Raw genomic sequence first — 55,801 nt, 5'->3', positions numbered from 1 at the left:
CACCCGGTCGCCGACCTCCACGGTCCGCACGTTCTGCCCCACCGCGACGACCTCGGCCCACGCCAGCCGCCGCCCCACGGCGGCGGTCGCCGGGATCAGGATCCCGCCGCCGCTGCGCCGCTCGCCCTCACCCGCCTCGTGCCGCACCAGCACGCGGTCGTGGAGCATCCGGATGGGCAGCTTGTCGTGCTCACTGTTCGACCTCACGCGCACGACGTTACCGGCGGCGCCGCCGCACCGAGAGACCGGCCACCGCGGCGGCGATCCCGACGACCGCCAGCGCGGCCGGCACGATGCGCTCGGGCCGCGGGGCGCCGTCGTTGCGGACGAACGGCGCTTTCGCCCGGCCGACCGCACGGTTCACGGCGACGTAAGCCTGCCCCACCGTACGGTCCACCGCGGAGACGGCCTTGGCCTTCGCGTCCCGCGCGATCGTCACCGGGTGCACCCGCACCGCTAGCTCGTCCAGCACCACCGCGAGGTCCTGCCGCCTGCGGGTGATCTCCGCCTCGATCTGAGCGGGCGTCCTGACGTCGTCCGACACCGCGTCGCCTCCATCGCCTGATTAAGTAGCGTTCGGACAGTCTGTCAGTACGACGCGGCCCACGCCTCGTCGGCACCCCCGTTTGACTGAGGAGCTTCCCATGGCCGAGCGCCTGTCACCCGGCGACCCCGCCCCCGACTTCACCCTCAAGGACGCGGACGGCAAGGACGTCTCCCTCGCCGACCACCGCGGCCGCAAGGTCATCGTCTACTTCTACCCCGCCGCCATGACCCCCGGCTGTACCAAGGAGGCCTGCGACTTCACCGACAACCTCGACCAGCTGGCCACCGCCGGCTACGACGTCCTCGGCATCTCCCCCGACCTCCCCGACAAGCTCGCCAAGTTCCGCACGAAGGAATCCCTCCGCGTCACCCTGCTGTCCGACCCCGACCGCGCCGCCCTCACCGCCTACGCCGCCTACGGCGAGAAGATGAACTACGGCAAGAAGATGACGGGCGTCATCCGCTCCACGGTCATCGTCGACGAGGAGGGCAAGGTCGCCCACGCCTTCTACAACGTCCGCGCGACGGGCCACGTGGCGAAGCTGATCCGCGACCTGGGCGTGTGACGGCCCGTAACCGGGCGGGCCGAGCTTCGTTACTCCGTACGGGGCGCGAACAGGTGCCCGAGGAACGGAGGGAACGTGGCCGTCAGGTACACGCGCGAGTTGCTGGAGGAGGCCGCCCGGGTGACGTGCCACCTGGACGATGCGGTCAGGCACTGCGGAGGCAGCCCGACGCCTGGCAGCAGACGCTATCTGCGCCGGAAGTTGACCGAGGCGGGGATCGATGTCTCGCACTTCGCCACCGGCCGGGTGCGGCACACCGAGAGCCGCCTGCGGGCGGCCGTCGCCGCCTCGTCGAGCATCAAGGACGTCGTACGGCATCTGGGCATCAGCCAGGTGGGCGGCAATCACACCCACATCAGCCGGCGGATAGCCGCGCTGGGTATCGACACCGGTCATTTCAGCCGGTCGGCAGGGCGGTCACCGGGCGGCGGCCGATCCGACCCGCTGCACATGCGCGCGCCCGAGCGGGGAAGAGTTCCCGGCCGACGGCTCCGGCGTGCCCTGCTCGCCGCCGGAGTGGCCGAGGAGTGCGCCATGTGCGGCATCGGACCGGAGTGGAACGGTCGGCCGATCGTGCTCGAAGTCGACCACGTCAGTGGCGAGTGGTGGGACAACCGCCCGCGGAACCTGCGGCTCCTGTGCCCCAACTGCCACGCCGTCACGGACACTTACCGCGGACGCAAGAGGCCGTCCAGGTGACCGGGGCGAGGCGTGGGCCCGAGCACATCCCACGGGAGGCGTGCGAGGCGGCGGTCGCGTCGGCGGTGAGCCTTGCCGGGGCGCTGCGGCATCTCGGCATCCGCGGCACCGGGGCGGCTCGCGCGCGGCTGCGGCGCAGTCTGTCGGCCCACGGGATCCCTACCGACCACTTCACCGGCCAGGGCCACACCCGCGGCAAGGTGTCGCCGCAACGGAAGTCCGCCGAGCAGATCCTCCAGCCGTGCGAACCAGGGGCGAACCGTACGAAGACGGTGCTGCTGCGGCGTGCGCTCGACGAGTCGGGCATGCCGCACCGCTGCGCCGAGTGCGGCACCGGCGACCGCTGGCAGGGCAGACGACTGGTACTGGAGATCGACCACGTCAACGGGGACCGGCTGGACAACCGCCGGGCGAACCTGCGCTACCTGTGCCCGTCATGCCACAGCCAGACCCGTACGTTCTCCGTCAGATCGCGTCGGCCGGCCACGTAGGACGACCCAGTAGAGTAGCCGCGGCGGGCCCGTACCCCAGCTGGCAAGAGGGCGCCGGTTTAGGTCCGGTGTGTCGTGGGTTCGAGTCCCACCGGGCCCACCGCCGGGGCGCGACACTCATCGAGTGCCGCGCCCCGCTGCGTGCTCAGCCCAGGAGTTCGGCCACCGTCGGGGCCAGGGCGCGGAAGGCCTTGCCGCGGTGGCTGATGGCGTTCTTCTCCGCGGGGGTCAGTTCGGCGCAGGTGCGGGTGTCGCCGTCGGGCTGGAGGATCGGGTCGTAGCCGAAGCCGCCGGTGCCGGCGGGGGTGTGGCGGAGGGTGCCGGTCAGGCGTGCCTCGGCGACGCGGGTGGTGCCGTCGGGGAGGGCCAGGGCGGCGGCGCAGGCGAAGTGGGCGGCGCGGTGGGGGGTGTCGATGTCGCCGAGTTGCGCGAGGAGCAGGGCGAGGTTGGCGGCGTCGTCGCCGTGGCGTCCCGCCCAGCGGGCGGAGAAGATGCCGGGGGCGCCGCCGAGGACGTCGACGCACAGGCCCGAGTCGTCGGCGACGGCGGGCAGCCCGGTGGCCTCGGCGAGGGCGCGCGCCTTGAGCAGGGCGTTCTCGGCGAAGGTGACGCCGGTCTCCTTGACGTCGGGGATGTCCGGGTAGGCGTCGGCCCCCACGAGGTCGACGTCGAGTCCGGCGCCGGCGAGGATCGCCCGGAGTTCGACGACCTTGTGGGCATTGCGGGTGGCGAGTACGAGGCGGCGGGTCATGGGGGAGATTATTCCCGGCCTGCCGGGCCGGCCGTTGCGGGTGGCGGCGGTGGCTTCGCCCGCAACGGCCCGCCGGCGGCCCGGTCAGCCCTGGGTGGCCGCCAGTGCCGCCAGCTGGGCCGCGGTCAGCTCGGCGCAGCCGCCGACGGCCAGCGCGAGCAGGGCGTCGAGTTCGGCGCGGTCGAAGGGCTGGCCCTCGGCAGTGCCCTGGACCTCGACGAAGCGGCCGTCGCCGGTGCAGACGACGTTCATGTCGGTCTCGGCTTTGACGTCTTCCTCGTAGGCGAGGTCGAGCAGCGGTACGCCGCCGACGATGCCGACGCTGACGGCGGCGACCGTGCCGGTCAGGGGGCGGGACTTGGCCTTGATGAAGTGGTTGTTCTGCATCCAGGTGACGGCGTCGGCGAGGGCGACGTAGGCGCCGGTGATCGCGGCGGTGCGGGTGCCGCCGTCGGCCTGCAGGACGTCGCAGTCCAGGACGACGGTGTTCTCGCCGAGGGCCTTGTAGTCGATGACGGCGCGCAGGGAGCGGCCGATGAGGCGGGAGATCTCGTGGGTGCGGCCGCCGATCCTGCCGCGGACGGACTCGCGGTCGCCGCGGGTGTTGGTGGCGCGCGGCAGCATCGCGTACTCGGCGGTGACCCAGCCTTCGCCGCTGCCCTTGCGCCATCTGGGGACGCCCTGGGTGGCGCTGGCGCTGCACAGGACGCGGGTGTCGCCGAACGACACGAGGACCGAGCCTTCCGCGTGCTTGCTCCAGCTGCGCTCGATGCTGACGGTGCGGAGCTGATCCGGCCTGCGGCCGTCGAAACGTGACATCCCCCGAGCCTATCCGGGTGAACGCGGGGCCGGTTCCGCCCCTGGTGCCCGGTGCGCCCCGGCATGGGGCCGCCCCGGGCCCGGGGAGGGCGCGGGGCGGGGTGTGGGAGCCCGAGGGCTACATCATGTCCTCGATGTCGGAGGCGATCGGGTCGGCGTCGGTGCCGATGACGACCTGGATCGCCGTGCCCATCTTGACGACGCCGTGGGCGCCCGCGGCCTTGAGCGCGGCCTCGTCGACGAGGGAGGGGTCGCGGACCTCGGTGCGGAGCCGGGTGATGCAGCCCTCGACCTCTTCGATGTTGTCGAGTCCGCCGAGCCCGGCGACGATCTTCTCTGCCTTGGTGGCCATCTGAGTCTCCCTGTGTCTCTGACCCACCGCGGGTCCGTTATGTCACGGTAACGCACGGTTGGCCCAACTTCACGGGCGGTTGACCGCCCGGTGGACCACCATGTCGATCATGGACGCCGGTCTCCCGCACCCCCAAGTGGTCTACACCACTGTACGCGACCACCCCCGCCGCGGCGGTCCCGGGTGAGCGCCGCGGACGCCACCGCCGGGGCCTCCCGCCGCAGCTGGGGCAGCAGGTTCTTCCAGGGCCTGCAGAAGATGGGACGCAGCCTCCAGCTGCCGATCGCCGTGCTGCCGGCGGCCGGCATCATCACCCGGCTCGGCCAGCCCGACGTCTTCGGCAGCCAGGGCCTGGGCTGGGACCGGCTGTCCAAGGTCTTCGTGGGCGCGGGCGGCGCGCTGCTCGACGGCAACTTCGGGCTGCCGCTGCTGTTCTGCGTCGGCGTGGCCATCGGCATGGCGAAGAAGTCCGACGGCTCCACCGCGCTCGCCGCGGTCGCCGGCTACCTGGTCTTCTTCGGCGTCCTCACCCGCTTCCCCAAGGACTGCCCGCAGGGCGCCACCTTCACCCAGCTCGGCCAGCTGGCCGGCGCCTGCACCCTCAAGGACGGCACCACCACGCTCGCGGAGTTCCAGACCCCGGGCGTCTTCGGCGGCATCGTGATGGGCCTGCTCACCGCGTACCTGTGGCAGCGCTTCCACCGCACCAAGCTCCCCGACTGGCTCGGCTTCTTCAACGGCCGCCGCCTGGTGCCGATCATCATGGCCGGGGTCGCGATCGTCTTCGCGGTCATCTGCCTGTGGATCTGGCCGCCGATCGGCGACGGCCTGACCAGCTTCAGCAAGAAGCTGGTCGACCTGGGCTCGTGGGGCGCCGGCATCTTCGGCGTGGCCAACCGGGCGCTGCTCACGGTGGGCCTGCACCAGTTCCTGAACACCTTCGTGTGGTTCCAGTTCGGCGACTTCACCAAGCCGGACGGCACGGTCGTGCACGGCGACATCCCGCGCTTCCTGGCCGGCGACCCTTCGGCCGGGCAGTTCCAGACCGGCTTCTTCCCGATCATGATGTTCGCGCTGCCGGCCGCCGCGCTGGCCATGACGCACACCGCAAGACCGGACCGCCGCAAGGAGGTCGGGGGCCTGATGCTGTCGGTGGCGCTGACCTCGTTCGCCACCGGCATCACCGAGCCGATCGAGTACTCGCTCCTCTTCATCGCACCCGGGCTGTACGCGATCCACGCGCTGCTGACCGGCGTGTCGATGGCGCTGTGCTGGGGCCTGGGCATCAAGGACGGCTTCAGCTTCTCGGCCGGCCTGATCGACTACGTCATCAACTGGAACCTGGCCACCAAGCCGTATCTGATCCTGGTGATCGGCGCGGGCTTCGCGGTCCTCTACTACCTGCTCTTCCGCTTCGTCATCCTGCGCTTCAACCTGAGAACTCCGGGCCGCGAACCGGCGGAACTGGGCGAGGAGATGGAGCGGGACAACATCAAGTAGCGCCACCGCCCGTAGCGGGCGCGCGCACGTTGGGTAAGACCCCCTGGTCAGCGGACCGGGGGGTCTTCGCTATGCGTGAGCGATGTGACGCAGAGCACGCGGAATCGTGGATTCCTTTACGTGCATCCGACGTGCTACAAAAGGTCTACACCACTGAGTGGTATAGACCACGGAGGATTTCGATGACTACGGCCACGGCCACCGACGCCGCTCCCGCGGCACCCCCGAAAAAGCGGGGTTCCGGGATTTTCCAGGGCCTGCAGAAGATCGGCCGCAGCCTGCAGCTGCCGATCGCGGTCCTGCCCGCCGCCGGCATCATGGTCCGGCTGGGCCAGTCGGACGTCTTCGGCAGCGACGGCCTGGGCTGGGACAAGGTCGCGTCCGTCTTCGCCAACGCCGGCGGTGCGCTGACCGGCGCCCTGCCGATGCTGTTCTGCATAGGCGTGGCCATCGGCTTCGCGAAGAAGTCCGACGGCTCCACCGCACTGGCCGCCCTCGTCGGCTTCCTGGTCTACACCAAGGTGCTCCAGGCCTTCCCCGTGCACGACGCGGTGATCAACACCACCGCCAACAAGGGCATCGACATCGCCGCGGTCTACAACGACCCGGGCGTGCTCGGCGGCATCATCATGGGCCTGCTGTCCGCCGTCGTCTGGCAGCGCTTCCACCGCACGAAGCTCCCCGACTGGCTCGGCTTCTTCAACGGCCGCCGCCTGGTGCCGATCATCATGGCCTTCGTCGGCCTGGTCATCGGTGTCTTCTTCGGCCTGGTCTGGGAGCCGATCGGCGAGGGCATCACGCACTTCGGCAACTGGATGACGGGCCTGGGCCCGGGCGGCGCCGCCCTCTTCGGCGGTGTGAACCGCGCGCTGATCCCGGTCGGCATGCACCAGTTCGTCAATGCCGTGGCCTGGTTCCAGATCGGTGACTTCACCGACGCCTCCGGCACCGTCGTGCACGGTGACATCCCGCGCTTCCTGGCGGGCGACCACACCGCGGGCATGTTCCAGTCCGGCTTCTTCCCGATCATGATGTTCGGCCTGCCGGCCGCCGCGCTGGCCATGGCGCACACGGCGCGTCCCGAGCGCCGCAAGGCCGTCCTCGGCATGATGGTGTCCATCGGCCTGACCTCGTTCGTGACCGGTGTCACCGAGCCGATCGAGTTCTCGTTCATGTTCATCGCGCCGGTGCTGTACGTGATCCACATCCTGCTGACCGCGGCGTCGATGGCGATCACCTGGGGCCTGGGCGTGCACGCCGGCTTCAACTTCTCGGCCGGTCTGATCGACTACGCGATCAACTGGAGCCACGCCACCAGGCCATGGCTGATCATCCCGATCGGTCTGGTGTTCGCGGTGATCTACTACTTCGTCTTCCGCTTCGCGATCCTGAAGTTCAACCTCAAGACCCCGGGCCGCGAGCCCGAGGAGGAGATCGAGGACCTGACCAAGTAGGTCGGCCGGCAGGTCGGCCCACGCGGGGACGTACGAGGGCGGGCGCCCGGTCTACAGCTCGTAGACCGCGCCCGCCTTCGCCAGTTCCACCGGGCCGCCGAAGGCCGCCTGGGCGTCGCGGAGGTTGGCGGCGGGGCTGGTCCACGGGGGGATGTGGGTCAGGACCAGGCGGGAGACGCCGGCGCGGGCGGCGATCTGGCCGGCCTCGCGGCCGTTGAGGTGCAGCTCGGGGATGTCCTCCTTGCCGGCGGTGAAGGACGCCTCGCACAGGAAGAGGTCGGCGCCCTCGGCGAGCGTGTCCAGCGCGTCGCACGGGCCGGTGTCGCCGGAGTAGGCGAGCGTGCGGCCCTGGTAGCCGAGCCGGAAGCCGTAGGCCTCGACGGGGTGGCTGACCAGGTCGGTGGTGACGTCGAAGGGGCCGAGCCGGAAGGTGCCGGGCCGCAGGGTGCGGAAGTCGAAGACCTCGCTCATGCACTTCTCGTCGGGTACGTCCCCGTAGGCGATGTTCAGCCGCCGTTCGGTGCCGTCCGGGCCGTAGACGGGGATCGCGGCGGCCGGGCCGCCGTCGTGCCGGTAGTAGCGGGCGACGAAGTAGCCGCACATGTCGATGCAGTGGTCGGCGTGCAGATGGCTCAGCACGACCGCGTCCAGGTCGTACAGCCCGACGTGGCGCTGCAGTTCGCCCAGGGCGCCGTTGCCCATGTCGATCAGCAGCCGGAAGCCGTCGGCCTCGACGAGATAGCTCGAACAAGCCGAGTCCGCGGACGGGAACGATCCCGAGCAGCCGACGACGGTGAGCTTCATTGCGGAAAACACCTCCGTGGGCACGCCGCATCCACCCCATTCCTGGAGGGGTGGGGGGATTGGCGGAAAGCGGTCCGCCGTGTCTTGCGAGGGTAAAGCGCAAGACAGCGCGCTGGGCCTCCGCGGCGCCCCGTTGTGGGCGGAATCACCAGTCCGGGGGGTCTTTTACGTCCCGTACGGCCGCACTTGGCGCTTTGTGCTCGGCTGCCGGAGGCGGCAGGGTGCGGTGGGACCGCGGGGTGCGGTACGCCGGACGGGGGTGCCCCCGCCCGGCGGCGCGGGGCCTCAGGCCCAGAGCTGGCCGTGCAGCGCGGCCACCGCGGCCTCGGTGGTCGGGGCGGTGTAGATTCCGGTCGACAGGTACTTCCAGCCGCCGTCGGCGACGACGAAGACCACGTCCGCGCGCTCGCCGGCCCGTTCGGCCTTCGCGGCGACGCCGAGCGCGGCGTGCAGCGCGGCGCCGGTGGACACGCCCGCGAAGATGCCCTCCTGCTGGAGCAGTTCGCGGGTGCGCAGCACCGCGTCCTGCGAGCCGACGGAGAAGCGGGTGGTGAGCACGGTCTCGTCGTACAGCTCGGGCACGAAGCCCTCGTCGAGGTTGCGCAGCCCGTAGACCAGGTCGTCGTAGCGCGGTTCCGCGGCGACGATCGCCACGCCGGGGACCTTCTCGCGCAGGTAGCGGCCGACGCCCATCAGGGTGCCGGTGGTGCCGAGGCCCGCGACGAAGTGGGTGATGGTCGGGAGGTCGGCGAGGATCTCCGGGCCGGTGGTGGTGTAGTGGGCGCCGGCGTTGGCGGGGTTGCCGTACTGGTAGAGCATCACCCAGTCGGGGTGCTCGGCCGCCAGCTCCTTGGCGACCCGCACGGCGGTGTTGGAGCCGCCGGCCGCGGGCGAGGAGATGATCTCTGCGCCCCACATGGTGAGCAGTTCGCGGCGCTCGGATGAGGTGTTCTCGGGCATCACGCAGACGATGCGGTAGCCCTTGAGCCGGGCGGCCATCGCCAGCGAGATGCCGGTGTTGCCGGAGGTCGGCTCCAGGATGGTGCAGCCGGGGGTGAGCCGCCCCTCGGCCTCGGCCTGCTCGACCATGTGCAGGGCCGGGCGGTCCTTGACCGAGCCGGTGGGGTTGCGGTCCTCCAGCTTCGCCCAGACGCTCACCGCGTCGGACGGTGACAGGCGCGGCAGGCGGACCAGCGGGGTGTTGCCGACCGCCGCCAGCGGGCTGTCGTACCGCATCAGGCCATGCCTCCGGCGACCGCGGGCAGGATCGTCACGCTGTCGCCGTCGGCGAGCTCGGTGGCGATGCCCTTCAGGAAGCGGACGTCCTCGTCGTTGAGGTAGACGTTGACGAAGCGGCGCAGCTCGCCGCCGTCGACGACCCGCTCGCGCAGGCCCGCGTGCCGGGTGTCGAGGTCGGCGAGCAGCTCGTCGAGCGTGCTGCCCGCACCTTCGACCGACTTCTCGCCGTCGGTGTAGGTGCGGAGGATGGTGGGGATGCGGACCTCGATGGCCATGTCTGCGCTCCAGTGAGTGCGTGGGGTGCGGTGGCGTGCGGGACGTGTGTCCGTGGCGCGGGGCTGGGCTGCGGTGCGTGCGGGCCGTACGGGGTGCGTGCGGGGCGTGCGTGCGGTGCTGCGGTCAGGCGCGCGGACACGCCGCGCTCGTGCGGCGGCACAGGTCGACGTGCAGCCGCGCCACGAGCAGCGTGCCCGGCGCTTTCTCGCTCACGTCGGAGGGAACCATGGGCTCATCGTATCGATTCCCCGAACCGGGCCGAGGCGCGCGTCTCGGCATCCGGGACGTCAGGCGTACGAAGCCACTACTTTGACCGGTTCTTCGGTGACGGCGCCGTCCACGATGCGGAACGAGCGGAACTGGAAGTCCTCCGCGGTCGACACCAGGACGTAGTGGGCGCCCGGCTCGTTGGCGTAGGAGATGTCGGTGCGGGACGGGTACGCCTCGGTCGCGGTGTGCGAGTGGTAGACGATCACCGGCTCCTCGTCCCGGTCGTCCAGGTCGCGGTAGAGCTTGAGCAGGTCGGTGGAGTCGAACTCGTAGAAGGTCGGGGAGCGGGCCGCGTTCAGCATCGGGATGAACCGCTCGGGCCGGCCGCTGCCCTCCGGCCCCGCCACGATGCCGCAGGCCTCGTCGGGGTGGTCGGCGCGGGCGTGGGCCACGATCGCGTCGTACAGCTCCTGGGTGATGGTCAGCATGCGGGAAAAGTAACAGGGGCGCCCGCGGCTGCGGCAGGGCGCTGCCCCCTCCCGCGGGGCCTGCCCGGCCGGCTCGCGGGCCGGCTCACAGCGCGGCCGCGTCCGGCGCCGTCTGCGGGCCGCCCGGCAGCCCCGTCCCCGGCACCGGCGGCACGTGGGCGCGGCGGGCGAAGGCGGCCGGGTTGCGCCGTTTGAGTGCCCGGTAGCCGACCGCGAGGGCGGCGAACCACAGCGGCACGCCGTAGAGGGAGATCCGCGCCTGGCTGTCGGCGCCGATCAGCACCACCACGGCGGCCAGGAAGCCCAGCGCCGCCCAGCTGGCGGCGGCGCCGCCGGGGGCGGTGAACCAGGCAGGGGCGGCCCGCCCGGCGCGCACGGCAGCCCGGTAGCGGATGTGCGAGCTGAGGATGACGCCCCAGGTCCACACCCCGGCGACCGTGGCGAAGGCGGTGATGTACGTGAACGCGCCTGCCGGGTCGACGTAGTTGAGCCACACCCCGATGCCCATCATGGCCACCGAGGCGAGGATGCCGGCCGCAGGGGTGCGGCGGGCCGTCAGCCGGCCGAAGATCCGCGGCCCCTGGCCGTTGACGGCCAGGTCGCGCAGCATCCGGCCGGTCGAGTACATCCCGGAGTTGCACGAGGACAGGGCGGCGGACAGCACCACGAAGTTGACGATGGCCGCGCCGAAGGGGATGCCGATCTTGGCGAAGGCGGCCACGAACGGGCTGACGCCGGGCCGGAATTCGGTCCAGGACACCACGCAGAGGATCACGGCGAGCGCGCCGACGTAGAAGAGCACGATGCGCCACGGCAGGGTGTTGATGGCCCGGGGAAGGGTCTCGCGCGGGTTGCGCGCCTCCCCCGCGGTCACGCCCACGAGTTCGACCGCGACGTAGGCGAACATCACGATCTGCAGGGTCAGCAGCGAGCGGCCGACTCCGTGGGGGAAGAAGCCGCCGTCCTGCCACAGGTGGCCGACCGACGCGGTGTCACCGGCCGCGGAGAGCCCCAGGGTCAGCACGCCGACGCCGATCACGATCATCCCGAGGATCGCGGTGACCTTGATCATCGACAGCCAGAACTCCACCTCGCCGAAGAGCTTCACCGAGATCAGGTTGGCCGCGAAGAGCAGCACCAGGAAGCCGGCGGCCGCGCTCCACTGCGGCACCTGCGGCCACCAGTAGGCCAGATACGTGGCGGCGGCGGTCACTTCGGCCATTCCGGTGACGACCCACATCAGCCAGTACGTCCAGCCGGTGGCGTAGCCGGCGAACGGGCCGAGGAACTCGCGGGCGTAGTCGGCGAAGGAGCCCGACACGGGCCGGTAGGTGAGCAGTTCGCCCAGTGCCCGCATGATCGCGAAGACGGCGACGCCGGCGACCGCGTACATCAGGACGAGGCTGGGGCCGGCCTGGTGGATGGCGCGGCCGGCGCCGAGGAATAGCCCGGTGCCGATGGCGCCGCCGATCGCGATCATCTGGATCTGCCGGCTGCCGAGGCCGCGCTCGTAGTCCTCGTCCGGCCCGGTCTCGCGCACCGCGCCCTTCACGTCCGTCATGACCGGATTCGTACCACGCGGGCGCGGCGCCGAAATCCCGGCTGCGCCACCCGAGGGGGTCCCGGCAGGCGCACCCGGCGGGGGCGGTTACGGCATCAGGGTCTCGACCAGTGACTCCTGGAGCGCGCCGAGCCACAGGTAGGCGACCACCATCGGCTTGCGCTCGTCGTCGTCCGGCAGGTGGTAGAGGCCGTTGTCGTCGTCCTCGGTGATGTCCAGATACGCGCCGATGGTCAGCCGTAGGTCGTTCATGGTGCCCAGCCACTGGCGGGACTCCTCCGGCGTCAGCTCGACCACCGGGCCGCCGCGGTCCAGGCAGCGCACCATCGCCAGGGCGTCGTCGCGCTTGCGGGCCCGCAGGTCGTTCTCGGTGAAGCGGCGGAAGTCCGAGGCGTCCGCCTGCTCCTCGTACGCGTCGGGGAACAGCCTGGCCAGCGCCGGATCCTCCGGCGGCTTGCTCGGCCCCTCGGTGAACAGCTCGGCGAGCGGGTCGGCGTCCGCGTCGGCCGCGCCGGGCCCGGGGCCGACCAGTTCGAGCAGCTGGACGACCAGCGAGCGGAGGATGGAGATCTCGCCGTCCTCCAGCGCGATGGCCGCGCCGCCGCCGGGCCTGGCCTCGAAGGAGCCCGGTCGGGGCCGCCTGCGGCCCATCAGCGGTCCTGCGACAGGGTCGCCCACAGGCCGTAGCCGTGCATCGCCTGCACGTCGCGCTCCATCTCCTCGCGGGTGCCGCTGGAGACCACGGCCCTGCCCTTGTAGTGGACGTCCTCCATGAGCTTGGTCGCCTTGCCCTTCGAGTAGCCGAAGTACGTCTGAAAGACGTAGGTCACGTAGCTCATCAGGTTGACCGGGTCGTTGTGCACGAGCGTCACCCACGGAACGTCCGGTTCGGGGACCGCGAAAGGCGCTTCGCCGGACTCGGGGCGTTCGGTCCTGGACGGTTCGACTGGGGCGACACTCATCACAGGTTCCATGCTGCCGCTCATGTGGGGTCTCGCACAAATGGGCGTGCTCGCGAGGGTGCCCTCGCCTCGCCGGGGCGGTGTGAGGGCACGCACAGCCGCGACATCTCGTCAGTCTGACGAGATAGGGGGTAGCATCCCGGTCATGAGCACAGCAGAGCTGGGACTGCCGGTGGACGTGCCCTCCACCGCGCTTTTCACCGACCGCTACGAGCTGACCATGCTGCAGGCGGCGCTGCGCAGCGGCGCCGCCGGGCGCCGCTCGGTCTTCGAGGCCTTCACCCGCCGGCTGCCCGAGGGCCGCCGCTACGGCGTCGTCGCCGGCACCGGACGGGTGCTGGACGCGGTCGAGAACTTCCGCTTCGACGCGCCCGTCCTGGACTTCCTGCGCCGCGAGCACGTGGTGGACGACCAGACGCTCGACTGGCTGGCCGGATACCGCTTCACCGGCGACATCTGGGGCTATCCCGAGGGCGAGGTCTACTTCCCCGGCTCGCCGATCCTGCGGGTCGAGGGCACCTTCGCCGAGGCGGTGCTGCTGGAGACGGTGATCCTGTCGATCCTCAACCACGACTCGGCCATCGCGGCCGCCGCCTCCCGGATGGCCGTCGCCGCCGGCGGGCGCCCGCTGATGGAGATGGGCGCCAGGCGCACCCACGAGCTGGCGGCCGTCGCCGCCTCCCGGGCGGCCTACATCGGCGGCTTCCGGACCTCCTCCAACCTCGCGGCGGGCTTCCGCTACGGCATCCCCACCGTCGGCACCAGCGCCCACGCCTTCACCCTGCTGCACGACACCGAGCGGGACGCCTTCACCGCGCAGGTCGTCTCGCTGGGCCGCGGCACCACGCTGCTGGTCGACACCTACGACGTGGCGACCGCGGTACGGGCCGCCGTCGACATCGCGGGACCCGAGCTGGGCGCGGTCCGCATCGACTCGGGCGACCTGCTGCTGCTCGCCCACCGGGTGCGCCAGCAGCTGGACGACCTCGGGGCGAAGGACACCAAGATCGTGGTCACCTCGGACCTGGACGAGTACGCGATCGCGTCGCTGGCCGCGGCGCCGGTCGACTCCTACGGGGTCGGCACCTCGCTGGTGACCGGCAGCGGGCACCCGACCTGCTCGATGGTCTACAAGCTGGTCGCCCGCGCGGCCGACGACGAGCCACTGGTGCCGGTGGCGAAGAAGTCGATGGGCGGCAAGACGAGCGTCGGCGGCCGCAAGTGGGCCGCCCGCCGGGTGGACGAGGACGGCGTCGCCGCCGCCGAGGTCGTCGGCAGCGGCCCGATCCCCGAGGACCTGGCCGGCCACCAGCTGCTCGTCCCCCTGGTGCGCGGCGGCGAGATCGTCGGCCGCGAGCCCCTCGACGCGGCCCGGCTGCGCCACATCGAGGCCCGCGCCGGCCTCCCGGCGTCCGCGACCCAGCTCTCCCGCGGCGAGCCGGTCCTGCCCACCGAGGTGCTCGGATAGCCCCCGGCAATGTGCGGGGCTTCCCGCGGCGGGGGAGAATCCCTACGCTCAGGCCGTATCCACCCACCGCCGAAAGGGCAAAATGCACCGCGCACTGATCGTCGTCGACGTGCAGAACGACTTCTGCGAGGGAGGCAGTCTCGCGGTCGCCGGAGGGGCGGACGTGGCCGCCGCGGTCACGGACCTGATCGGGGAGGCGGCCGGGAGCTACCGGCACGTGGTGGCCACCCGGGACCACCACGTCGACCCGGGGGACCACTTCTCGGCCGAGCCGGACTTCGTCACCTCGTGGCCGGTGCACTGCGTGGCGGGGACCGAGGGGGTCGGGTTCCACCCGAATTTCGCCCCCGCAGTGGCCTCCGGCGCGGTGGACGCGGTCTTCGACAAGGGCGCCTACGCGGCGGCCTACAGCGGCTTCGAGGGCCGGGACGAGAACGGCGCGGACCTGGCGGGCTGGCTGCGGGAGCGCGACGTCAGCGAGGTGGACGTGGTGGGCATCGCCACCGACCACTGCGTGCGGGCCACGGCCCTGGACGCGGCCAGGGAGGGCTTCACGACCCGCGTGCTGGTCGCGCTGACCGCCGGGGTGGCCGAGGAGACCACCGAGAAGGCGCTGGCCGAGCTGCGGACGGCGGGCGTCGGCCTGGTGCAGGCCTAGGGCCTGTCCGGCGGATCTTGGCGGATCAGCCTGCGGCGTCCGGTGCCGTACATCGCAAGGCGGAGAATCGTCCTCGTACCGGGTCGTACAAGGATGATTCGACAACGCAGCGAGGTGCGGTGCCGGGCGTCGCAGGCCCGGCAAGATCCGCCGGACAGGCCCTAGACAGGCCCTAGACGCGGTTCAGCGTCGAGATCGGGTGCCAGGGGTCGGACGTCCTGGCGCGGTGGTCGCGCCAGACGAGGCCGTCCGGGTGGTGCAGCACCGCGGTGATCTCGTCCGGGGTGGGCGGCTCGGCATTGCCCGTCAGGCGGGTGCCGCGGAAGCCCAGGTTGCTGAGCCGGGTCAGCGCGCGCTGCCTGTTCAGGGCGTGCACCACGACCCGTACGGTGTGCGCCGGGTCGGCAGGGTGCGCCAGCACGAGGGCGACGACGACCGTGCCGCTCGGCAGCTTGACGAAACCTCCGACGGCCATGCTCACATCTTCCGCGGTTCGGCCGCCGCCCACCAGCAGGCGACGGCCGAACGCGGGATGACCGCGGGTGTGACAGCGGATGGCGTCAGCGGTGCGCGGGCCCGACCTGGAGCGTCATCGTGCTGCCGCTGAGCGGCTCGGCGACGATGGTGATCCGGGTGTTCGTGTCGGGCACCTGCACGCTGCCGTACGGGTTACTGGCGTACCAGTAGGTCCCGGAGTGGTCGTCGAAGACCGGCGAGCCGAGCTTCGCGCCGACCTTGGCGGCGACACCGTTCAGGTGCAGGGTCAGACCCTGCGTGGGGTACCAGCTGAAGGCCGAGTCGTAGGCCTGGATGCGGTTGCGCATCAGCGAGCCGTCCGACCACTTCTCCGGCTTGGCGTGGGCGTCGACCGGCAGGATCTCACCGGCACCCGGGTGCGCACCGACGTTGTTGTCGGCCTGCGAGGTGTCCCAGAGCCACACGACAAGACCGTTCTGGTAGGGGAAGTGCTCGACCTGCTTGGGCTTGCTGTTGAGCCAGCCGAAGTTGTACGGGCCGGTCGCCAGCGTCTGGTCGTAGTCGACGTACTGCCGGTTCTCCGCGATGTAGAACTCGGGGTAGTCGTTGGTGAAGGACGCGCCGATCCGGGTGAAGCCCTTGGCGGTCCAGCCGTTGTCGTCGGTCTCGGCGCCGTCGGTGACCAGGGCGGCACCGTCGGCGGTCAGGGTGATCGCGTCGGCCGTGAAGCCCTTCTGGGCCACGCCGCCGTCGGTGAGGTAGCGGAAGCGCAGCTGGATCTGCTTGCCCGCGTAGGCGTCCAGCGGGAAGGACAGGTCCTCGTACGCGCCGCTGGTGCCGGTCAGGGCCGGGGCGTTGCCGCCGTCCCTGGGCAGCGACTTGCCGTTCGCGGTGCCGTCCAGCGCGGTCCAGTTGGCGCCGCCGTCCGTGGAGGCCTCGGTGTAGAGGTAGTCGTAGTTCTCCTCGATGTCCCACCACCCCTTCAGGGTGAGCGACGCCGACGACTTGCCCGTCAGGTCCACCGAGCGCGTCAGGGTGTTCGACAGGTTGTCGCCGCTGCCGGACCACCACTGCTTGCTGCCCTCGGCGGGCTGGGTGACCGTGGTGGTGACCGTCTTGTCGGGCAGCGTGACGATCAGCGCCTGCTTGTCCTTGGTGTTGTACTCGGCGACGCCCAGCTTGGTGGTCGAGCGCGTCGCGGCCTTGGCGGTGCCGTAGTTGAGCCAGCCCAGCTGCAGCTTGTCCCAGGCGTTCATGTCGTCCGGGCGGTCGCCGATCGCGTTCTTGCCGGTGCCCATCCACGAGCCGGACGACATCAGCGTCCAGAAGGCGGTGCTGTTCTCGCCTATGTACGTGGTGTCGTACTCGTCGGGCAGGCCCAGGTCGTGGCCGTACTCGTGCGCGAAGACGCCGAGGCCGCCGTTCTCCGGCTGGAGGGTGTAGTCGCCGACCCAGATGCCGGTGTCGCCGATCTGGGTGCCGCCGGCCTTGTCGCCGGCCGGCCCGGTGCGGCCCGCGTCGTTGCCGTACGCGTACCAGCGGTGCGCCCACAGCGCGTCGGTGGCCTGGGCGCCGCCGCCGGCCGACTCGTCCTCGCCGGCGTGCACGATCTGGAAGTGGTCGATGTAGCCGTCGGGCTCGTTGAAGTTGCCGTCGCCGTCGTAGTCGTAGCGGTCCCACTGGTCGTACTGCGCCAGGTCCGCCTTGATCTGCGCGTCGGTGCGGCCCTGCGCCTTCTGGTCGGCGACATAGGCCGTGGTGGCGTCCCGGATCAGGTCCCAGGCGCTGGCGCAGATGGTGCTGCCGCAGTAGTTCGAGCCGTAGCGGGCCTCGTTCCAGGGCACCTTGACCCAGGCGGAGACCTCGCCGTCGACCGAGTAGCGGCCCGAGGACTGCTTCTCGTAGTACGTCGCCAGCGAGTCCTTGCCGGCCGCGTGCGAGAAGTACAGGTCCTGGAAGTGCTGCTGGTTGTAGTCGGCCTGCCAGGCGGTGCTGTTGTCGGCCACCGGGTCGGGCTTGGCTATCGTGTTGTGCGCCGGGCCCGCCGTGCCGCCGTACTTGGTCACCGGGGCCTCGGGGCCGTCGGGACCGTCCGGGTCGTAGGTGGTGGTGCTGTCCACCTGGTCGCCGAACTCGGCGAGGATGGTGAAGATCTTGTCGGTCTTCTCCCGGCCCAACTCGACGTACTTGCTCTTCTTGCCCTTGCCGGAGCCGAGCTGGACGACCTTGGAGGCGCCGATCTGCTGGACGGTCGCCTGCCCGGCGACCACCTGCTGCAGGGCGGCGGAGCGCTCGGCCGCCTGCTGCTTGCTGAACGGGCCCGGCAGGTCGTGTGCCTGGCTCTCCGCCGGATCGTGCCCCGAAGCCGCGGATACGGTGCCGGGCGCGTGATCCGGCGCCGCCGCGAACGCGCCCGCCGCGGTGGCGGTGGGAAGCACGCCCAGGACGGCGACGGCCAGGGCCAGGGCGGCGGGTTGGGTGATCCTCCGCTGATATCTCAAGATTATTTGACCTCCCCTTGGGAAAGGCCATTGCATCGGAGTGACGCACGAAAAAACAGATCTTGACTTGGGCATGGCAGGACAGTACGTTTACCGGTTCCACGGCTCCGCTGAGCGGACGTCAGACCCCGCAAGTGCCCTGCCGGCACAATTGCGTTGAGGTATCCGGACGCGCGTGCGACCCCGTGCGCCCCCTCGTGCACCGCGCCGTTGGTAAGGTGATGCTTACCAGGTGTCCGCCCCGGGCATGCCGAACAGGAACCACCCGTCAGCGTGCCCCCGCTTCGACGTACCCGAGGACGGTTCCCCCGATGCCACGTCCGACGACACCGCAACTCGCCTACGGTTCCCTCACCGTCGTGCTGTCCACCCTCGCGACACTGCTGCTGTCCGACGTACGCTCCGGCGCCGCGGTCGTCGCCGTGGCCGCCGGCGGGCTGCTGCTCGGACTGCTCGTCGCGGTGAGCATGACGGCGCCGGTGGCCGCCCGCCGCCGCGCCTCGCTCGGCCCGGCCCCGATTCCCCCGGCCGCCGTACCCGTCCCGCGCTCGCACGTGACGGCCGGCGCGGAATCCCGGGTGGCGGAGCGCTCGCTGCGGCGCTGACCCGCCCGCGCGGGCCATCAGACGGCGGTCACGACCACGGTCCTGGCCGCCTTCTCGTGCAGCCCCTGCCGGTACGGCTTGTCGAACAGCACCGTGATGCCGATGATCAGGAACCAGAAGCAGCTGCAGCAGAAGGCCGGGAGCCACAGGATCGCGGCGCGGACCGCGGCGGAGTTCGTCGGCGGCACGCCGCCGTCGGACAGCATCGCCGCCCGCAGGCCCATCAGCCGCTTGCCCACCGTCTGACCGGTGGACTTCGTCATGTACCACTCGTAGAGGAAGCCCAGCGCCGCCGTGAAGACACCGCCGACCGCGGACCGGCCGTAGCTGACGTCGTTGCCGTGCACGCCGCCGGCCGCCCAGTCCAGCAGGCCCGCGGGCACCAGCACGATGATGATGTCGATCACGCGGGCCAGCACTCGCCTGCCGGGGGCCGCCAGCGGGGGCATGCCGGCCAGCGGGTCCGGCTGCTGCCAGCCGCCCCCTCCCCCGCCGAAGCCGTCGCCCGGGTCGTACGGGTTGCCTCCGGCGGGGGGCGGGTTCCCGTACGGGTTCCCCGACGGCGGCGTCTGATCACTGCTCATATGCCGAGTCAATCCCGCCCCGCCCCACCCCGCCCGCCACCAAGCCCCATCCGAGCGACCCGCCCCCAGCGGCGCGGGGAACCGCGGCCAGACGGCGCCCCTCAGGGGCGCGGGGAACTGCGCGCTCGGCCCCCCACCGGCCGGTGGCCCCGAGCGAAGCGAGATGGGGGCACCCCCAGGCGAAGCTCTGGGGGAGGACCGAACAGCCCCTCACGGCCGGTGGCGACGTGCACCCCGTCGACGGCCGGCCGCGCAGGTGCCCGCTCCCCTGGGGGGGGGACCCCCTTGACGGAGGGGCGCCGGGCCGGCGGGAGGGCCCTAGGCGGCTGCGACGAAGGTGCGTGCCGCCTTGTCGTGCCAGCCCTGGCGCCACGGGCGGTCGAAAACGCACCAGGCCACGCCGACGGCGCCCACGGCGAGAACGTTGAGGACGGAGCGCAGGAGCCAGCGGCGCAGGCTCGCCCCGAAGCCGGGAGGCTGCTGCGCCTCGATGTCGAGGACCTTGAGTCCGACGAGCTTCTTGCCGAGCGTGCGGCCCCACTTGGCGGTGGGGAGGACTTCGAGGAGGAGCCCGGCGAGCAGCGCCACCACCAGGATCGCTGCCGCCTCCGCCCCGGTCGTGGCGTCGAGGAGCCAGACCTTGACCGTCTCCCCGGTCAGCTTGGCCGCGTCGACCTTGTCCTTGGCGTGGTGGTAGGCGGCGGAGCCGAGCGGCAGGGCCGCCGCCGCGGTGACCGCCGCGAAGAGCACCGTGTCGACCATCCGCGCCGCCAGCCGCCGGACCAGCCCGCCCGGACGCTCCTGCGCGCGGGCGCTGCCGAAGGGATCGTCGGCGACGGGCCGCCAGGGCGTGACGCCCTCGCGGGCCAGGTCGTGCACCTGCTCGGCCCAGGGCGCCGGCGTCTGCGCGGGTACGCCGGGGCCGCCGCCGTCCGGTGACGGCCGGCTCCGGGCGGGCGGCTCGGGGGGCGAAGGCCGCGGGTCGATCCGCGGCTGCTGGTACGCCGGCGCCCGGTGCTCGGCCTCCGGGGGCGACCCCCAGGAGATCGGCGGCAGCTCGCCGCCGCTCGCGGCGGGCGCGGGCCATGCGGCCGGAGCGGGGGCCGGTGGCTCAGCGGCGGGGGCGGGCGCCGGAGCGGGCTCAGGCGAGGGCGGGAGCGGCGGCGCGGGAGCGGGCGACGGCGCGGTCGCGGGCCAGCCGGGCGCCGGCTCGGCGGCCGGAGCCGGAATCGGCGCCTCCGGCACGCCCTGCACCGCGGCCGGCGCCGACGGGTCGGCGTCCAGGAACATCGGCCCCGACTCGTCCACCGCGGGCGGCGCGGCGGCCGGCGCGGGCTGGCTCGTACCCGGCACCCAGCCGAAGCCGTTCCAGTACCGAATGTAGTTCGGGATGGAGGGGTCCGGGTAGTAGCCCGGCGCCGGGGACGCGGACGACGAAGAACCGGACGAGCCAGAAGGAGGTGCGCTCATGGTTCACAGGTTCCGTATCTGCTCGGCCGGGGGGTGCAGCATCCAGACATACCAGACCGGTGGACCCGTCGGGACCGCGCCGCGGTACACCACCCTGTCCGGCACGTCCTTACTCCCGCACGGCGCCGCGCGCCCCCTCTTCACCGAATTTGAACCCAATCCCGCGAAGCCGCGTAATGGTGGGAGAGGCACGCGCTCTCTCCAGGTGCTGGCCCCGCTCGCGATACCCGCCAGGAGGGGCCGCCGCGCCAAGGAAAGGACGTCGACTCGATGCAGACCGTGGTGGAACGCGAACTCGAAATGCAGCTGGTGCTGTCGCCCGAGCGCAGCATCCCCGTACCGGCCAGGCTGGCCTACCGCACGGACGACCCGTTCGCCGTGCACGTCACCTTCCATGTGGGCTCCGACGCGCCCGTGAACTGGACGTTCGCTCGCGAGCTGATCGTGGAGGGGGTGTTCAGACCGTGCGGGCACGGCGACGTGCGGATCTGGCCGACGAAGGTCAACGGCCGCAGCGTGCTGTGCATGGCGCTCAGCTCGCCGGACGGCGAGGCGCTGCTCGAAGCGCCGTCCTCGTCCGTCGCGGCGTGGCTGGAACGCACGCTGCGGGTGGTCCCGCCGGGCAGCGAGCACGAACAGCTGGGCATGGACGACGGGTTGAGCCGCCTGCTGGCGCCGACGGCCGGGGACGAGCTGTGGCTGGGCAATCCCTCCGGGCCCCGGGGGGCCGGGGAGACTCCCGGACCGGGCCGGAAGGACGACACTCCCGACGCGGGTGCGTGAGCGCGACCGCGGGCGCCGCGGCCGCCGCGGTCAGAAGACCTTGCCCGGGTTGAGCAGCCCGAGCGGGTCGAAGACGGCCTTGATGCCGCGCTGCAACTCCACCCCCGTGGGACCGAGTTCGCGGGCCAGCCAGTCCCTTTTGAGCAGCCCCACCCCGTGCTCGCCGGTGATGGTGCCGCCCAGCGCCAGGCCGAGCGCCATGATCTCGTCGAAGGACTCCCGGGCCCGCCGGGACTCCTCGGGGTCGTGCGCGTCGAAGCACACCACGGGATGGGTGTTGCCGTCGCCGGCGTGCGCGCACACGCCGATCGTCAGGCCGTGGCGCTCGGCGATCGCGGCGACCCCGTCCAGCATCTCGCCGAGCCGCCCGCGCGGCACGCACACGTCGTCGATCATCGTGGCCGTGGAGACCTTCTCCAGCGCGGTGAGCGACAACCGGCGTGCCTGCAGCAGCAGTTCGGACTCCGCCGCGTCCTGCGCCGGCACCACCTCGGTGGCCCCGGCCGCCGTGCACAGCGCGCCGAGCGCGGCCAGGTCGGCCGCCGGGTCAGGGGTGTCGAACGCGGCCAGCAGCAGCGCCTCGGTGGACTCCGGGAGCCCCATCTGTGCCATCGCGTTGACCGCCCGGATGGTGGTGGCGTCCATCAGCTCCAGCAGCGACGGTACGTGGCCGCCCTCCATGATCGCGCACACCGCCGCGCAGGCGGCGGCCGCCGAGGGGAACTCGGCGACCAGCGCGAGCTGTGGGGGCGGCGCGGGCCTGAGGGCGACGACCGCCTTGACGACGACGCCGAGGGTGCCCTCGGAGCCCACGAACAGCCGCGTCAGGTCGTAGCCCGCGACGCCCTTGGCCGTACGCCGGCCGGTGCTCAGCAGCCGCCCGTCGGCCAGGACGACGTCCAGGCCGAGGACGTACTCGGCGGTGACGCCGTATTTGACGCAGCACAGGCCGCCGGCGCCGGTGCCGATGTTGCCGCCGATGGTGCACTGCTCCCAACTCGACGGGTCCGGGGGGTAGGAGAGCCCCCGTTCGGCGACCGCGCGGGACAGCACCGCGTTGACGACCCCGGGTTCGACCACGGCGACACGGTCCACCGGGTCGATCTCCAGGATCCGGTCCATCTTCCGCAGCGACAGCACGATGCACCCGTCCACGGCGTTGGCCCCGCCGGACAGCCCCGTGCGCGCCCCCTGCGGCACGACCGCCACCCGCTCGGCGGTCGCCGTTCGCATGACGTGCTGCACCTCCGCCACGGTCCGCGGCAGCACGACGGCGAGCGGCACCCCCGCTGCCGAGAAGCCGGCCATGTCACGCGCGTACGACGCCGTGACCTCCGGGTCGGTCACCACGGCCGCCGCGGGCAGCCCGGCCCGCAGCATCTCGATCACGTCACCCATGCCCCCACCTTGGCACTACGTGCTTCCCCAGGTAAGGGGGTGCCCCCAAGAGGGCACCCCCTGGCCCGGTGGGGATCAGAGGTTGCCGCGCAGGGCCTGCTCGCGCTCGATGGCCTCGAAGAGGGCCTTGAAGTTGCCTTTGCCGAAGCCCATGGAGCCGTGGCGTTCGATCATCTCGAAGAAGACCGTGGGCCGGTCCTGCACCGGCTTGGTGAAGATCTGCAGCAGGTAGCCGTCCTCGTCCCGGTCCGCGAGGATCTTCAGGTCGCGCAGCTCGTCCAGCGGCACCCGGGTGTCGCCGACCCACTCGCCGAGGGTGTCGTAGTACGAGTCGGGGGTGTCGAGGAATTCGACGCCCGCAGCCCGCATCGCGCGGACCGAGGCGACGATGTCGTTCGTGGCCAGCGCGATGTGCTGGACGCCGGGCCCTCCGTAGAATTCCAGGTATTCGTCGATCTGGGACTTCCTCTTGGCCACCGCGGGCTCGTTGAGCGGGAATTTGACCTTGCGGGTGCCGTCGGCGACGACCTTCGACATGAGGGCGGAGTATTCCGTGGCGATGTCGTCGCCGACGAATTCCTTCATGTTGGTGAAGCCCATGACCTGGTTGTAGAAGGTCACCCACTCGTTCATCCGGCCGAGTTCGACATTGCCGACGCAGTGGTCGATGGCCTGGAAGTAGCGCCGGGTCGGCGGTTCGACGACCGGCGCGACCGCGTCGTAGCCGGGCAGGTAGGGGCCGTCGTAGCCGGTGCGGTCGACCAGGGTGTGCCGGGTCTGGCCGTAGGTGGCGATCTCGGCGAGCACCACCGTGCCGTGCTCGTCCTTCAGCTCGTACGGCTCGGCGAGGCCGTGCGCGCCGTGGGCGACGGCGTAGTCGTAGGCGGCGCGGGCGTCGGGGACCTCGATGGCCAGGTCGATGACGCCGTCGCCGTGGGCGGCGACGTGCTCGGCGAGGAAGCGCCCGCGCTCGGTGGCCGGTTTGATGACGGAGGTGAGGACGAAGCGCGCGCCGCCCGACTCCAGGACGTACGAGGCGGTCTCGCGGCTGCCGTTCTCCGGGCCCGCGTACGCCACCCGGCGCATCCCGAACGCGGTCGAGTAGTAGTGCGCGGCCTGCTTCGCGTTGCCCACCGCGAAGACCACCGCGTCCATGCCCTTGACGGGGAAAGCGTCCCCGGCTGCCTTGGCGTCCTTGGTCTCAGTCATGGCACGAGCGTCCCGCCGCCGCTCAGGGTGCGCAACAGTTCCGGTTTTCGCTGGACACAATGCACAGCCTGGGTGACGATCGACGGGTCAATCTGTGCAGGATGACCACGGCGAGGGGCAGGCGGGGCGGGGATGGGAATCGACGCGCTGGACGGGCGGCTGATCACGCTGCTGGACCGGGAGCCGCGGATAGGCGTCCTGGAGGCGTCGCGCCGGCTGGGGGTGGCGCGCGGCACCGTGCAGGCCCGGCTCGACCGGCTGCGGGCGCACGGGGTGATCCGCGGCTTCGGCCCCCAGGTGGATCCGGCGGCACTGGGCTATCCGGTGACGGCCTTCGCGACGCTGGAGATCACACAGGGGCAGGGCCCCGACGTCCGCGCCCACCTGGCGTCGGTGCCCGAGGTGCTCGAACTGCACACCACGACCGGCGAGGGCGACATGCTGTGCCGGCTGGTGGCCAGGTCGAACGCGGACCTGCAGCGGGTGATCGACAAGGTGGTCGGCTTCGAGGGGATCGTGCGGGCGGCGACCGCGATCGTGATGGAGAACCCGGTGCCGCTGCGGATCATCCCGCTGGTGGAGCAGGCGGCCCGGGACGCGCCGCCGTCCTGACAACCGCCGCGGCCCCCGGGCGCCTCCGGGGGCGGCTGTCAGCAGGTCGGGGTCTGCCTGCCCGCCCGCAGGTCGGCCAGCGCCGCCAGGGTGCCGTCGAGGGTCTCGACGGGGATGAGGCGCAGGCCGCCGGGGAGCTGGGCGGTGGCGTCCGAGCACTCGGCGCGCGGCACCAGGAAGACGGTGGCCCCGTCGTTGCGCGCGGCCTGCTCCTTGAGCGGTACGCCGCCGACCGCGCCGACGGTGCCGTGCGCGTCGATGGTGCCGGTGCCGGCGATGACGCGGCCGCCGGTGAGGTCGGCGCCGTGGCCGTCGCCCTGGATCTTGTCGATGATGCCGAGGGTGAACAGCAGCCCGGCGCTGGGGCCGCCGACGTCGGCGAGGTGCAGCTGCACCGTGACCTTCGACGGCGACAGGCCGAGGTGGCCGAGGGCGGCGCCGGTGGCCGCCGCCTGCGAGTCGGCCATCTCCTTGAGGTTGGCCTTGTCGTTGGCCTGGACCGACCCGCCGTGCGGGTAGACCGAGTCGCGCGGCATCGCTGCCTCGTTCGTACGGAACCAGGCCCTGGCCACGTCGACGAAGTGCACCGAGGCGTCCGGCCGGGTCGCGGCGATGGTGACCAGCCGCAGCTGCCCGCTGGTGGCGCGCACCGGGGTACCGCTGATCGTGATGATCTGGGTGCCCTTGTCGGTGCCCAGCACGTTCGCGGTCAGGCCCGGCTCGACGATGGTCACGGGCAGCGGCGCGAAGGCGGCCACGACCAGCAGTACGGCCACGACCGCCGCGCACACGGCGAGGGTCAGGGACCGGCGGGAGAGCGTAGGCATGCGCCCGACCTTATTTCACCGCCGACCCTGCCCAGAAACCGCGGGCTCCGTCACCCGCTCAGCGCAGTGCGTCGGAGACCTCGGTGGCCGCCTCCACCACCCGCGGCCCGACCCGTTCCGGCACCGCCTCGGCGAGCATCACCACCCCGACGCTGCCCTCCACGCCCGGCACCCCGAGCAGCGGGGCGGCGGCGCCGCTCGCGCCTGCCTCCAGCTCCCCGTGGGTGAGGACGTAGCGGACCTGGTCGGTGGCCAGGCCGGTGGCGACCGAGGCGGTGCCGATCCGGACCATGGCGCCGCCGTCGTCGTCCAGCGGGTCCTGGCCGCCGTCGTGGCCGTCGAGGTCGTCCTGCCCGTCGTGCGCGTCCGCGAAGCGCTCCCAGCGGCTGCCGTCCGGTGTGGGCTGCATGCCGCGGCCGGCCAGGATCGCCCGGCCCGCCGCGCCCCGGTCCAGCGGGTGGCGGAAGCCGGTGCGGTAGGCGACGTGGTAGTCGGTCCAGGTCGGCTCGACCACGGCGACGGCCAGCGCCTCGCTGCCGTCGACCAGGGTCAGATGGGCGGTCGCCCCGATGTCCTCGGCCAGCGAGCGCAGCGCGGGGAGCGCCGCCTCGCGCAGCAACGGGTGCACCTGGTGGGCGAGTCCGAGCACTCCGAGCCCGACCCTGGCGCGCCCGCCGAGGTCGCGGCGGACCAGCGAGTGCTGTTCCAGGGTGGCGAGCAGTCGGTAGACGACCGTCCGGTTCACCCCGAGTTTGGCCGCCAACTCGGTCACGGTCAGGCCGTGATCGGTGTCGGCGAGCAGTTTCAGGACCCGTAGGCCCCGGTCCAGTGTCTGAGACGTCTCCGCGGTCACGACGCCCCCTCCTCATAGAATCGGCGGCGCCTGTCACGGAGACGACGCACCACCGGTCCCGCGGCAGTGCGCGGAGAGGCCGCCGGTTGTCGGCTTACCGGCTGCGCTCCGCGGCGGCTCTGCCACGGCGCGTGCGTGATCGGCACGGTAGCGAGGTTGTACCGCTCAGCGGAAGAGGCCGTCCACAATCCGGGCAGTCCCATGACGCCTCGTCGCTTGTCATATCCGTGTAACACTGCGGAAATCATCGCATTCGGGTGGCCCATTCCTGCACCTTCTTGATCCGTTCGCCGAGCTGGCCCGCGGTCGCCTCGGCACTCGGCGGACCCCCGCAGACCCTGCGCAGCTCGGTGTGGATCACGCCGTGCGGCTTGCCGCTCTGATGGTTGTACGCGGCCACCAGGGTGTTCAACTGCTTTCTCAGCTCAAGCAGCTGCCGGTGCGAGACCACCGGGCGCCGCTCCGCCGGAAGTTCCAGCAGGTCGGCCTCCTCGTCCGGCTTCTTGCGGCTGTGCGCGATCTGCCGCGCCTGCCGCCGCTGGAGCAGTATCTGGACCTGGTCGGGCTCCAGCAGCCCGGGGATGCCGAGGTAGTCCTGCTCCTCCTCGCTGCCCGGGTGCGCCTGCATGCCGAACTCGGCGCCGTCGTAGAGGACCCGGTCGAAGACCGCGTCGGACTCCAGCGCCTCGAAGGGCAGTTGGTCGTCCTCGGTGTCCTCGTCCTCGGCCTTCTCGGCGTCCGCGAGGAGCTGGTCCTCCTCGGCGAAGGGGTCCTCCTCGCCGGCCTTCTTCGGCTTGTCGAGCACGTGGTCGCGCTCGACCTCCATCTCGCTCGCGAACTCCAGCAGCATCGGGATCGTCGGCACGAACACCGACGCGGTCTCGCCGCGGCGGCGCGACCGTACGAAACGGCCCACCGCCTGCGCGAAGAACAGCGGCGTCGAGATCGTCGTGGCGTACACCCCGACCGCCAGGCGCGGTACGTCCACGCCCTCGGACACCATCCGCACCGCGACCATCCAGCGGTCCTCGGACGCGGCGAACTCCTCGATGCGCTTGGAGGCGCCCGTGTCGTCCGACAGCACCACGGTCGGCTTGTGCCCGGTCAGCTCCCGCAGCAGCTTGGCGTAGGCGCGGGCCGAGTCCTGGTCGGTGGCGATCACCAGGCCGCCCGCGTCCGGGATGCCCTTGCGCACCTCGGTCAGCCGCTGGTCGGCGGACTTGAGCACGTTGGGGATCCAGTCGCCGGTCGGCGACAGCGCCGTCCGCCAGGCCTGCCCGGTCGCGTCCTTGGTCATCGGTTCGCCGAGCCGGGCCTCGATCTCGTCGCCGGCCTTGGTGCGCCAGCGCATGTTGCCGCTGTAGGACAGGAAGATCACCGGCCGGACGACGCCGTCCGCGAGGGCGTTGCCGTAGCCGTAGGTGTAGTCGGCCGAGCTGCGCCGGATGCCGTCGTTGCCCTCCTCGTACGCCACGAAGGGGATCGGGTTGGTGTCCGACCTGAAGGGCGTACCCGTCAGCGCCAGCCGCCTGGCCGCCGGGTCGAACGCCTCAAGGCACGCCTCGCCCCACGACTTGCTGTCGCCCGCGTGGTGGATCTCGTCCAGGATCACCAGCGTCTTGCGCTGCTCGCACCGGTTGCGGTGCAGCATCGGCCGCACGCCGACACCCGCGTACGTCACCGCGACGCCGTGGTATTCGCGCCCCACCGGCCCCGCGCTGTACTGCGGATCCAGCTTGATCCCTATCCGCGCCGCCGCGTCCGCCCACTGCGTCTTCAGATGCTCGGTCGGTGCCACCACGGTGATCTGCTGGACCATGTGGTTGTGCAGCAGGTACGACGCGAGCGACAGCGCGAACGTCGTCTTGCCCGCGCCGGGGGTGGCCACCGCCAGGAAGTCGCGCGGCTGCCGCGCGACATAGGCGTCGATGGCCGCCTGCTGCCAGGCCCGCAGCTTGTTCGCCGTTCCCCAGGGGGCGCGGCCGGGAAAGGCGGGAGACAGGTGGTGGGGGTGCGATGCGGTGGTAGTCACGGTCTCCGGGTAAGTGTCGGGGCGGCGACCGCCCCCAGCCCAGACGCCGGCGCGGCCCATGCGAAAACCGCCTCAGCCTACCGGCCCGCTGCCCGCCCCATCCGCCCCGACGCCGACCCCCGGGCGGGTGCGACCGACGTCACACCCGCACCCTCCCGGCCGCCGCGGGGGGGTGCGGGAACGCCTCCTGCGCGTCGCCGCCGGCCGGCGGTCCGGACCCGGCGGCGCTTCCACGGCCGGTGGCGACGTTTGCGGGCCTTGCGCGTACGCCGCCGGCCGGCGGTCCGCCCCCCGTACGTCGCCCCGTGGCGACGTACGGGGGCGTCCCCTACCGCTTGGCGGGGCGGAGGCGGGCCGCGGCCAGGGCGGCCACGAGGGCCAGCAGGGCCGCCGGGAGGAAGACCGCGGCGAAGGCGGCCGGGTGCGCGGCGACCGTCGCGCCGCCCGCGGCGGCGGACGGCGCCAGAGAGCCGCCGCCGAGCGCGGCGAAGACCGTACCGGCGGCAGCCACCAGCACCACCTGCGCCAGCGCGTCGCTGACCTGCAGGGCGGCGGAGTTGGTCCCCGCGTCCCGCGGGCCCGAGATCCGCATCAGCAGCACCGTCAGGGTGGAGATCACCATCCCCATGCCCATGCCGGCCAGGCACCAGGCGACCGCGACGATCCACACCGGCACGGCGTGGTCCAGCGCCAGCGGCACCGCCGCGATCGCGGTCGCCGACAGCACCATGCCGACCTGCACGAGCCGTTCCCGCATCGGCTCGAAGCGCGGCCTGGCCTGCAGGTACGAGCCGAGCGCCCAGGTCAGCCCGCCGCCGGCGAGCGAGAGGCCCGCCATCGTGGCGGACAGCCCGCGCTGGGTGACCAGCATCAGCGGGATGAAGGTCTCGGCCGCGGCGAAGGTGCCCGCCGCGAGGCCGCGCATCAGCACCACCGCGGGCAGCCCGCGCACCCCGCGGAAGGTGCCGGGCGGCAGCAGCCGCCGCGCGGCCGGTACGAGCAGCGCGGCGCCGGCGAGCGCGGGCAGCGCGGAGAGCGGGCGCAGGTCCTGGCCCGCGTACTGCAGCAGCACCGCGCCGGCGGCCAGCGCGACGGCCAGCCAGATCCGCCGCCCGTCCATGCGGGGCCGCGGCCCGGCGTCCTGCTCGGGCGCGGCCACCGTACGCCGCAGCGCGGGCAGCATCACCGCGAGCGGCAGCACCACGAGCGCCGGGATGGCCAGGAAGACCCAGCGCCAGCCCAGTTGCTCGGTCACCGTCCCCGACACCAGCGGCCCGACGATCGACGGCACCACCCAGGAGGCCGCGAACGACGCCATCACCGAGGGCCGCAACCGCTCCGGATACGCCCGCCCCACCACCACGTACAGCGCGACGATCACCAGCCCGCCGCCGAAGCCCTGCACGGCCCGCCCCAGCACGAACGTCCCCATCGCGCCGGCCGTCCCGCTGATCACCAGGCCGGCGGCGAAGGCCGCGATGCCGGCGGTCAGCGGGCGCAGCGGCCCGCTGCGGTCGCACCACTGGCCGCTGACGACCATCGCGAGCAGCGAGGTCGTGAAGTAGCCGGAGAAGCCGAAGGCATACAGTCCGAGCCCGTGCAAATCCCTGGCCGCGATGGGCATCGCGGTGCTCACAGCGGTGGCCTCGAAGGCCACCAGCAGCACCACGGAGACCACCCCGAGCGTCAGCGCCCGGTACTCCCGGCCCAGGATGCCGCCCGTTCCTTCCTCGGGTATCGGGCGTCCCACGGCTCGTTCCTCTGCGACAGTCACCCGCCCAGCGTAAGGGGCAATCGGCGGTTTCACCCCTGCCGCGAGACCGGAGTCGCCTCCGCCTTCCGCCCTACGCCCCCGCCGTTTTGTTAACGGCGTGTGGCAGTCACGTGGCCGCCATGCCCGCACCGTTGACCCGGGCCCCGGCACCCGTCATGGTCGTACCAGAACACGCACACGGCCGTGTGCCCGAGTGGTTGAGGGACTCGTCTGCAAAGCGAGTGACGCCGGTTCGATTCCGGTCACGGCCTCCGCAGCCCGATCAGGCGCGAAGAAGGCGGCACCCCGGCGGGGTGCCGCCTTCTTCGCGATGCGCCGGGCACGAACCGCGGGGCCGGCCGCGGAGGTTCGGCCGCCGCGCCTGCGGGGATTGGCCCACACTTTCCGACGGCGATTGGCACATTCCGGCGGGCCGCGGGCCCGTACCGTCTTGGCTATGACGGAGCGAACGAAGGACACACCGGTGGGAACGGGCGCGGACGTGCTGCGGGCGCTGCACCACGGGCGGGTGGCCGGGGACCCGCTGGTGCTGCCGGGGCCGTGGGACGCGGCCAGCGCGCGGGTCTTCGCGGACGCCGGCTTTCCCGCGCTGGCGACGCCCAGTGCCGGGATCTCGGCGAGCCTGGGCTACGAGGACGGTGAGGGGACGCCGCCCGGCGAGATGTTCGCCGCGATCCGCCGGATCACCCGGGCCGTCGACGTGCCCGTCACCGCCGACGTCGAGGCCGGTTACGGCCTGCCCCCCGCCGAGTTGGTCGAGCGGCTGCTGGAGGCGGGCGCCGCCGGGTGCAACCTGGAGGACTCCGACCCGTCCGCCGCGACGCTGGTCGACCCGGTCCGGCAGGCCGACCGCCTCGCCGCGGTCCGCGCGGCCGCCGGTACCGCGCTGGTGATCAACGCCCGCGTCGACACGTACCTGCGCGGCCCGCGCACGCCCGCCGCGGCGATCGACCGCGCCCTGCTGTACGCGGCGGCGGGCGCCGACTGCGTCTATCCGATCCTCGCCCCCGCGACGCACCTCACGACGATCGCCGAGGCGGTACGCGTCCCGCTGAACGCCCTGTGCAAGCCCGGCACCCCCTCCCCCAGGGAACTCGGCGCCCTCGGCGCCACCCGCGTCACCTTCGGCGGCGGCCTCCAGGCCCAGGCGCTGGAGGCGGTCAGGGCGATGGCCGCCGGCATGGTCGGCTGACGGGCGGCGGCGCGCTACTGGGTGCAGTAGTTGTCAGGGCAGAAGGACGCGCGCAGGACCCGGAAGACGTCCTGGTAGGAGGACCAGTCGGAGTCGGGTCCCGCGACCAGCAGCGCGTACTGCACGCCGTCGGGACCGGTGAAGGCCCGGTCGACGACATGGCGGGTGCCGCCGTCGTCGCGGACGTAGGTGTATTCGAGGTCGGCGGCGTCCGACGCCTGGTCGTCGATGATGTAGCGCAGCCCGAGCAGCTGGTAGCCGTTGTTGGTCGAGACCGTCGCCTCGGTCGCCTTCAGGGACTCGTACGGCGTCGTCTGCGGGCTGCTGAGCGAGAAGACCTGGATCAGGCCCTGCTGGTCCTGGCTCTGGTAGTAGACGCTGGCGCCCCCGGAACTGCGCTGCCAGGACTCCGGCACGTCGAGGGTGAAGCCCGCGACGTCCTGCAGGTGCGCGAAGCCGGGCGGCGGGCCGGTCGTCGCGGGCTCGGTCGACGGGTCCTCGGTGGTCGGGAAGTCGGTGGTCGGGTCCTCGGTGGTCGGGAGGTCGGTGGTGTCGGAGTCGCCGGCCGTGGCCGGATCGGGCGAGTACGCCGATGTGCCGTCCCCGAAGCCCGGCGCCCCGGCGGCCGGACTCGAACCGCCGCCGCCCCCGGAGTCCGTCTGCGCCGCCCACAGCCCGATGCCGGCCGCCGCGCACACCAGCACCACGGCGAGCGCCACGATCAGCACCCGGCTGTTACCGCCCGGCGTGCGCGGCACGCTCGCGGGCCCCGGCCCGCCGGCCGCCCCGGGCGGCGGGTCCTGCGCCCAGCGCTGGTTCTCCGCGTCCCATCTGGCCATCCGGAACACCCCCTCTCAGCCGAGCAGTTGCAGGCAGGCCTGGACGACCGCTGCCGCGGAGGCCAGCCCGGCCGCAGCCGTCGCCCCCAGGTCGAGCCGGTCGCGCAGCCATTGCAGCCGGCTGCGCCGCACCCGGCCCTCTTCGGCGATCTCCCGCTCGGTCGCGGCCAGTTCGGCGTCGATCTCGGCGGTCTCCGCGCTGGGCGCCAGCGCCCGCAGCTGCTCGCGCAGGGCGCTGACGGCGGCGGCCAGCTCCGCTGACGCGTCGGCATACTGCGTCGAGGCGTCGACCGCCCTGGCGTCCGGCCCCGCGGCCACCGCCCCGCCGGTCATCGTGCCGACGCCGATCCCGGCGGCCGGCGCCTGCACCGGCGGACCGGTGTACGGGGCCGGCGGGGGTGCCGCCGCCCGGCGGGCGCGGTCCTCGGCGCGGGCGCCCCGCCCGGCCGCCGCCGCCCCACCGGTCATCACGCCGATCGAGATGCCACCCGCGGCGGGGGCCGCGGCGGCCCCGTCCCGCGACGGCTCCGCCGTGTCACGCCCCTCGTGATCCGCGTCCTCCGCGTGCCCGTCGTGCTCCGTGTGCCCCTCGTGTTCCGCCTGTTCCGCCTGTTCCGCCGCCATCACGCCCCGCCTTCCGTGTGCTTCGCCGACGCCCGTTCCCCTGTCGCGACCGCGCCACCGCTCATGGCGCCGATGTAGACGCCGCCGCCGCTGACGTTGACGATCTGCTGCTCGAACTCGCCGGTCGCGTAGCCCTTCTGCCGCAACGCCTCCCGAACGCCGCTGGCGATCCGGTCCTGGACGGTCTTCACGTAGCGGCTGATGTCCATCTCCTGGAAGAGGGACACCTCCCGCGCGCTGCCCAGCTCCCGCACCGACGTGGCCGGCCCGTCGGGATACGCGTTCTGCGGGTCGGCCAGCCAGGTGCGGAAGACGGTGACGCCGGTGCGGACCAGCGAGCCCCCCGCGGCCAGGCCCGCGGCCGGGCTCGCCAGCAGGCTGCGCAGCGCGCGCCGCACCGGGTCGGACTGGCCGCGCGCCACGATCACGTCCACGGCCCTGAACTCCGCGCGCACGGGGGTCAGGACGTGCGGGACGACCTCCAGGACGAGCATGCCGCCCTGGGTGTGGACCCGCACCAGGATCGACACGACGATCTGCTCCTCCCAGGCGCCGACCCGGATGCGCAGGAAGTGCCGGCGTGCCTCGCCGCCCTCGCCCGCCGCGGCCATGAGGTGCTCGTCGACGGTGCTCGCCGCGTACTCCACCTCGTTGCGGCGCAACCCGGCGGGCAGGTAGACGAATTCGTCGATCTCCAGTGAGCGCAGCCGGTCCCGGCTGGCCGCGGCGGAGTCGCGCAGCGCCGTCATCCGGGGCTTGATGAGGTCGATGACCTCGCGCCCGGTGAGCCGGGCGCCGTCCGCGGGCGCGCCGGCCTTCCCCGACTCGACGGACTTCAGCTCCATGGCCAGCGACCAGGGTTCGTACGGCTTGCCGGCGCCGATGAAGGGCCGGAAGGGGTCGTAGATCGTCAGCGGCGAATACTGCTCGCGGTCGATGGCCGCGCCGATCCGCCGCCACTGCGGCGAGTCCCCCAGTGCCGCGCGGGGCGCGTGCGGGTAGGCCGCGCGGCCCAGCTCCGCGCACATCACGGCGGTGACCCGGCCGCGGTGGACCCACACCGGGACCGCCAGCAGGAACGGGAAGAGCGCGCCCGCCCACGCGTTGTGGCCGCTCAGCAGCACGGTGACGACGGCCCCGGCGTAGAGCAGGCCGACGAAGGGGGTCAGCACGGGCAGCAGCAGCTTCAGCCGGCCGTGGGTGGCCTCCTTGATCATCGCGCGGTCGAGGGTGAAGACCGCCAGGCCCACCCCGGTCGCGGTGCGCCTGGCCCAGGCCATCACGCAGAGCACCGCGTAGGCCACGCACCAGGGGATGTGCAGGAGGGAGTCCGATCCGGCGCCGGTCACCCAGAAGGCGATGAAGAGCACCCAGATCAGCACCAGCCACGCCCCCGTCCCGGCCTCCAGGCGGCGGGCGCGCAGCGCGTGGGCGAGCACCGGCAGCGCGTCGATGCCGAGCGAGGGCGCGACCGGCCGCTCCTCGTGCTCGACCAGCTCCTCGATGACCCGGCTGCGGAAGGCGGTGTCGAAGTAGACCCCCGCGCTGAGCAGCCGGGTGGCCTCGGTGCGGAAGGCCGGCGGCCGTGCACCGACCCTGGGTGGCGGAACGGGCCGGGTGGGTGTGCTCATACGTCCCCCGTTGTCCGAATGCATGACCGCGAACGGCGCAGGCCGTACACCTGGCGTCACTGTGAGTATGACGGCCCGTCAGCGGGCGGGTGCGCGTCCGGCGAACACCGGGGGACCAGAATTCCTACGTCTGCGGCTTCACGATGGCGGCCTGGGGGCGGATGGGCAGGCGGCTGACGGGGCGGCCGGTGGCCGCGCGGACGGCGGCGGCCACCGCGGCCGGTGACGTCACGACGGGCACCGCGCTGACGGCCTTGGCCCCGAAGGGTGCCACGACGTCGCGCTCCTCCACGAGTTTGACGATCCGCACCTCGGGTGCGTCCAGGGCGGTGGGGAGGGCGTAACCGGTCAGGCTGGGGCGCTTCACGACGCCGCGGGGCGCGCGCAGGTCCTCCATGAGGGCCAGGCCGACGCCCTGCGTGACGCCCGCCTCGATGCGGGCGGCGAGCTGGCCCGGGTTGAGGACGCGGCCGACGTCCTGGGCGACGGCCAGCTCCACCACGCGCACCGCGCCCAGTTCGATGTCGACGTCGACCACGGCCCGGATCGCGCAGAAGGTCAGCCCGACGAAGGCGTCGCCCTGGCCGGTCTCGTCGAGCCGGTCGGTGGGATGCGGGCGGCACTGCGCGGTCGCCCACAGCTCCTTGCCGTCGAGGGTCTCGGCGACGGTCGTGGACAGCACCCCGTCGTAAGAGGTGATCTTCCCGTCGGCGATGGTCAGCAGCTCCACCGACATGCCGAACTTCGCCGCGAGCGGCTGCAGCAGCTGGGTTCGCACCATCTTCGCGGCCCGCTCCACCGCCCCGCCCGAGACCCAGGTGTGCCGGCCGCGGGCGGCGGGCCCGGCGGGCGGCTGGTCGGTGTCGGAGGGCAGGACGCGGACGTCCTCGACGCCCAGCACCTCCTGGACGATCTGCCGGGCCAGCGTGCTGAAGCCCTGCCCGGTCTCGACGGCGGCGCAGATGACGGTGGCGCGGCCGTCGTGGACCCGAACGGTCGCGGTCGACACCTCGTCGGTGCCCTCGGCGCCGAGGACGTGGACCATGCCCAGCGCGTAGCCGACGCCGCGGCGCACCGCGCCGGGCTCGCCCGCGCCCGAGGTGCCGCCGGGCAGCAGCCACTGCGACTCGTCGTCGCCATCGGGCAGCGGCGGCAGGTCGGCGTCGCGTACGGCCTTCAGCAGCTCGCCGACCGGCGCCGGGCAGGTGACGGTCTGCCCGGTGGGCAGCAGGTCGCCGGTCGCCAGCACGTTGCGCATGCGGATCTCGGCGGGTTCCAGGCCGAGCTTGGCGGCGAGCTTGTCCATCTGGCCCTCGTAGGCCGTGCAGACCTGGAGCGCGCCCTCGCCGCGTACGTGCCCGGACGGCGGGTTGTTGGTGCGTACCGCCCAGCCCTCGACGAAGACGTGCGGGACGACGTAGGGCCCGGCGGCGAAGGCCACCGCGGCGGCCAGCGCGTCGGAGGACGCGTCGGCATAGGCGCCGGCGTCCAGCAGGATCTGCGCCTCGACCTTCACCAGGCGGCCGTCGGCGTCCGCGTGGTGGCGGTAGCGCAGCAGGGTGGGGTGACGGTGGGCGTGCCCGAGGAAGGACTCCTCGCGGGTCGCGACGAATTTGACCGGGCAGCCGGTCCGCAGCGCCAGCAGGCCGAGCGGCAGCTGGATGCTCGAGTCCTCGCGGTCGCCCATCGCGCCGGGCACACCGGTGACGACGACCTTGACGTGCCCGCTCTCCAGGCCGAAGCAGGCCGCGGCGATGTCGCGGTCGGCGTGCGGATCGGTGGAGGCGACGTACAGCTCGACGCCGCCGTCCGGGCGGGGCACGGCGAGGCCGGCCTCGGCGCCGATCGGCGCCGGGTCCTGGCGGCCGACCCGGTAGAGGCCCTCGACGACGACCTCGCCGACGGCGTCGGGGTCGCCGAAGCGCAGCGGGATGTGCCGGATCAGGTTGCCGTCGGGATGCAGCGGCTCGGCGGCGAAGGCCTTCTCCGGGTCGGTGACGGGTTCGAGCACCTCGTACTCGACCAGGATCGCGGCGGCCGCCAGCCTCGCGGTGTCCGGGTGGTCGGCGGCGACCGCGGCGATCGGCTCGCCGTGGTGCCGGACGATGTCCTTCGCGAAGACCGGCCGGTCGGCGACGAGCCGCCCGTGCATGGCGTCGCCCGGCACGTCCTCGTGCGTGACGACGGCACGGACGCCGGGCATCGCGGCGGCCTCGGTGGTGTCGATCCGCACGATCCGGGCGTGCGGGTACGGCGAGCGCAGGACCGCGGCCCACAGCAGCCCCTCCGCCCACAGGTCGGCGGCGTACGGATACGTGCCCTGCGTCTTGGCCGGCGCGTCCGTCGACGGCACCGACGTGCCGATGCCGTGCGGCGGCCCGCCCGCGGCCAGGGTCTCGGTGACGGCCCCCGGCCCGTCGATGACGCTCATCGCCGGCCTCCCGCGCCCGCGGCGCCTACCTCGTCGGGTGCCGTCCGCGGCCGGCCGTGCGGGGTCACGGCGGCGGCTGCCGCGGGCCCGGGCGGCGGCGGGGGGGCGTGGGTGCCGATGGGGGTCATACGGCGGCCTCCGGGGAGGTGGGGCCGGGCTGGGCGGGGATGCGGGCGGTGGGTGGGGGGTCCTCAGCGTCGCGGGTGGCGACGACTTGGCGGACCGCTTCGACCACGCCGCGGTAGCCGGAGCAGCGGCACAGGTTGCCGGAGAGGGCCTGCCGCGTCTCCAGGTCGGTGGGGCGGTGGTTGCCCTCGAGGAGGTCGTGGACGGTCATCGCCATGCCGGGGATGCAGAAGCCGCACTGGACGGCGCCGCTCTCCACCAGGGCCTGCTGGACGTCGGAGAGGCGGCCGTCGGCCGACAGGCCCTCGACGGTGCGGACCTCGCTGCCCGCGGCGGTCGCGGCGGGCACCAGGCAGGACGCCACGAGGCGGCCGTCGACCTGGACCGAGCAGGCACCGCACTCGCCCTGCTCGCAGCCGTCCTTGGCGCCGGCCAGGCCGAGGCGTTCGCGCAGCACGTACAGCAGGGACTCGCCGAGCCAGGCGTCGGTCACCGGGCGTTCGGTGCCGTTGACCCGCAGCAGGTAGGAGGCCAGCGGGTGTTCGCTGCGGGTCTCCTCGACCGGCTCGGGTTCGGGTTCAGGTTCGGGTTCGGGCTCCGGCTCGACCGGGGGCTCGGGGTCCGTCTGGGCCACCGGGTCGGCCCCGGCCGCCGCGTCGGGCTCCGGCACCTCGTCCACCACGGCGGACCACGCGGCTTCCGCCGCCGCCTGGTCGACCGGCTGCCAGGGCACCGCGTCGCCGCCGGAGAAGCCGGAGAAGGCGGCCCACTGCCCTTCGTGCCCGGCCTCCACGGGGTCGGCGAGCGCCGGGGCCTGGGACGCCGCCGCGGCCTGCGCGGCCGCCGCGCCCTGGCCGAACATCCCGGCGGGGAAGGACTGCGTGGGCGCCGCGGGCGACGGCGCCCGGTCCCACGACGACGCGAAGGCGCCGACCGAGAACTCGCCCGAGTCACCCTCGGGCTCGTCCCTTATGACGGGGATCGTCCACTGGGTGGCCGGGTCGGTGTCGCCGACGGGCCCGTGCGCGCTCAGCGGGTCCTCGCCGGGGCGCGGCTCCGGCGGGAGCTGGGCGGCGAAGGAGACGTGCATGGTCTGGTCGGGGTCGTAGTCCCCGCCGCCCGGAACGGGCTGCCACGCCCCGGAGTTGCCGGGCCGGCCCGGCTGCTGCGGCTGGTCGGTCATGCCAGGGCCCTCCCGAGCGCTCGGCGGGACAGTGCGGCCACCGTACGGCGCAGCTGGACGGCGGCGGGGGGCAGTTCGACCCCGGGCTGGTCGGGGATGCACGCGGCGGCGACGTACTCCCCGAAGGCGGTGCACGCCTCCGGGGCGAGGGTGCGCTCGCCGTCCCAGTCGATCAGGCCGGCGACCCACTGCTCGGCCTCCAGCGGGCGCAGCGGCACCTGGGCGACCGCGCCGACCGCGCACCGCACCTGGCGCCTGGCCGGGTCGACGACGAGGGCGACCGAGGCGACCGCGCGGCCGGGTCCGGTGCGTCCGGTGGCCTTGAGGAAGGTCTGCGGGGCGTGCAGCAGCGGGATGCGGACGAAGGCCAGCAGTTCGCCGGGCCGCAGCGGGTCCATTCCGGTCAGCAGGTGGCTGACCGGGATCTCCCGGTCGGCCTCGGGCCCGGCGAGGATGACACTGGCCTCCAGCGCGGCCAGCACCGGGAGGGCGTCCCCGGTGGGCGCGGCGGAGACGATGTTGCCGCCCAGGGTGCCGGCGTTGCGGATCTGCGGGGGTCCGGCCGAGCGGGCCGCGGCGGCCAGCGCGGGGATGAGCGCGGCGAAGTCGGGGCGGCCCATCCGCGCGTGCGTCAGGCCCGCGCCGAGCAGCGCGGCACCGTCCGCGTACTGCCAGCCGCGGATCTCGGCGATGCGCCCGAGGCCGACGAGTGCGGCCGGCCGCAGCAGCCCGGCGTTCACCGACGCCATCAGGTCGGTGCCGCCCGCGACGGGCACGGCGCTGGGCATGGCGGCGAGCGCCGCCACCGCCTCGTCGAGCGAGGACGGCAACGTGACATTCTCCGCGGTCTGCTGTGCATACGTGCTCACGCAGCTGCCCCTTCCCGGCCTTCCTCCGTCACGCGGTAGCCGTACCGTACGTGCTGAGCGCCCGGACGTGGCAACTCTGGCACATCTTCCCCCGGGGTCGGCGCGAGGGTCCACGAAGTACCGATCCGTCCGCCACGCGTGCGATGGTACGTCTCCCGGGGAAAACGACACAGTGCCGGAATTGCCATCCTTCGTACGCGTTACGGCGGTTACGGGTCCACGGTGCCAGGTCCCGCGCCGCCTGGTGCGGTAGTTGCGGAATGGTCACACGATCGTGGGCGGACCGTCCAACGGGCGCCCCGGGACGCCGGGGCGGCGCTGCCAGGGGTGCGGGCCGCCGGGCGGCCGGTATTCGACGCCCAGGGCGTCCAGCCGGGCGTAGTGCGTGCGCATCCTGGCCTCGAAGTCCGGCCAGTCCCGCTCCGCGGGCGGCGGCAACGCCGACCAGGCGACCTCGGCCAGGGCGGCGAGCCGCGGGTAGACCGCGTAGTCCACCGCCCGCGGGGAGTCCAGCACTTCGGTCCACACGTTGGCCTGGGTGCCGATGACGTGCTCCGCCTCGGCCGCGGTCAGTTCGGCCGGCACCGGCTCGAAGCGGTAGACGTCCTCCAGGGTCCGCGCATGGGCGATCGGCACCGGCTCGTCGGGGCCCTCCGCCTGCCGCCAGTCCAGGTACACCTGGCTCTGCGGGCACATCACCACGTCGTGCCCCGCCCTGGCCGCCGCGATACCGCCCGCGTAGCCCTGCCAGGACGACACCGCGGCGCCCTCCGCGAGGCCGCCCTCCAGGATCTCGTCCCAGCCGATCAGCCGCCGCCCCCGGTCCGCCAGCCAGCGGTCGAAGTGCCGGATCAGCGCGCTCTGCAGCCCGTCCTCGTCCGCCACCCCCAGCTCGGCGATCCGCGCCTGCGCGGTGGGCGAGGCCCGCCACTGCTCCTTGGGGCACTCGTCGCCGCCGATGTGGACGAAGGTACCGGGGAAGACGTCGAGCAGCTCGGTCAGGACGTTCTCGTAGAAGCGCAGGACCGCCTCGGTCGGCGCCAGGACGTTGGGGTTGATCCCCCACTCCGGCAGCACCGGCAGGGCGGCGGTGTCCACGACGTCGGTGTTGCCCAGTTCCGGATACGCGGCGATGGCCGCCTGCGAATGGCCCGGGATGTCGATCTCCGGCACCACCGTGATGTGCCGGGCCGCCGCGTACGCCACGATCTCCCGGAGGTCGTCCTGGGTGTAGTAGCCGCCGTGCGGCCGCTCGTCCCACAGCGGGGACTCCCGCAGGCCGACCTTCGTGCGCTCCCGCCACGCGCCCACCTCGGTCAGCCGCGGGTAGCGGGTGATCTCCGGGCGCCAGCCCTGGTCGTCGGTGAGGTGCAGGTGCAGCACGTTCAGCTTGTGGGCGGCCATCAGGTCCAGGTGGCGCAGGACACCGTCCTTGGGCATGAAGTGGCGGGCGACGTCCAGCATGAAACCGCGCCAGCCGAAGCGGGGCCGGTCCTCGACGGCGCAGACCGGCAAGGTCCAGGGGCCGGCCCCGGGGGCCGGTGCCCGGCGGAAGGCCGCCGGGGCCATGAGCTGGCGCATCGTCTGCACGCCCCAGAAGACGCCGGCGGCGTCACCGCCGGCGATCTCGACGGTGCCCGCCTCGACGCCCAGCCGGTACGCCTCGGGCCCGAGGCCCGCGTCCACCGCCAGCCTGACGGTGACGCCGTCCCCGTTCCCGGCTCCGCCCCCGCCACCGGTTCCGGCCTCCAGGAAGTCCACGCCTGTCGCGGGCGCGAGCACCCCGCGTATCCACCGCGCGGCACTCTCGGCGCCCGCGCCCACCTCCAGCCGGGCCGTGTCCCCCAGCTCGACCGAGCCGCCCTCCGACCGCGCCAACCGCACCTGCGGGATGAGATCCATGGGCTCATCCTGCCTTCCTCCCTGCGGGGTGCTGTTACGGACTCCAGACTTGCGGTTCGCTGTGGCTGGTCGCGCAGTTCTCCCCCAGAGCTTCGCCTGGGGGAGAACTGCGAGACAAGCCACGACGGCGTGCAGACAGGCACGCACCGCAAGGGGCAGCCCCCGGGGGGCACACCGCAAGGGGGCCAGGGGGAAGGGCGCGGCCGGTCAGAGGGAGCGGGCGCGCAGGGTGCGGGCGCGGGTGGAGAAGGTCGCCGCGGCGAGGCCGGACAGGACGAGCCAGGCCAGGTGGGCCAGGGCCAGGTCGCGCCAGGTGGAGCGGGCGGCCGAGCCGGCGACCGCGGCCGCCAGGGTGGCGCCCAGCAGGAGGGCCGGGATGACGATCTGGAGGCGGCCGAACCACGAGAAGAGGAAGGTGCGGCGGGTGAATTCGGGGCCGTACCACCAGTGGACGCCGGCGACGGCCAGGGCGAGGGCGGCGGCGCCCGCCGCGGTGACCGGAACCGCGGCCCACAGCGGCCACAGCTCGCGCCGCCACGCGCGGTCGGCGATGAGGCCGGTGGTGACCAGCGGCGCCACGGGGATGGCGGCGCCGACGTGTGCGGCGCGGATCTGCCACAGCCGGGGATCGGCTGCCAGCTCGGTGCGGACGGTCGCCCGGATGCCCCGCAGCCGGGCGCGCGCACCGGTGCCCGTACGCCGGGCGTGGACGCGGACGACGACCGCGAGCAGTGCCGCCGTGGCGACCAGGACGACGCCGGCGGCGATGAACTGCCAGTTGTCGCCGGTCTCGACGCGGTAGAGCTGGATGCCCCAGAGCAGGGCGACGGCGAGCCCGCCGGTCAGGACGCCGGCCCGGGGCGCCTGGAGCTGCCCGGGGTCCGCGCCGAGCAGCAGGGAGCGCTCCACGGCGGTGCGGTGCTCGGGGCGCAGCCGCCGGGGTATGCGGCCCAGGATGCTCCGGCCGGCGCTGAGCGAGCGGGCCAGCGCGACCTGCGCCTCGGCTTCGTTCGGGGCGAGGTCGACGGCCCGCCGGGCGGCGGCGACCGCGTCCGGGACGCGGCCGAGCCGCCGGTAGACGTCGGAGAGCAGCACGGCCGGCTCCCAGCCGTCCGGCTCGGCCCCGGTCGCGCGCAGCGCGACGATCAGCGCGTCGTGGGCCTCGTCGAGTGAGAGAAGGACCACACCGGCCAGGACGAAGACGTCGGCCGCCTCCGCGGGCCCGGCGAGCGCCAGCGCCCAGTCGACCGCCTCGCGGGCCTCGGGCCCGCGGTTCTCCTGGGCCAGGACCCACGCGCGCAGCAGGTAGCCGGCGCTGCCGTTGCGTTCCACGAAGGCGTCGCCGACCACGGCGTGCGCCTCGGCGAAGCGGCCCTGTCCGACGAGCGCGTGGACGCGCTCGTTGCTGGTGGAGTCGTCGTCGGGCGCGTCCGGCGTACCGAACACGCCCCCGTCACCCTCGTCGCCTTCCACAGGCCTCCCCTGTCCGCCGGAAGGGCGTCAGGCGTTGCCGCCCTTGCCCTTGCCGGACTTGTCCTTGTCTCCGCCGCCGCCGAGCGGCATGCCCTCGTAGATCTCCTTGCACATCGGGCAGACCGGATACTTCTTCGGATCGCGGCCGGGGACCCAGACCTTGCCGCACAGGGCGACGACGGGCGTGCCTTCCAGCGCGCTCGCCATGATCTTGTCCTTCTGGACATAGTGCGCGTAGCGCTCGTGGTCGCCGTCACCGTGGGAGAGCTGCGGAGTCGGCTCGACCAGAGTGCCGGTGCCCGCCCCGCGCTCGGGCTCAAGAGTGCTCATAGGAGTCAAGACTAGTTGAGAGACGGATCGTCGGGATACGTGGCTACCATCGCCAGCTCGTTGCGCTGCCGGCGCAGCACCGCCCGCCACAGTCCTTCCGGGTCGGGCGCGGACACGTCACCGGGCTCCGACTCGACCACGTACCAGGCGCCGCCGGCCACCTCGCGCTCCAGCTGGCCGGGCCCCCAGCCGGAGTAACCGGCGAAGATCCGCAGGGAGCCCAGCTCGGCGGCGAGCAGTTCCGGCGGGGCCTCCAGGTCGACCAGGCCGATGGCCCCGTGCACCCGGCGCCAGCCCAGCACCTCGGGCCCGTCGCCGGGGCGCGGCTCGCCGGGGACGACGGCCAGGCCGAGGGCGGAGTCGAGCGAGACGGGGCCGCCCTGGAAGACGACCTGGGGCAGGACGGCGAGCGCGGCCCAGTTCTGCAGCACGTCGCCGACGCCGACCGGGGTGGGCCGGTTCAGGACGACCCCGAGCGAGCCCTCCGCGTCGTGGTCCAGGACGAGCACCACCGCCCGGTCGAAATTGGGGTCGGCCAGCTTCGGGGTGGCGACGAGCAGCCGTCCGGTGAGCGCGGACACCTCGGTCATGGTCCACATGATCCCGCATACGGGAGCGCTGCGGGGGGTCGTACGGGGTATGCGGTCAGGTGCCCGACCAGGGGCAGGGGAGCACGCCGGGTACGGACCGTGCGACTGGCCGAGGCGCCCGTACGGCCGACGCGGCGACGGGCGTCGCCACGGCCCAGCGGCAGGGGTCGCTCGGCGCATTACCATTTCCCCTGTTCTCCCTGGCACTAACCGTTCCGACGATCGCGAGATCCATGACCGACATCGCCGATGTACTGCTTGTCCATGGCGGAACCCCCCTCGAAGGCGAGATCCGGGTCAGAGGCGCGAAGAATCTCGTGCCCAAGGCCATGGTCGCCGCCCTCCTCGGCAGTGAGCCCAGCCGGCTGCGCAATGTGCCGGACATCCGCGACGTCAGGGTGGTGCGCGGACTGCTCCAGCTGCACGGCGTGACGGTCAACACCGGAGAGGAGCCGGGCGAGCTGGTGCTCGACCCGACCCGGGTGGAGAGTGCGAACGTCGCGGACATCGACGCGCACGCGGGCTCGTCGCGTATCCCGATCCTGTTCTGCGGTCCGCTGCTGCACCGCCTCGGCCACGCCTTCATCCCGGGGCTGGGCGGCTGCGACATCGGCGGCCGGCCGATCGACTTCCACTTCGACGTGCTGCGCCGGTTCGGCGCCACGATCGAGAAGCGGGCCGACGGGCAGTATCTGGAGGCGCCGCAGCGGCTGCGCGGCTGCAAGATCCGGCTGCCGTACCCGTCGGTGGGCTCGACCGAGCAGGTGCTGCTGACAGCGGTGCTCGCCGAGGGCGTCACCGAGCTGTCGAACGCCGCGGTCGAACCCGAGATCGAGGATCTGATCTGCGTCCTGCAGAAAATGGGCGCGATCATTTCCATGGACACCGACCGTACGATCCGCATCACCGGTGTCGACAAGCTAGGCGGGTACACGCACCGCGCGATTCCCGACCGCCTTGAGGCGGCGTCGTGGGCCAGCGCGGCCCTCGCGACCGAGGGGAACATCTACGTCCGCGGCGCGCAGCAGCGGTCGATGATGACGTTCCTGAACACCTTCCGGCGGGTCGGCGGGGCCTTCGCGATCGACGACGAGGGCATCAGGTTCTGGCACCCGGGCGGCCCGCTGAACGCCATCGCACTGGAGACCGACGTGCACCCCGGTTTCCAGACCGACTGGCAGCAGCCGCTCGTGGTGGCCCTCACGCAGGCCTCGGGGCTGTCCATCGTGCACGAGACGGTCTACGAGTCCCGGCTCGGCTTCACCTCCGCGCTCGGCCAGATGGGCGCGCACATCCAGCTCTACCGCGAATGCCTGGGTGGCAGCGCCTGCCGCTTCGGGCAGCGCAACTTCCTGCACTCCGCGGTGGTGTCGGGCCCGACCAAGCTCCAGGGCGCCGACCTGGTGATCCCCGACCTGCGCGGCGGCTTCTCGTACCTGATCGCGGCGCTCGCCGCCCAGGGCACCTCGCGGGTGCACGGCATCGACCTGATCAACCGCGGCTACGAGAACTTCCTGGCCAAACTGGAGGGCCTGGGCGCGCACATCGAACTGCCGGGCGTGCCCGCGCAGCACGCCAAGACCGCCGCCGCGGCGGTCGCCTGACGCCGCGACCTGCGGCGCCGACACGCAAGGGCGGCCTCCCCGGACCGGGGAGACCGCCCTTCGACGTGCCGCAGGACTTACTTGCCCTTGGCGGCTTCCTTCAGCTTGGAGCCCGCGGAGACCTTCACGCTGTACCCGGCCGGGATGTTGATCGGCTCGCCCGTCTGCGGGTTGCGGGCGGTGCGGGCGGCACGGTGAGTGCGCTCGAAGGTCAGGAAGCCGGGGATCGTGACCTTCTCGTCGCCCTTGGCCACGATCTCACCGACGGTCTCAGCGAACGCGGCCAGAACGGCGTCGGCGTCCTTGCGGGTCACCTCTGCACGATCGGCCAGGGCGGCCACCAGCTCACTGCGGTTCATATCTGTACTCCCGTGTTCTTTCTGCCGTGGGGGCGCGAGCTACGAAGCTGTTGCTGTGTGCCTCACTGCCCAGGTGTGCATCCTGCCCCCATATATGGGCGGAAAGCCAATCGCCTGCCCGCGCGAGTCGCGGAAAAACCGTTGCGGGACCGCGGGGATGACGGATTGTCGTCCGATGCTCGACGCTCGGAATACGAATCCGGCTCTTTCCCGCCCTACAACCCTTGCCCCACTGTGACGGACGCCGCCGCGGCCACCGCCGGGCCCTGCGCCTTGGCCGCCTCCCGTACGGCGTCGGCGACCGCGCCGGCCACCTTGTCGTTGAAGACGCTGGGGATGATGTAGTTCGCGTTCAGCTCGCCGTCCCCGACGACCGCCGCCAGCGCGCGGGCCGCGGCCAGCATCATCTCGGTGTTGACCGTGCGGGACTGGGCGTCCAGCAGGCCCCGGAAGACGCCGGGGAAGACCAGCACGTTGTTGATCTGGTTGGGGAAGTCGCTGCGCCCGGTGGCGACCACCGCGGCGGTCTGCCGGGCCACCGCGGGTTCGACCTCCGGGTCGGGGTTGGCCAGCGCGAAGACGATCGCTCCGTCCGCCATCGCCGCGACGTCCTCGCCGTCCAGCACGTTGGGCGCCGACACCCCGATGAAGACGTCGGCGCCGGCCACCGCCTGCTTCAACGTCCCCGTGGCGCCCTCGGGGTTGGTGTTGTCGGCGATCCAGCGCAGCGCGGACCCGGCGGGCGCGTCCACCAGGTCCTCGCGGCCCGCGTGCACCACCCCGTGGATGTCGGCGACCACGGCGTGCTTGACCCCCGCCGCGATCAGCAGCTTCAGGATCGCCGTACCCGCCGCGCCCGCCCCCGACATGACGACCCGTAGGTCGCCGATCTGCTTGCCGACCACCCGCAGCGCGTTCGTCAGCGCCGCCAGCACCACGATGGCGGTGCCGTGCTGGTCGTCGTGGAAGACCGGGATGTCCAGCGCCTCGCGCAGCCTCGCCTCGATCTCGAAGCAGCGCGGCGCGGAGATGTCCTCCAGGTTGATCCCCGCGAAGCCGGGGGCGATCGCCTTGACGATCGCCACGATCTCGTCGGAGTCCTGGGTGTCCAGGCACAGCGGCCACGCGTCGATCCCCGCGAACCGCTTGAACAGCGCCGCCTTGCCCTCCATCACCGGCAGCGCGGCCTTCGGCCCGATGTTGCCGAGCCCCAGCACCGCGGAGCCGTCGGTGACCACGGCGACGCTGTTGCGCTTGATCGTCAGCCGCCGGGCGTCCTCGGGGTTCTCCGCGATGGCCATGCAGACCCGCGCCACACCGGGGGTGTAGATCATGGACAGGTCGTCGCGGTTGCGGATCGGGTGCTTGGACTGCATCTCGATCTTGCCGCCGAGGTGCATCAGGAACGTACGGTCCGAGACCTTGCCGATCGTGACACCCTCGATGCCGCGCAGCTTCCCGACGATCTCGCCCGCGTGCTCGGTCGAACTGGCCGCGACCGTGACGTCGATCCGCAGCCGCTCGTGCCCCGACGCGGTGACGTCCAGACCCGTGACCGACCCGCCGGACGACTCCACTGCGGTGGTCAGCGCACTGACCGCGGTCCCCCCCGCGGGGACCTCCAGCCGTACCGTCATCGAGTAGGAGACGCTTGGCGCCGTTGCCATGACGACCTTCTTCCGGTTCCTGCCTGAGGGTGTTCGTACCCGTGGAAGACTACTTCCACGATGTGAAGACACGGCAACACCCCGGTTTTGCCCGGCCCGGGAAGAGCTTCGGCCCCGGGTTTGTTAGCCTGATTACGACACCGGCCCGATCCAAGCCCCCGGGCCCAACCTTAGGCGCTTCGAGCGCCCACTTGCCGCGAGGCGAGCATGGCGGGTCGGTGTCACCAACCTTCGCCCCCTCCCGGCCGGCGGCCCGGCCCCGGGGGGCGCTTCTGCTCTTTGCGGTGCATTCCTTTCTTCCGCACCGCGGGTTGCGCGCGCGGTTCTCCCCCAGAGCTTCGCCTGGGGGTACCCCCACGCGCCCCTGGGTGGGTGCCCTCCGCAAAGACCCCCAGCCCCTGCCAGGGGCCAACGCCTGGGCGTGGCAGGACGCAGCCCCAAAGGGCCCCGCGGGGAACTGCGCGACCAGCCACCACGGCGCCCGCACGCAAGCAACGCACCGCACGGGGCGGAGCCCAAAGGGCCCCGCGGGGAACTGCGCGACCAGCCACAGCGCGCCCGCAGGCAAAGGACGCGCCGCCCGGGCAAGGTCTCGGGAACCCCCGGCCGGTCAGGCCAATGGGCGGAGGAGGTCGGGGACCCCCCCAGCATCGGGCGCGTCCAGCGCGGTGGCGAGGACCGTGAGCCGCTGCGTCGCCCGCGTGAGGGCGACGTACAGAACCCGCAGCCCGGCAGGCGACTCCTCCGCGATCTCCGCCGGCGACACCACGACCGTGGCGTCGTATTCGAGACCCTTGGCCTCCAGGCTGCCCAGGGCGACCACGCGCTCCCCGAGGCCTTCCAGCCAGCCGCGGGCCTGCGCCCGCCGGTTCATGGCGACCACGACCCCGACGGTCCCGTCGACCTCGGAGAGCAGCCGCGCGGCGGCCGCGCGGACGTCGGCGGCCAGGTCGGCGCCGGCGACCTCGTAGCGCGGCACGATGCCGGTCGAGCGGACCGCCCGCGGGGATTCCATGCCGGGCATGGCGAGCGCGAGCACCGTCGAGGCGACCTCGGCGATCTCCGCCGGGTTGCGGTAGTTGACCGTGAGGGTGAAGCGGCGCCGCGGCCGGCTGCCGAGGGCCTCGTCCCGCGCCTGGGCGGCCTCCTCCACGTCGGACCAGGAGCTCTGCGCCGGGTCGCCGACGATCGTCCAGGTCGCCGTACGGCCGCGGCGGCCGACCATCCGCCACTGCATGGGCGTGAGGTCCTGCGCCTCGTCCACGATGACGTGGGCGTATTCCGTCCGCTCCTCGTCGAGGCGCTCCGCGCGGCCGCGCCGCCCGCCGGGCATCCGGTCCGCGTAGGTGGTGACCTCGTCCAGGCCGGTCAGCTCGTCCAGCGGGTCGGCCTCGCGCTGCTTGGGCCGCGGCACGGGCCCGAGCAGCATCTCCAGCTCGTCGAGCAGCGCCACGTCGTGCGCGCTGGAGCCGTCCCTGCGCAGCGACCGCGCCACCCGCCGCACCTCGGGCGGTGTCAGGACCCGGCGCGCCCACCGGGCCAGCCGCTTCTCGTCGGCGAGCGCGGCCAGCACGCCGCGCGGCTCCAGCACCGGCCACCAGGCGTCGAGGAAGTCGATGAAGTCCTGCTCGGTGGAGATGTCCTCGTCGAAGCCCTGCCGCTCCTCGGCGGCGAGTTCGGCGTCGTCGAAGCGGCGCCCCGTCTTGCGCCACAGCGCGTCCAGCAGCAGCCGCCGGGCCCGGGGGCGCAGCAGGTTGACCGGGGCGGTGCCGCCGAGCACGGCGTGCCGCAGGTCGGACAGTTCACCGGCGGACAGCTCGACGCGCCGCCCGAAGGCCACCACCCGCAGCGTCGCGGGGCCCTCAAGGGCGAGGTCGAGGCAGCCCCGTGCCGCGTTGCGCAGCACCTTCTGCATCCGCAGGGAGCCCTTGACGCGGGCGGTGGCGGGCTCGTCGTACAGATCGGCGGTGACGCCGTCGACCAGCGAGCCGACGGCGCGGATCGCGACCTGGCCCTCCTCGCCGAGCGAGGGCAGTACGCCTTCGGTGTACGCGACCAGCAGCGGCGTGGGGCTGACGCACAGGATGCCGCCGGAGTAGCGGCGCCGGTCCTGGTAGAGCAGGTACGCCGCCCGGTGCAGCGCCACCGCGGTCTTGCCGGTGCCGGGGCCGCCGGTCACCTCGGTGACGGACGCGGCGGGCGCCCTGATCACCAGGTCCTGCTCGGCCTGGATGCTGGAGACGATGTCCCGCATGCTGTGCGTCCTGGCCTGGCCGAGCGCGGCCATCAGGGCGCCGTCGCCGACCACGGGCAGGCCGGTGGTCAGCTCGGGGCGCAGCAGGTCGTCCTCGACGCCGAGCACCCGGCGCCCCTTGGACCTGATCACCCGGCGCCGTACGACCCGGCCGGGCGCGACCGGCGTCGACCGGTAGAAGGGCGCGGCGGCCGGCGCCCGCCAGTCGATGACCAGCGGGGCGTAGTCGGTGTCGAGCACGCCGATCCTGCCGATGTGCAGGGTCTCGGCGATGTCGGCGGTCGCGTCGTCGCGGATCGCGTCGTCGGCGGGGTCGATGGAGGTGAAGGCGCCGTCCGCGCCCTTCTTGCCGTCCTTGCCGCGCAGCAGGTCGATCCGGCCGAACAGGAAGTCCTCGAACTCGTTGTTCAGCCGGTTCAGGTGCACGCCGGCCCGGAAGACCTGCGCGTCCCGCTCGGCGAGCGCGCCGGGCGTCCCCACATGGCCTTTCTTGGCGGCGTCGCTCATCAGGAACTCCGCCTCGTGGATCTTCTCCTCGAGTCGGCGGTAGACCCGGTCGAGGTGCTGCTGCTCGACGGCGATCTCCCGCTCCCTGACGCCGCCGCCCCCCTGCCGGTCCTGAACTGCGGTCTGCGCGGCCACGCAGGACCCCCTTCGTGTGTACGTCGTGCGCCGCCCCGCGGGTTACCGTTCCGCGCGAGGGGCAGCCTGCAACCGTACGCGACCTGCGGGCTTCTGCCCACCCGGCGCATCAGGCCGACCCGCGCAATTCGCTCCGCGGGCGGAAAGGGTCAGGCGTTGCGCAGCGCCGGGCCGGTACGCCGGCGGTGCCTGGCGACCCGCTCGCGGTTGCCGCAGACCTCGCTGCTGCACCAGCGCCTGCGGCGGCCGCGGGAGGTGTCCAGATAGACCAGGGCGCAGTTCTCGCCCTCGCAGCGGCGCAGCTGGGAGCGGGTGACGGGGTCGGTGAACAGGTCCACCGCGTCCCTCGCCACCGCCGCGAGCAGGCCGGCCGCGTCCGGCGGCGCCGCTAACGACCTGGTCAGGGCACCGTCCGCGCCCAGCACGGCCCGCGGCGCGGGCGGGGCGGCGGCCCGCGCGACCTCGTTGAGCCGCGCCACCGCCTCCGGCGGGGGTGCGGTTCCGGCGAGCTGGGCGCCCACCAGGTCCTCCAGCAGCGCGCGCAGGTCCGTCAGGCCCCGCGCCCACCCCTGGTCCGCCTCCACGGGCGTCCCCGGCGGGACCAGCCCGGTGCCGTACACCCACTCGACCACCCGCTCCACCCGATCGAGCCGCTCCCCGACCGGCCGCGCCACCCGCGTCGCCACGAGATCCAGGCACACCCGCCCCCCGTCGAACCGCAACTCCCCCATCGCCCCCTCCCTTCCACGACCTCGCCGACCCCCCAGAGTGCCGGTACCTCCCGGTCGGGGGCTAGCGCCGTGCACGCGCCTTCCCTCTGCGCCCGAGGGGGGCGCCCCCCGTGTTAAGCGGTCGCCTTCCCCACCGTCGTGGCTTGTCGCACCCCTGGGTGATTGCCCCTTGCGGTGCGCTGCCAAGGTCGAGCCCCTTTGCCAGGGCCCAACGCTCGCACAGGAGGACGCAGGCCAAAAGGGCCGCGTGGGGGTACCCCCAGGCGAAGCTCTGGGGGAGAACTGCGCGCCCAGCCACCACGGCGCCGCAGCCAAGCAACGCACCGCAAGGGGCAGGCCCAAAGGGGCGCGGGGAACTGCGCGCGCAACCCCGACGGCGCCGCAGCCAAGCAAGCCGCCGCAAGGGGCAGGGGCTCAGACCGCCCCAGGAGCGTACTTGTCGGCGTGCGGGTCGAGCGAAAGCCGATACCCCCGCTTGACCACCGTCTGAATCAGCTTCGGCGCCCCCAGCGCAGACCGCAAGCGAGCCATCGCCGTCTCGACGGCATGCTCGTCCCGCCCGGCCCCGGGCAGCACCCGCAGGAGCTCGGCGCGGGCGACGACCCAGCCCGGGCGCCGGGCGAGGGCCCGCAAGAGGGCCATCCCCGCAGGCGGCACCGGCCGCAACACGCCGTCCACCACGACCGCCTGGCCGCGGATCTCGACCTGGTGGCCGGCCACCGGGAGGGGGCGTACGCGCCCGGGCAGCTCACGGGCGAGGAGCTGGACGAGCGGCCCGAGGCGGAAGCGTTCGGGCTGCAGGGTGGGGATGTCGTGGGCCTGGAGCGGCAGGGCCGTCACGGGCCCGACGCAGGCGACGAGCACGTCGCGCCGGAAGGCGGCGAGCAGGTCGTCGAGGCGCCCGCGCTGCCCGGCGCGGTCGAGCAGCGAGGCGGCCGCGGGGGCGCTCGTGAAGCTCACTGCGTCCAGGGACCGCGCGAAGACCGCGTCGAGCAGCCGGTCGACCGGCGCCAGGTCCTCCGGTGGCATCCAGCGGTAGACGGGTACGGCCACGACGCGCGCCCCGGCGACCCGGAGCGACTCGATGAAGCCGGGCAGCGGCTCCCCGTGCAGCTGCACGGCGATGCGGCACCCGTCGACTCCCTGGTCGAGGAGCCGTTCGAGGACCTCGGCCATGGACTCGGAGGCGGGCGACCACGCCTCGGTGAGCCCGGCGGCGCGGACGGCGCCGCGTACCTTCGGGCCGCGGGCGAGGAGTTCGACCTCGCCGAGCCGCCGCAGCAGCGCCTCGCCGAGGCCCCATCCCTCGGCGGCCTCGATCCAGCCGCGGAAGCCGATCGCGGTGGTGGCGACCACGATGTCGGGGGCGTCGTCCAGCAGCTGCTTGGTCGTGGCGAGCAGCTCCGCGTCGTCGGGCAGCGGCACGATCCGCAGCACCGGCGCGCGCAGGACGACCGCGCCGCGCCGCTCGAAGAGTGCGGCCAGCTCGTCGGCGCGGCGGGCCGCCGTCACGCCGACGGTGAAGCCCGCCAGCGGTGCCACCGCTTCGGGTCCGCCTTTCCCGCTCAGCTGCTGCGCCTGCATCGTTTCCCACCCTTGCCACTGGATTTCCGTCGCGCCGCCCCGCCTGGGTTCCGGCATCGTCGCAAGGCGGGGTGACGGCTTCGGTTCGCCGGGATTTCCCGGGTGTTACGTACGTATCGGCAGCTCACACCTCCGCGTAGGCGGCCGTGCCGGTGGGCGTGGTCTGCTCCTCCCCCGCCGGGGTGCGGGACGGCCGCCGCAGGTATACGGCCCAGGTGATCGCGAAACAGACCCCGTAGTAGGCCAGGAAGGACACGAAGGCCGGAGTGCCGGAGTGACTGTTGAGGAAGCTCTCCCGGAAGGCCAGGTTGATGCCGACCCCGCCGAGCGCGCCGACCGCGCCGATCAGGCCCATGGACGCGCCGGACAGCCGCCGCCCGCAAGCAGCCGCGGCCTCCCCGGTCAGGCCCTTGGCCTCGGCCTTCTTGTGGAAGATGCCGGGGATCATCTTGTACGTGGACCCGTTGCCGAGGCCGCTGAGCACGAACAGCGCGATGAAGCCGGGCAGGAACAGCCCGAGCGACTTCTGCTCGGAGGCGGTGACGACGACCCCGGTGGCGGCCGCCATGGCCAGGAAGTTCACCAGGGTGATCCGGGCGCCGCCGAAGCGGTCGGCGAGCCGGCCGCCGACGGGCCGGATCAGCGAGCCGAGCAGCGGCCCGATGAAGGTCAGGTAGGCCGCGTGCAGCGGGGTGCGGCCGAACTGGTTCTGCAGGACGAGGCCGAAGGCGAAGCTGTAGCCGATGAAGGAGCCGAAGGTGCCGACGTAGAGCAGCGCCATGATCCAGGTGTGCGGGTCCTTCGCCGCGTCGATCGCGGCCCCGGTGTCGTTCTTCACCGTGGTGAGGTTGTCCATGTACAGCGCGGCGAGTGTGGCCGCGACGACGATCAGCGGGATGTAGACGGCGAGCACGACCCTCGGGTGGCCGGCGCCCGCGGTGGCGATGACCAGCAGGCCGACCAGCTGGATCGCGGCGACCCCGATGTTGCCGCCGCCGGCGTTGAGGCCGAGGGCCCAGCCCTTCTCACGTAGCGGGTAGAAGGAGTTGATGTTGGTCATGGAGGAGGCGAAGTTGCCGCCGCCGACCCCGGTGAGCGCCGCGACCAGCATCAGCGCCGAGTAGGAGACCCCGGGTTTCAGCACGAAGGACGCGGTCACGGTCGGGATCAGCAGCAGCAGCGCGCTGGCGATCGTCCAGTTGCGGCCGCCGAACCTCGCCACCGCGAAGGTGTACGGCACCCGCAGCACGCCGCCGACCAGCGTCGGCATGGCCACCAGGAAGAACTTCCCGGCAGGGTCGACGTGGTACGCGGGCCCCATGAACAGCACCATGACCGACCACAGGCTCCAGATGGAGAAGCCGATGTGCTCGGACAGCACCGAGAAGACCAGGTTGCGCAGCGCGACCCGCCTGCCGCCGCCCTCATCCCAGAACCGCTCGTCCTCGGGGTCCCACTGCTCGATCCACCGACCTGTCCATCGACTCATGGCGCCTCCCTTGTGACCTGTGCTGTCCTCTGCCGGGTGTCGTCCCGACGATAGGAACGGCGCGTTACCGCCCCGTGCCACCAGGTCACACGAACGCAACCGTGCTCTCATTCGCCCCCAGCCCCCACTGTGAGCCCCCGGAAACGCCGAACGGCGCCCCCCGGGTGGGAGGCGCCGTCCGGCGCATGGGATGAGTGGAGATGGCGGGAATCGAACCCGCGTCCTGTGGTGCGGAAACAGGGCTTCTCCGAGCGCAGTCCGCTGTGCTTTTCTCGGCCCCGGCAGTCACGCGGACAAGCCGCCGACGGGCCCAGTCACTGTTTGATTTCCTTCCAGGACCCGTGACCGGTCCTAGAAGTTTAGATCCCTTGATGATGCCAGGATCCGGGTCGGGATCACCCCCGGGCTGACACTTCGCAAGTCGCTACTTAGGCAGCGAGGGCGAAGGAATCGCGCTTGGTGTTGGCGATTATTGGTTGCGACATATGGTTAACGAGATCATTGCCGCTTCCTCGGCTCGCTTCCCCTGCTTCGACATCCCCAGTCGAAACCGATCATCCCCATGTGGTGTTTTCAATGTGCACACCGGGCTCACCATGGTCCGGTGCTGCTGTGCCCATCGTACGTGATCAGCGCACGGCGCGGCCAGCGTATTCCCGGGGCGTCCCCCGGACGGGGGTCAGGCGCGCTGGCGGCGGCGGGTGGCGGAGATCACGCGCTCGGACTCGCGGCGGTCCTGCTTCTCGCGCAGGGTCTGCCGCTTGTCGTACTCCTTCTTGCCCTTCGCGAGGGCGATCTCGACCTTCACCCGGCCGTCCTTGAAGTACAGCGCGAGCGGCACGATGGTGTGGCCGGACTCCTGGGTCTTGTGGACCAGCTTGTCGATCTCGGCCCGGTGCAGCAGCATCTTGCGCTTCCTGCGGGCCGAGTGGTTGGTCCAGGTGCCCTGGGTGTACTCGGGGATGTGCACGTTGTGCAGCCACGCCTCGCCGTCGTCGAGCTGGGCGAAGCCGTCGACGAGGGACGCGCGGCCCATGCGCAGCGACTTGACCTCGGTGCCCGTGAGCACCAGGCCCGCCTCGTACGTGTCGAGGATGAGGTAATCGTGTCGCGCCTTCTTGTTCTGCGCGATGATCTTGCGACCGGTCTCTTTTGCCATAGCCCGGTCATTCTCCCACTAGGAGGGGGGGCCGAGGCCAGCGATTACCTCGCGTGCCTCGGCTGCCGCGTCCTGGCCGCCGCCGACCTGGACGTCGGGCTCGATCCCGCGGCCGTCGACGCCGCGGCCGTCGGGCAGGCTGTAGTGGCCGACGGTCAGCTCCGCGACCGAGCCGTCGGGCAGCGGGCTGGGCATCTGCACCGAGCCCTTGCCGAAGGTGCGGGAGCCCACGACCACCGCCCGGCCGCGGTCCTGGAGCGCGCCGGCCAGCAGTTCCGCGGCGCTCATGGTGCCGCCGTCGACGAGGACGACCAGCGGCTCGGTGGTGTCGCCGCCGGGGGCCGCGTAGAGCGCCTGCTGCTGCCCGTGGACGTCGTAGGTGGCGACCAGGCCGCCGTCGAGGAAGGCGGACGCCACGGCGACGGCCTCCTCGACCAGGCCGCCGGAATTGCCGCGCAGGTCCAGCAGCACGCCGTGCTCGGCCCCCTTCACCGCGGCCTGCACCTGCTTGCCGGTGCCGAGCGTGAAGGCGTCGATGGCGATGTCGGTGGGGCCCTCGGGGCCGTCGGGCCGGCTGACGGTGACCGCCTCGGTGGCGAGCGTGGCCCGCTGCATGGTGACCGTCCGGTCGCGGCCGCCCTGCTGCACGGTGAGCGTGACCGTACTGCCCGGTACGTTGTCGCCGCGCAGGGCGGCGACCACCTCGGTCACCGCCAGGCCGGTACATCGGGCGGAGTCGATCGAGTCCAGTACGTCGCCGACCCGGACGCCGGCCCGCTGCGCCGGGCTGCCCGACTGCACCCGGGCGACCTGGATCCGGCCCCCGTCGATCCGCCGCACCCACAGCCCGGTGCCGACGTAGCGGCCGTCGAGCGCCTCCTGCAGGCCGGCGTACTCCTGCGCGGTGTAGAAGGACGACCAGCGGTCGCCGCTGCGGCTGACCAGCCTGCGTACGGCCTGCGGGCCGACCTTGCCCTGGGCGATCTCCCGGGCGATGCCCTCGGTGTCGACCGGTACGGGGTCGCCGTCGGCCGTGTGGCGGCCGCTTTTCGCGTCGGCGCCGGTGCTCGCGCCCTTCGTAGGGGGCTCCTTGGCGTCGTCGCGGCCCGAACCGGCCGCGGGGGCCTCCGCGATGCGCGCCGTCCTGGCGGGC

General features: G+C 72.8%; 53 protein-coding genes, 2 tRNA genes and 1 other RNA gene (2 of these 56 only partly in view). 14 read left to right on the top strand and 42 right to left on the bottom strand.

Annotation, left to right across the window (positions count from 1 at the left end; translation table 11 throughout):
• Both BUE44_RS03705 and BUE44_RS03700 read right to left on the bottom strand, forming a co-directional pair.
• Positions 1-168, bottom strand: the 5' portion of a protein-coding gene (locus tag BUE44_RS03705; RefSeq protein ID WP_073494480.1) for a GroES family chaperonin. The gene continues 135 nt to the left of window position 1, outside the view; 168 of the gene's 303 nt are visible here — the first part of the coding sequence; it begins with the start codon at positions 166-168; the stop codon falls past the left edge of the window.
• A gap of 49 nt (positions 169-217) precedes the next feature.
• Positions 218-544, bottom strand: a complete 327-nt coding sequence (locus BUE44_RS03700; RefSeq protein WP_073493663.1) for a DUF3618 domain-containing protein — start codon at positions 542-544, stop codon at positions 218-220.
• Positions 545-644: 100 nt separating this feature from the next.
• On the opposite strand from BUE44_RS03700, the gene bcp reads away from it, so the two are divergent.
• The 4 genes from bcp (at position 645) to BUE44_RS03680 (ending at position 2,402) form a co-directional block, all read left to right on the top strand.
• Entirely contained in the window at positions 645-1,112 is a 468-nt protein-coding gene (bcp, locus tag BUE44_RS03695) for a thioredoxin-dependent thiol peroxidase (protein WP_073493661.1), read from the top strand.
• Between the two features lie 75 nt (positions 1,113-1,187).
• Complete coding sequence (locus BUE44_RS37355; protein ID WP_159450226.1) at positions 1,188-1,811, top strand: HNH endonuclease; 624 nt, start codon at positions 1,188-1,190, stop codon at positions 1,809-1,811.
• The gene (locus tag BUE44_RS03685; RefSeq protein WP_073493659.1) at positions 1,808-2,302 is read left to right on the top strand and encodes an HNH endonuclease signature motif containing protein; all 495 of its coding nucleotides are present in this window, start codon (positions 1,808-1,810) and stop codon (positions 2,300-2,302) included. The genes BUE44_RS37355 and BUE44_RS03685 overlap by 4 nt, the downstream gene beginning before the upstream one ends.
• A gap of 25 nt (positions 2,303-2,327) precedes the next feature.
• Positions 2,328-2,402, top strand: a tRNA-Leu gene (locus tag BUE44_RS03680).
• A 45-nt stretch (positions 2,403-2,447) separates the two neighbouring features.
• Here the strand turns inward: BUE44_RS03680 and rdgB are convergent.
• From rdgB to BUE44_RS03665, 3 genes are all read right to left on the bottom strand, one after another.
• Entirely contained in the window at positions 2,448-3,053 is a 606-nt protein-coding gene (gene rdgB, locus BUE44_RS03675) for an RdgB/HAM1 family non-canonical purine NTP pyrophosphatase (protein WP_073493657.1), read from the bottom strand.
• Between the two features lie 84 nt (positions 3,054-3,137).
• A complete protein-coding gene (gene rph / locus BUE44_RS03670; protein ID WP_073493655.1) occupies positions 3,138-3,872 on the bottom strand; it encodes a ribonuclease PH in 735 nt (244 codons plus the stop codon).
• A 118-nt stretch (positions 3,873-3,990) separates the two neighbouring features.
• Positions 3,991-4,224, bottom strand: coding sequence for a glucose PTS transporter subunit EIIB (locus BUE44_RS03665; RefSeq protein WP_073493653.1), 234 nt, complete (start codon positions 4,222-4,224; stop codon positions 3,991-3,993).
• Between the two features lie 258 nt (positions 4,225-4,482).
• Between BUE44_RS03665 and BUE44_RS03660 the strand changes: the two genes are divergently transcribed.
• Together BUE44_RS03660 and BUE44_RS03655 are read left to right on the top strand one after the other, a co-directional pair.
• Positions 4,483-5,724 (top strand): PTS transporter subunit EIIC, encoded by a 1,242-nt coding sequence (locus tag BUE44_RS03660; RefSeq protein WP_079189509.1) that lies wholly within the window; start codon positions 4,483-4,485, stop codon positions 5,722-5,724.
• A 182-nt stretch (positions 5,725-5,906) separates the two neighbouring features.
• Positions 5,907-7,178, top strand: a complete 1,272-nt coding sequence (locus tag BUE44_RS03655; RefSeq protein ID WP_073493648.1) for a PTS transporter subunit EIIC — start codon at positions 5,907-5,909, stop codon at positions 7,176-7,178.
• Between the two features lie 51 nt (positions 7,179-7,229).
• Here BUE44_RS03655 and BUE44_RS03650 read toward each other — a convergent pair whose 3' ends face one another.
• The 8 genes from BUE44_RS03650 to clpS all read right to left on the bottom strand — a co-directional run bounded on the left by BUE44_RS03650 (position 7,230) and on the right by clpS (position 12,730).
• Positions 7,230-7,982, bottom strand: a complete 753-nt coding sequence (locus BUE44_RS03650; RefSeq protein ID WP_073493645.1) for an MBL fold metallo-hydrolase — start codon at positions 7,980-7,982, stop codon at positions 7,230-7,232.
• 285 nt (positions 7,983-8,267) lie between these two features.
• The gene (locus BUE44_RS03645; RefSeq protein ID WP_073493643.1) at positions 8,268-9,218 is read right to left on the bottom strand and encodes a PLP-dependent cysteine synthase family protein; all 951 of its coding nucleotides are present in this window, start codon (positions 9,216-9,218) and stop codon (positions 8,268-8,270) included.
• On the bottom strand, positions 9,218-9,496 hold the full coding sequence (locus BUE44_RS03640; RefSeq protein WP_073493640.1) for a MoaD/ThiS family protein: 279 nt from the start codon (positions 9,494-9,496) through the stop codon (positions 9,218-9,220). Before BUE44_RS03640 ends, BUE44_RS03645 begins: the two co-directional genes overlap by 1 nt.
• Before the next feature lie 124 nt (positions 9,497-9,620).
• Entirely contained in the window at positions 9,621-9,725 is a 105-nt protein-coding gene (locus tag BUE44_RS39470; protein WP_322939428.1) for a putative leader peptide, read from the bottom strand.
• Positions 9,726-9,784: 59 nt separating this feature from the next.
• Positions 9,785-10,195 (bottom strand): Mov34/MPN/PAD-1 family protein, encoded by a 411-nt coding sequence (locus tag BUE44_RS03635; protein WP_073493638.1) that lies wholly within the window; start codon positions 10,193-10,195, stop codon positions 9,785-9,787.
• An 85-nt stretch (positions 10,196-10,280) separates the two neighbouring features.
• Positions 10,281-11,756, bottom strand: a complete 1,476-nt coding sequence (locus tag BUE44_RS03630) for an amino acid permease (protein ID WP_073493636.1) — start codon at positions 11,754-11,756, stop codon at positions 10,281-10,283.
• A gap of 87 nt (positions 11,757-11,843) precedes the next feature.
• Positions 11,844-12,407, bottom strand: coding sequence for a DUF2017 domain-containing protein (locus tag BUE44_RS03625; protein WP_073493634.1), 564 nt, complete (start codon positions 12,405-12,407; stop codon positions 11,844-11,846).
• The gene (gene clpS, locus BUE44_RS03620) at positions 12,407-12,730 is read right to left on the bottom strand and encodes an ATP-dependent Clp protease adapter ClpS (protein ID WP_073493632.1); all 324 of its coding nucleotides are present in this window, start codon (positions 12,728-12,730) and stop codon (positions 12,407-12,409) included. The genes BUE44_RS03625 and clpS overlap by 1 nt, the downstream gene beginning before the upstream one ends.
• 133 nt (positions 12,731-12,863) lie before the next feature.
• On the opposite strand from clpS, the gene BUE44_RS03615 reads away from it, so the two are divergent.
• Positions 12,864-14,186: a nicotinate phosphoribosyltransferase gene (locus tag BUE44_RS03615; RefSeq protein ID WP_073493630.1), complete on the top strand. Its 1,323-nt coding sequence runs from the start codon at positions 12,864-12,866 to the stop codon at positions 14,184-14,186.
• Positions 14,187-14,268: 82 nt separating this feature from the next.
• Positions 14,269-14,844, top strand: coding sequence for an isochorismatase family protein (locus tag BUE44_RS03610; protein WP_073493627.1), 576 nt, complete (start codon positions 14,269-14,271; stop codon positions 14,842-14,844).
• Between the two features lie 172 nt (positions 14,845-15,016).
• Here BUE44_RS03610 and BUE44_RS03605 read toward each other — a convergent pair whose 3' ends face one another.
• Both BUE44_RS03605 and BUE44_RS03600 read right to left on the bottom strand, forming a co-directional pair.
• Complete coding sequence (locus BUE44_RS03605) at positions 15,017-15,319, bottom strand: hypothetical protein (RefSeq protein WP_073493625.1); 303 nt, start codon at positions 15,317-15,319, stop codon at positions 15,017-15,019.
• Between the two features lie 85 nt (positions 15,320-15,404).
• Complete coding sequence (locus tag BUE44_RS03600; RefSeq protein WP_235001890.1) at positions 15,405-17,822, bottom strand: immune inhibitor A domain-containing protein; 2,418 nt, start codon at positions 17,820-17,822, stop codon at positions 15,405-15,407.
• Positions 17,823-18,133: 311 nt separating this feature from the next.
• On the opposite strand from BUE44_RS03600, the gene BUE44_RS03595 reads away from it, so the two are divergent.
• Positions 18,134-18,427, top strand: coding sequence for a hypothetical protein (locus BUE44_RS03595; RefSeq protein ID WP_073493623.1), 294 nt, complete (start codon positions 18,134-18,136; stop codon positions 18,425-18,427).
• 17 nt (positions 18,428-18,444) lie between these two features.
• Here the strand turns inward: BUE44_RS03595 and BUE44_RS03590 are convergent, their stop codons facing one another.
• Both BUE44_RS03590 and BUE44_RS03585 read right to left on the bottom strand, forming a co-directional pair.
• Complete coding sequence (locus tag BUE44_RS03590) at positions 18,445-19,011, bottom strand: RDD family protein (RefSeq protein ID WP_073493620.1); 567 nt, start codon at positions 19,009-19,011, stop codon at positions 18,445-18,447.
• A gap of 318 nt (positions 19,012-19,329) precedes the next feature.
• Positions 19,330-20,481: an RDD family protein gene (locus tag BUE44_RS03585; RefSeq protein ID WP_073493618.1), complete on the bottom strand. Its 1,152-nt coding sequence runs from the start codon at positions 20,479-20,481 to the stop codon at positions 19,330-19,332.
• Between the two features lie 270 nt (positions 20,482-20,751).
• On the opposite strand from BUE44_RS03585, the gene BUE44_RS03580 reads away from it, so the two are divergent.
• On the top strand, positions 20,752-21,264 hold the full coding sequence (locus BUE44_RS03580) for an SsgA family sporulation/cell division regulator (protein ID WP_079189461.1): 513 nt from the start codon (positions 20,752-20,754) through the stop codon (positions 21,262-21,264).
• 30 nt (positions 21,265-21,294) lie between these two features.
• Here BUE44_RS03580 and BUE44_RS03575 read toward each other — a convergent pair whose 3' ends face one another.
• Both BUE44_RS03575 and hppD read right to left on the bottom strand, forming a co-directional pair.
• The gene (locus BUE44_RS03575) at positions 21,295-22,662 is read right to left on the bottom strand and encodes an FAD-binding oxidoreductase (RefSeq protein WP_073493616.1); all 1,368 of its coding nucleotides are present in this window, start codon (positions 22,660-22,662) and stop codon (positions 21,295-21,297) included.
• A gap of 75 nt (positions 22,663-22,737) precedes the next feature.
• Entirely contained in the window at positions 22,738-23,871 is a 1,134-nt protein-coding gene (gene hppD, locus BUE44_RS03570; protein WP_073493613.1) for a 4-hydroxyphenylpyruvate dioxygenase, read from the bottom strand.
• 132 nt (positions 23,872-24,003) lie between these two features.
• Between hppD and BUE44_RS03565 the strand changes: the two genes are divergently transcribed.
• Positions 24,004-24,483, top strand: coding sequence for an Lrp/AsnC family transcriptional regulator (locus BUE44_RS03565; RefSeq protein WP_073493611.1), 480 nt, complete (start codon positions 24,004-24,006; stop codon positions 24,481-24,483).
• A gap of 38 nt (positions 24,484-24,521) precedes the next feature.
• Here BUE44_RS03565 and BUE44_RS03560 read toward each other — a convergent pair whose 3' ends face one another.
• From BUE44_RS03560 to BUE44_RS03545, 4 genes are all read right to left on the bottom strand, one after another.
• Positions 24,522-25,310 (bottom strand): hypothetical protein, encoded by a 789-nt coding sequence (locus BUE44_RS03560; protein WP_073493608.1) that lies wholly within the window; start codon positions 25,308-25,310, stop codon positions 24,522-24,524.
• A gap of 58 nt (positions 25,311-25,368) precedes the next feature.
• Positions 25,369-26,163: an IclR family transcriptional regulator gene (locus BUE44_RS03555; protein WP_073493606.1), complete on the bottom strand. Its 795-nt coding sequence runs from the start codon at positions 26,161-26,163 to the stop codon at positions 25,369-25,371.
• 244 nt (positions 26,164-26,407) lie between these two features.
• Complete coding sequence (locus BUE44_RS03550) at positions 26,408-28,195, bottom strand: DEAD/DEAH box helicase (protein ID WP_073493603.1); 1,788 nt, start codon at positions 28,193-28,195, stop codon at positions 26,408-26,410.
• Positions 28,196-28,523: 328 nt separating this feature from the next.
• Positions 28,524-29,945, bottom strand: a complete 1,422-nt coding sequence (locus tag BUE44_RS03545) for an MFS transporter (RefSeq protein WP_073493601.1) — start codon at positions 29,943-29,945, stop codon at positions 28,524-28,526.
• Between the two features lie 203 nt (positions 29,946-30,148).
• On the opposite strand from BUE44_RS03545, the gene BUE44_RS03540 reads away from it, so the two are divergent.
• Positions 30,149-30,220, top strand: a tRNA-Cys gene (locus BUE44_RS03540).
• A 185-nt stretch (positions 30,221-30,405) separates the two neighbouring features.
• Entirely contained in the window at positions 30,406-31,161 is a 756-nt protein-coding gene (locus tag BUE44_RS03535) for an isocitrate lyase/PEP mutase family protein (RefSeq protein WP_073493599.1), read from the top strand.
• Between the two features lie 14 nt (positions 31,162-31,175).
• Here BUE44_RS03535 and BUE44_RS03530 read toward each other — a convergent pair whose 3' ends face one another.
• The 10 genes from BUE44_RS03530 to BUE44_RS03485 all read right to left on the bottom strand — a co-directional run bounded on the left by BUE44_RS03530 (position 31,176) and on the right by BUE44_RS03485 (position 43,159).
• Complete coding sequence (locus BUE44_RS03530) at positions 31,176-32,000, bottom strand: hypothetical protein (RefSeq protein WP_143172466.1); 825 nt, start codon at positions 31,998-32,000, stop codon at positions 31,176-31,178.
• Positions 32,001-32,015: 15 nt separating this feature from the next.
• Positions 32,016-32,624, bottom strand: a complete 609-nt coding sequence (locus tag BUE44_RS03525; protein ID WP_079189459.1) for a hypothetical protein — start codon at positions 32,622-32,624, stop codon at positions 32,016-32,018.
• Complete coding sequence (locus BUE44_RS03520) at positions 32,624-34,255, bottom strand: hypothetical protein (RefSeq protein WP_073493595.1); 1,632 nt, start codon at positions 34,253-34,255, stop codon at positions 32,624-32,626. Before BUE44_RS03520 ends, BUE44_RS03525 begins: the two co-directional genes overlap by 1 nt.
• 124 nt (positions 34,256-34,379) lie before the next feature.
• Positions 34,380-36,686, bottom strand: a complete 2,307-nt coding sequence (locus tag BUE44_RS03515) for a xanthine dehydrogenase family protein molybdopterin-binding subunit (RefSeq protein ID WP_073493592.1) — start codon at positions 36,684-36,686, stop codon at positions 34,380-34,382.
• A 124-nt stretch (positions 36,687-36,810) separates the two neighbouring features.
• Positions 36,811-37,995: a (2Fe-2S)-binding protein gene (locus BUE44_RS03510; RefSeq protein ID WP_073493589.1), complete on the bottom strand. Its 1,185-nt coding sequence runs from the start codon at positions 37,993-37,995 to the stop codon at positions 36,811-36,813.
• On the bottom strand, positions 37,992-38,864 hold the full coding sequence (locus BUE44_RS03505; protein WP_073493587.1) for an FAD binding domain-containing protein: 873 nt from the start codon (positions 38,862-38,864) through the stop codon (positions 37,992-37,994). Before BUE44_RS03505 ends, BUE44_RS03510 begins: the two co-directional genes overlap by 4 nt.
• Before the next feature lie 264 nt (positions 38,865-39,128).
• Positions 39,129-40,766 (bottom strand): beta-N-acetylhexosaminidase, encoded by a 1,638-nt coding sequence (locus tag BUE44_RS03500; RefSeq protein ID WP_073493585.1) that lies wholly within the window; start codon positions 40,764-40,766, stop codon positions 39,129-39,131.
• A gap of 207 nt (positions 40,767-40,973) precedes the next feature.
• On the bottom strand, positions 40,974-42,212 hold the full coding sequence (locus tag BUE44_RS03495; protein ID WP_159450225.1) for a hypothetical protein: 1,239 nt from the start codon (positions 42,210-42,212) through the stop codon (positions 40,974-40,976).
• Positions 42,213-42,266: 54 nt separating this feature from the next.
• Positions 42,267-42,569, bottom strand: a complete 303-nt coding sequence (locus BUE44_RS03490) for a DUF3039 domain-containing protein (protein ID WP_073493580.1) — start codon at positions 42,567-42,569, stop codon at positions 42,267-42,269.
• Positions 42,570-42,580: 11 nt separating this feature from the next.
• Positions 42,581-43,159 carry a YqgE/AlgH family protein gene (locus BUE44_RS03485; protein WP_073493578.1) on the bottom strand — a complete coding sequence of 193 codons (579 nt, stop codon included), beginning with the start codon at positions 43,157-43,159 and terminating at the stop codon, positions 42,581-42,583.
• A 233-nt stretch (positions 43,160-43,392) separates the two neighbouring features.
• Between BUE44_RS03485 and murA the strand changes: the two genes are divergently transcribed.
• Positions 43,393-44,763, top strand: coding sequence for a UDP-N-acetylglucosamine 1-carboxyvinyltransferase (gene murA / locus BUE44_RS03480; protein ID WP_073493576.1), 1,371 nt, complete (start codon positions 43,393-43,395; stop codon positions 44,761-44,763).
• A gap of 77 nt (positions 44,764-44,840) precedes the next feature.
• Here the strand turns inward: murA and BUE44_RS03475 are convergent, their stop codons facing one another.
• The 9 genes from BUE44_RS03475 to BUE44_RS03435 all read right to left on the bottom strand — a co-directional run.
• Positions 44,841-45,122: an HU family DNA-binding protein gene (locus tag BUE44_RS03475; RefSeq protein WP_016645140.1), complete on the bottom strand. Its 282-nt coding sequence runs from the start codon at positions 45,120-45,122 to the stop codon at positions 44,841-44,843.
• A gap of 215 nt (positions 45,123-45,337) precedes the next feature.
• Positions 45,338-46,789 (bottom strand): NAD-dependent malic enzyme, encoded by a 1,452-nt coding sequence (locus BUE44_RS03470; protein ID WP_073493573.1) that lies wholly within the window; start codon positions 46,787-46,789, stop codon positions 45,338-45,340.
• Positions 46,790-47,399: 610 nt separating this feature from the next.
• Positions 47,400-49,685 carry a HelD family protein gene (locus BUE44_RS03465; protein WP_073493571.1) on the bottom strand — a complete coding sequence of 762 codons (2,286 nt, stop codon included), beginning with the start codon at positions 49,683-49,685 and terminating at the stop codon, positions 47,400-47,402.
• A gap of 149 nt (positions 49,686-49,834) precedes the next feature.
• The gene (locus tag BUE44_RS03460; protein WP_073493569.1) at positions 49,835-50,416 is read right to left on the bottom strand and encodes a CGNR zinc finger domain-containing protein; all 582 of its coding nucleotides are present in this window, start codon (positions 50,414-50,416) and stop codon (positions 49,835-49,837) included.
• Between the two features lie 414 nt (positions 50,417-50,830).
• Positions 50,831-52,000: a uroporphyrinogen-III synthase gene (locus BUE44_RS03455; protein ID WP_073493567.1), complete on the bottom strand. Its 1,170-nt coding sequence runs from the start codon at positions 51,998-52,000 to the stop codon at positions 50,831-50,833.
• 124 nt (positions 52,001-52,124) lie between these two features.
• Positions 52,125-53,489: a nitrate/nitrite transporter gene (locus BUE44_RS03450; RefSeq protein WP_073493565.1), complete on the bottom strand. Its 1,365-nt coding sequence runs from the start codon at positions 53,487-53,489 to the stop codon at positions 52,125-52,127.
• 192 nt (positions 53,490-53,681) lie between these two features.
• Positions 53,682-54,051: a transfer-messenger RNA gene (gene ssrA / locus BUE44_RS03445) on the bottom strand.
• 117 nt (positions 54,052-54,168) lie between these two features.
• Complete coding sequence (smpB, locus tag BUE44_RS03440; protein ID WP_073493563.1) at positions 54,169-54,648, bottom strand: SsrA-binding protein SmpB; 480 nt, start codon at positions 54,646-54,648, stop codon at positions 54,169-54,171.
• Positions 54,649-54,666: 18 nt separating this feature from the next.
• A protein-coding gene (locus BUE44_RS03435; RefSeq protein WP_073493562.1) for a S41 family peptidase crosses the window boundary here: on the bottom strand, positions 54,667-55,801 show its 3' portion. 122 nt of this gene lie beyond the right edge of the window; the window shows 1,135 of its 1,257 coding nt (coding positions 123-1,257); the start codon falls outside the window, past its right edge; its stop codon occupies positions 54,667-54,669.

Origin of the sequence: Actinacidiphila paucisporea, from assembly GCF_900142575.1 — a bacterium.
Classification (GTDB): domain Bacteria; phylum Actinomycetota; class Actinomycetes; order Streptomycetales; family Streptomycetaceae; genus Actinacidiphila; species Actinacidiphila paucisporea.
This window is presented reverse-complemented; position numbering and strand designations above follow the sequence as displayed.

Bases quoted from the DNA above. Each gene is read 5' to 3' on its own strand.
- rdgB (WP_073493657.1), bottom strand. From the start codon at position 3,053: ATGACCCGCCGCCTCGTACTCGCCACCCGCAATGCCCACAAGGTCGTC.
- murA (WP_073493576.1), top strand. From the start codon at position 43,393: ATGACCGACATCGCCGATGTACTGCTTGTCCATGGCGGAACCCCCCTC.
- BUE44_RS03585 (WP_073493618.1), bottom strand. From the start codon at position 20,481: ATGAGCGCACCTCCTTCTGGCTCGTCCGGTTCTTCGTCGTCCGCGTCC.
- BUE44_RS03575 (WP_073493616.1), bottom strand. From the start codon at position 22,662: ATGGGTGACGTGATCGAGATGCTGCGGGCCGGGCTGCCCGCGGCGGCC.
- BUE44_RS03520 (WP_073493595.1), bottom strand. From the start codon at position 34,255: ATGAGCACACCCACCCGGCCCGTTCCGCCACCCAGGGTCGGTGCACGG.
- BUE44_RS03580 (WP_079189461.1), top strand. From the start codon at position 20,752: ATGCAGACCGTGGTGGAACGCGAACTCGAAATGCAGCTGGTGCTGTCG.
- BUE44_RS03635 (WP_073493638.1), bottom strand. From the start codon at position 10,195: ATGCTGACCATCACCCAGGAGCTGTACGACGCGATCGTGGCCCACGCC.
- BUE44_RS03525 (WP_079189459.1), bottom strand. From the start codon at position 32,624: ATGGCGGCGGAACAGGCGGAACAGGCGGAACACGAGGGGCACACGGAG.
- clpS (WP_073493632.1), bottom strand. From the start codon at position 12,730: ATGGAACCTGTGATGAGTGTCGCCCCAGTCGAACCGTCCAGGACCGAA.
- BUE44_RS03610 (WP_073493627.1), top strand. From the start codon at position 14,269: ATGCACCGCGCACTGATCGTCGTCGACGTGCAGAACGACTTCTGCGAG.
- bcp (WP_073493661.1), top strand. From the start codon at position 645: ATGGCCGAGCGCCTGTCACCCGGCGACCCCGCCCCCGACTTCACCCTC.
- BUE44_RS03450 (WP_073493565.1), bottom strand. From the start codon at position 53,489: ATGAGTCGATGGACAGGTCGGTGGATCGAGCAGTGGGACCCCGAGGAC.
- BUE44_RS03530 (WP_143172466.1), bottom strand. From the start codon at position 32,000: ATGGCCAGATGGGACGCGGAGAACCAGCGCTGGGCGCAGGACCCGCCG.
- BUE44_RS03640 (WP_073493640.1), bottom strand. From the start codon at position 9,496: ATGGCCATCGAGGTCCGCATCCCCACCATCCTCCGCACCTACACCGAC.
- BUE44_RS03510 (WP_073493589.1), bottom strand. From the start codon at position 37,995: ATGACCGACCAGCCGCAGCAGCCGGGCCGGCCCGGCAACTCCGGGGCG.
- BUE44_RS03665 (WP_073493653.1), bottom strand. From the start codon at position 4,224: ATGGCCACCAAGGCAGAGAAGATCGTCGCCGGGCTCGGCGGACTCGAC.
- BUE44_RS03595 (WP_073493623.1), top strand. From the start codon at position 18,134: ATGCCACGTCCGACGACACCGCAACTCGCCTACGGTTCCCTCACCGTC.
- BUE44_RS03660 (WP_079189509.1), top strand. From the start codon at position 4,483: ATGGGACGCAGCCTCCAGCTGCCGATCGCCGTGCTGCCGGCGGCCGGC.
- BUE44_RS03500 (WP_073493585.1), bottom strand. From the start codon at position 40,766: ATGGATCTCATCCCGCAGGTGCGGTTGGCGCGGTCGGAGGGCGGCTCG.
- BUE44_RS03630 (WP_073493636.1), bottom strand. From the start codon at position 11,756: ATGACGGACGTGAAGGGCGCGGTGCGCGAGACCGGGCCGGACGAGGAC.
- BUE44_RS03565 (WP_073493611.1), top strand. From the start codon at position 24,004: ATGGGAATCGACGCGCTGGACGGGCGGCTGATCACGCTGCTGGACCGG.
- BUE44_RS03470 (WP_073493573.1), bottom strand. From the start codon at position 46,789: ATGGCAACGGCGCCAAGCGTCTCCTACTCGATGACGGTACGGCTGGAG.
- rph (WP_073493655.1), bottom strand. From the start codon at position 3,872: ATGTCACGTTTCGACGGCCGCAGGCCGGATCAGCTCCGCACCGTCAGC.
- BUE44_RS03515 (WP_073493592.1), bottom strand. From the start codon at position 36,686: ATGAGCGTCATCGACGGGCCGGGGGCCGTCACCGAGACCCTGGCCGCG.
- BUE44_RS03490 (WP_073493580.1), bottom strand. From the start codon at position 42,569: ATGAGCACTCTTGAGCCCGAGCGCGGGGCGGGCACCGGCACTCTGGTC.
- BUE44_RS39470 (WP_322939428.1), bottom strand. From the start codon at position 9,725: ATGGTTCCCTCCGACGTGAGCGAGAAAGCGCCGGGCACGCTGCTCGTG.
- BUE44_RS03605 (WP_073493625.1), bottom strand. From the start codon at position 15,319: ATGGCCGTCGGAGGTTTCGTCAAGCTGCCGAGCGGCACGGTCGTCGTC.
- smpB (WP_073493563.1), bottom strand. From the start codon at position 54,648: ATGGCAAAAGAGACCGGTCGCAAGATCATCGCGCAGAACAAGAAGGCG.
- BUE44_RS03455 (WP_073493567.1), bottom strand. From the start codon at position 52,000: ATGCAGGCGCAGCAGCTGAGCGGGAAAGGCGGACCCGAAGCGGTGGCA.
- BUE44_RS03485 (WP_073493578.1), bottom strand. From the start codon at position 43,159: ATGACCGAGGTGTCCGCGCTCACCGGACGGCTGCTCGTCGCCACCCCG.
- BUE44_RS03475 (WP_016645140.1), bottom strand. From the start codon at position 45,122: ATGAACCGCAGTGAGCTGGTGGCCGCCCTGGCCGATCGTGCAGAGGTG.
- BUE44_RS03590 (WP_073493620.1), bottom strand. From the start codon at position 19,011: ATGAGCAGTGATCAGACGCCGCCGTCGGGGAACCCGTACGGGAACCCG.
- BUE44_RS03650 (WP_073493645.1), bottom strand. From the start codon at position 7,982: ATGAAGCTCACCGTCGTCGGCTGCTCGGGATCGTTCCCGTCCGCGGAC.
- hppD (WP_073493613.1), bottom strand. From the start codon at position 23,871: ATGACTGAGACCAAGGACGCCAAGGCAGCCGGGGACGCTTTCCCCGTC.
- BUE44_RS03535 (WP_073493599.1), top strand. From the start codon at position 30,406: ATGACGGAGCGAACGAAGGACACACCGGTGGGAACGGGCGCGGACGTG.
- BUE44_RS03615 (WP_073493630.1), top strand. From the start codon at position 12,864: ATGAGCACAGCAGAGCTGGGACTGCCGGTGGACGTGCCCTCCACCGCG.
- BUE44_RS03655 (WP_073493648.1), top strand. From the start codon at position 5,907: ATGACTACGGCCACGGCCACCGACGCCGCTCCCGCGGCACCCCCGAAA.
- BUE44_RS03645 (WP_073493643.1), bottom strand. From the start codon at position 9,218: ATGCGGTACGACAGCCCGCTGGCGGCGGTCGGCAACACCCCGCTGGTC.
- BUE44_RS03460 (WP_073493569.1), bottom strand. From the start codon at position 50,416: ATGGGGGAGTTGCGGTTCGACGGGGGGCGGGTGTGCCTGGATCTCGTG.
- BUE44_RS03625 (WP_073493634.1), bottom strand. From the start codon at position 12,407: ATGGGCCGCAGGCGGCCCCGACCGGGCTCCTTCGAGGCCAGGCCCGGC.
- BUE44_RS03560 (WP_073493608.1), bottom strand. From the start codon at position 25,310: ATGCCTACGCTCTCCCGCCGGTCCCTGACCCTCGCCGTGTGCGCGGCG.